The organism is Streptomyces sp. NPDC001851 (assembly GCF_040297165.1).
In the GTDB taxonomy this organism is placed as follows: domain Bacteria; phylum Actinomycetota; class Actinomycetes; order Streptomycetales; family Streptomycetaceae; genus Streptomyces.
Window position 1 is genome coordinate 1 of sequence record NZ_JBEOYR010000009.1, and the last position, 56,937, is coordinate 56,937.

At 69.9% G+C, this 56,937-nt stretch carries 51 protein-coding genes, 1 tRNA gene and 1 pseudogene (1 of these 53 only partly in view); 34 read left to right on the forward strand and 19 right to left on the reverse strand.

The window, feature by feature from the left end; all coding sequences use genetic code 11:
* Window positions 1-132: 132 nt before the first annotated feature.
* Window positions 133-431: pseudogene (locus ABT171_RS14920) on the forward strand (replication initiator); the annotation flags it as partial.
* Window positions 432-1,175: 744 nt separating this feature from the next.
* Here the strand turns inward: ABT171_RS14920 and ABT171_RS14925 are convergent.
* Complete coding sequence (locus tag ABT171_RS14925) at window positions 1,176-1,742, reverse strand: Uma2 family endonuclease (protein ID WP_351243598.1); 567 nt, start codon at window positions 1,740-1,742, stop codon at window positions 1,176-1,178.
* Window positions 1,743-2,332: 590 nt separating this feature from the next.
* On the opposite strand from ABT171_RS14925, the gene ABT171_RS14930 reads away from it, so the two are divergent.
* On the forward strand, window positions 2,333-3,328 hold the full coding sequence (locus ABT171_RS14930) for a hypothetical protein (RefSeq protein ID WP_351243600.1): 996 nt from the start codon (window positions 2,333-2,335) through the stop codon (window positions 3,326-3,328).
* A 404-nt stretch (window positions 3,329-3,732) separates the two neighbouring features.
* On the opposite strand, the gene ABT171_RS14935 is transcribed toward ABT171_RS14930, so the two are convergent.
* The gene (locus ABT171_RS14935; protein WP_351243602.1) at window positions 3,733-4,320 is read right to left on the reverse strand and encodes a TetR/AcrR family transcriptional regulator; all 588 of its coding nucleotides are present in this window, start codon (window positions 4,318-4,320) and stop codon (window positions 3,733-3,735) included.
* A 127-nt stretch (window positions 4,321-4,447) separates the two neighbouring features.
* Between ABT171_RS14935 and ABT171_RS14940 the strand changes: the two genes are divergently transcribed.
* Window positions 4,448-5,470, forward strand: coding sequence for a hypothetical protein (locus ABT171_RS14940; protein ID WP_351243604.1), 1,023 nt, complete (start codon window positions 4,448-4,450; stop codon window positions 5,468-5,470).
* 86 nt (window positions 5,471-5,556) lie between these two features.
* On the opposite strand, the gene ABT171_RS14945 is transcribed toward ABT171_RS14940, so the two are convergent.
* The 7 genes from ABT171_RS14945 to ABT171_RS14975 form a co-directional block, all read right to left on the reverse strand.
* Entirely contained in the window at window positions 5,557-6,486 is a 930-nt protein-coding gene (locus ABT171_RS14945; RefSeq protein ID WP_351243606.1) for an NmrA family NAD(P)-binding protein, read from the reverse strand.
* Window positions 6,487-6,821: 335 nt separating this feature from the next.
* Complete coding sequence (locus ABT171_RS14950; RefSeq protein WP_351243608.1) at window positions 6,822-7,652, reverse strand: alpha/beta fold hydrolase; 831 nt, start codon at window positions 7,650-7,652, stop codon at window positions 6,822-6,824.
* Window positions 7,653-8,053: 401 nt separating this feature from the next.
* A complete protein-coding gene (locus ABT171_RS14955; RefSeq protein WP_351243610.1) occupies window positions 8,054-9,499 on the reverse strand; it encodes a Dyp-type peroxidase in 1,446 nt (481 codons plus the stop codon).
* 57 nt (window positions 9,500-9,556) lie between these two features.
* Window positions 9,557-10,141 carry a hypothetical protein gene (locus tag ABT171_RS14960; RefSeq protein ID WP_351243612.1) on the reverse strand — a complete coding sequence of 195 codons (585 nt, stop codon included), beginning with the start codon at window positions 10,139-10,141 and terminating at the stop codon, window positions 9,557-9,559.
* A gap of 164 nt (window positions 10,142-10,305) precedes the next feature.
* Window positions 10,306-11,427: a catalase family protein gene (locus ABT171_RS14965; protein WP_351243614.1), complete on the reverse strand. Its 1,122-nt coding sequence runs from the start codon at window positions 11,425-11,427 to the stop codon at window positions 10,306-10,308.
* 1,048 nt (window positions 11,428-12,475) lie between these two features.
* Complete coding sequence (locus tag ABT171_RS14970) at window positions 12,476-12,934, reverse strand: SRPBCC family protein (RefSeq protein WP_351243616.1); 459 nt, start codon at window positions 12,932-12,934, stop codon at window positions 12,476-12,478.
* A 100-nt stretch (window positions 12,935-13,034) separates the two neighbouring features.
* The gene (locus ABT171_RS14975; protein WP_351243618.1) at window positions 13,035-13,379 is read right to left on the reverse strand and encodes a hypothetical protein; all 345 of its coding nucleotides are present in this window, start codon (window positions 13,377-13,379) and stop codon (window positions 13,035-13,037) included.
* Here ABT171_RS14975 and ABT171_RS14980 point away from each other — a divergent pair.
* The gene (locus ABT171_RS14980) at window positions 13,321-13,560 is read left to right on the forward strand and encodes a SpoIIE family protein phosphatase (RefSeq protein ID WP_351243620.1); all 240 of its coding nucleotides are present in this window, start codon (window positions 13,321-13,323) and stop codon (window positions 13,558-13,560) included. The genes ABT171_RS14975 and ABT171_RS14980 overlap by 59 nt on opposite strands.
* Window positions 13,561-14,107: 547 nt before the next feature.
* Here the strand turns inward: ABT171_RS14980 and ABT171_RS14985 are convergent.
* Window positions 14,108-14,181: transfer RNA gene (locus ABT171_RS14985), tRNA-Gly, on the reverse strand.
* A 576-nt stretch (window positions 14,182-14,757) separates the two neighbouring features.
* On the opposite strand from ABT171_RS14985, the gene dcd reads away from it, so the two are divergent.
* Complete coding sequence (gene dcd, locus ABT171_RS14990; protein WP_351243622.1) at window positions 14,758-15,333, forward strand: dCTP deaminase; 576 nt, start codon at window positions 14,758-14,760, stop codon at window positions 15,331-15,333.
* Between the two features lie 14 nt (window positions 15,334-15,347).
* A complete protein-coding gene (locus ABT171_RS14995; RefSeq protein ID WP_351243624.1) occupies window positions 15,348-15,845 on the forward strand; it encodes a phosphoribosyltransferase in 498 nt (165 codons plus the stop codon).
* A gap of 99 nt (window positions 15,846-15,944) precedes the next feature.
* On the opposite strand, the gene ABT171_RS15000 is transcribed toward ABT171_RS14995, so the two are convergent.
* Window positions 15,945-17,033, reverse strand: a complete 1,089-nt coding sequence (locus ABT171_RS15000; protein ID WP_351243626.1) for a Yip1 family protein — start codon at window positions 17,031-17,033, stop codon at window positions 15,945-15,947.
* A 108-nt stretch (window positions 17,034-17,141) separates the two neighbouring features.
* Here ABT171_RS15000 and ABT171_RS15005 point away from each other — a divergent pair, with 108 nt between their 5' ends.
* On the forward strand, window positions 17,142-17,465 hold the full coding sequence (locus ABT171_RS15005) for an antibiotic biosynthesis monooxygenase family protein (RefSeq protein ID WP_351243628.1): 324 nt from the start codon (window positions 17,142-17,144) through the stop codon (window positions 17,463-17,465).
* Between the two features lie 33 nt (window positions 17,466-17,498).
* On the opposite strand, the gene ABT171_RS15010 is transcribed toward ABT171_RS15005, so the two are convergent.
* Window positions 17,499-17,753, reverse strand: a complete 255-nt coding sequence (locus tag ABT171_RS15010; protein WP_351243630.1) for a GntR family transcriptional regulator — start codon at window positions 17,751-17,753, stop codon at window positions 17,499-17,501.
* A gap of 361 nt (window positions 17,754-18,114) precedes the next feature.
* Here ABT171_RS15010 and ABT171_RS15015 point away from each other — a divergent pair, with 361 nt between their 5' ends.
* Window positions 18,115-18,387, forward strand: a complete 273-nt coding sequence (locus tag ABT171_RS15015; RefSeq protein WP_351243632.1) for a hypothetical protein — start codon at window positions 18,115-18,117, stop codon at window positions 18,385-18,387.
* A 102-nt stretch (window positions 18,388-18,489) separates the two neighbouring features.
* Here ABT171_RS15015 and ABT171_RS15020 read toward each other — a convergent pair whose 3' ends face one another.
* A complete protein-coding gene (locus ABT171_RS15020) occupies window positions 18,490-20,757 on the reverse strand; it encodes a (Fe-S)-binding protein (RefSeq protein WP_351243633.1) in 2,268 nt (755 codons plus the stop codon).
* A 179-nt stretch (window positions 20,758-20,936) separates the two neighbouring features.
* Between ABT171_RS15020 and ABT171_RS15025 the strand changes: the two genes are divergently transcribed.
* The 5 genes from ABT171_RS15025 to ABT171_RS15045 all read left to right on the forward strand — a co-directional run bounded on the left by ABT171_RS15025 (window position 20,937) and on the right by ABT171_RS15045 (window position 26,230).
* Window positions 20,937-21,956, forward strand: a complete 1,020-nt coding sequence (locus ABT171_RS15025; protein WP_351243634.1) for an MraY family glycosyltransferase — start codon at window positions 20,937-20,939, stop codon at window positions 21,954-21,956.
* 94 nt (window positions 21,957-22,050) lie between these two features.
* The gene (dnaK, locus tag ABT171_RS15030; RefSeq protein ID WP_351243636.1) at window positions 22,051-23,898 is read left to right on the forward strand and encodes a molecular chaperone DnaK; all 1,848 of its coding nucleotides are present in this window, start codon (window positions 22,051-22,053) and stop codon (window positions 23,896-23,898) included.
* The gene (grpE, locus tag ABT171_RS15035) at window positions 23,895-24,566 is read left to right on the forward strand and encodes a nucleotide exchange factor GrpE (protein ID WP_351243638.1); all 672 of its coding nucleotides are present in this window, start codon (window positions 23,895-23,897) and stop codon (window positions 24,564-24,566) included. Before dnaK ends, grpE begins: the two co-directional genes overlap by 4 nt.
* 36 nt (window positions 24,567-24,602) lie before the next feature.
* Complete coding sequence (dnaJ, locus tag ABT171_RS15040) at window positions 24,603-25,775, forward strand: molecular chaperone DnaJ (RefSeq protein WP_351243640.1); 1,173 nt, start codon at window positions 24,603-24,605, stop codon at window positions 25,773-25,775.
* 5 nt (window positions 25,776-25,780) lie between these two features.
* On the forward strand, window positions 25,781-26,230 hold the full coding sequence (locus ABT171_RS15045; RefSeq protein ID WP_351243642.1) for a heat shock protein transcriptional repressor HspR: 450 nt from the start codon (window positions 25,781-25,783) through the stop codon (window positions 26,228-26,230).
* 75 nt (window positions 26,231-26,305) lie between these two features.
* On the opposite strand, the gene ABT171_RS15050 is transcribed toward ABT171_RS15045, so the two are convergent.
* Window positions 26,306-28,309, reverse strand: coding sequence for a fibronectin type III domain-containing protein (locus ABT171_RS15050; protein WP_351243644.1), 2,004 nt, complete (start codon window positions 28,307-28,309; stop codon window positions 26,306-26,308).
* A gap of 338 nt (window positions 28,310-28,647) precedes the next feature.
* Here ABT171_RS15050 and ABT171_RS15055 point away from each other — a divergent pair, with 338 nt between their 5' ends.
* Both ABT171_RS15055 and ABT171_RS15060 read left to right on the forward strand, forming a co-directional pair.
* Window positions 28,648-29,754 (forward strand): sugar ABC transporter substrate-binding protein, encoded by a 1,107-nt coding sequence (locus ABT171_RS15055; RefSeq protein WP_351243646.1) that lies wholly within the window; start codon window positions 28,648-28,650, stop codon window positions 29,752-29,754.
* 176 nt (window positions 29,755-29,930) lie between these two features.
* The gene (locus tag ABT171_RS15060) at window positions 29,931-30,971 is read left to right on the forward strand and encodes a helix-turn-helix transcriptional regulator (protein WP_351243648.1); all 1,041 of its coding nucleotides are present in this window, start codon (window positions 29,931-29,933) and stop codon (window positions 30,969-30,971) included.
* Here the strand turns inward: ABT171_RS15060 and ABT171_RS15065 are convergent.
* Window positions 30,934-31,944, reverse strand: coding sequence for a helix-turn-helix transcriptional regulator (locus tag ABT171_RS15065; protein ID WP_351243650.1), 1,011 nt, complete (start codon window positions 31,942-31,944; stop codon window positions 30,934-30,936). The genes ABT171_RS15060 and ABT171_RS15065 overlap by 38 nt on opposite strands.
* A gap of 300 nt (window positions 31,945-32,244) precedes the next feature.
* Between ABT171_RS15065 and ABT171_RS15070 the strand changes: the two genes are divergently transcribed.
* Complete coding sequence (locus ABT171_RS15070) at window positions 32,245-32,580, forward strand: hypothetical protein (RefSeq protein WP_351243652.1); 336 nt, start codon at window positions 32,245-32,247, stop codon at window positions 32,578-32,580.
* A 158-nt stretch (window positions 32,581-32,738) separates the two neighbouring features.
* Here the strand turns inward: ABT171_RS15070 and ABT171_RS15075 are convergent, their stop codons facing one another.
* The gene (locus ABT171_RS15075) at window positions 32,739-33,131 is read right to left on the reverse strand and encodes a pyridoxamine 5'-phosphate oxidase family protein (protein WP_351243654.1); all 393 of its coding nucleotides are present in this window, start codon (window positions 33,129-33,131) and stop codon (window positions 32,739-32,741) included.
* 124 nt (window positions 33,132-33,255) lie between these two features.
* Here ABT171_RS15075 and clpB point away from each other — a divergent pair, with 124 nt between their 5' ends.
* Window positions 33,256-35,853: an ATP-dependent chaperone ClpB gene (gene clpB / locus ABT171_RS15080; protein ID WP_351243656.1), complete on the forward strand. Its 2,598-nt coding sequence runs from the start codon at window positions 33,256-33,258 to the stop codon at window positions 35,851-35,853.
* Between the two features lie 45 nt (window positions 35,854-35,898).
* On the opposite strand, the gene ABT171_RS15085 is transcribed toward clpB, so the two are convergent.
* Window positions 35,899-36,036: a hypothetical protein gene (locus ABT171_RS15085; RefSeq protein WP_351243658.1), complete on the reverse strand. Its 138-nt coding sequence runs from the start codon at window positions 36,034-36,036 to the stop codon at window positions 35,899-35,901.
* A 149-nt stretch (window positions 36,037-36,185) separates the two neighbouring features.
* On the opposite strand from ABT171_RS15085, the gene ABT171_RS15090 reads away from it, so the two are divergent.
* On the forward strand, window positions 36,186-36,722 hold the full coding sequence (locus ABT171_RS15090; RefSeq protein ID WP_351243660.1) for a type III secretion system chaperone family protein: 537 nt from the start codon (window positions 36,186-36,188) through the stop codon (window positions 36,720-36,722).
* Between the two features lie 15 nt (window positions 36,723-36,737).
* Here ABT171_RS15090 and ABT171_RS15095 read toward each other — a convergent pair whose 3' ends face one another.
* Window positions 36,738-37,919, reverse strand: coding sequence for a putative hexosyltransferase (locus tag ABT171_RS15095; protein ID WP_351243662.1), 1,182 nt, complete (start codon window positions 37,917-37,919; stop codon window positions 36,738-36,740).
* Between the two features lie 87 nt (window positions 37,920-38,006).
* Entirely contained in the window at window positions 38,007-39,191 is a 1,185-nt protein-coding gene (locus tag ABT171_RS15100; RefSeq protein WP_351243664.1) for a pyridoxal phosphate-dependent aminotransferase, read from the reverse strand.
* 1,707 nt (window positions 39,192-40,898) lie between these two features.
* Between ABT171_RS15100 and ABT171_RS15105 the strand changes: the two genes are divergently transcribed.
* From ABT171_RS15105 to ABT171_RS15180, 16 genes are all read left to right on the forward strand, one after another.
* Window positions 40,899-41,240 carry a hypothetical protein gene (locus ABT171_RS15105; RefSeq protein WP_351243666.1) on the forward strand — a complete coding sequence of 114 codons (342 nt, stop codon included), beginning with the start codon at window positions 40,899-40,901 and terminating at the stop codon, window positions 41,238-41,240.
* Window positions 41,241-41,557: 317 nt separating this feature from the next.
* Window positions 41,558-42,100, forward strand: coding sequence for a DUF2617 family protein (locus ABT171_RS15110; protein WP_351243668.1), 543 nt, complete (start codon window positions 41,558-41,560; stop codon window positions 42,098-42,100).
* Window positions 42,101-42,179: 79 nt separating this feature from the next.
* Window positions 42,180-43,817: a polyamine aminopropyltransferase gene (locus ABT171_RS15115; protein WP_351243670.1), complete on the forward strand. Its 1,638-nt coding sequence runs from the start codon at window positions 42,180-42,182 to the stop codon at window positions 43,815-43,817.
* A gap of 77 nt (window positions 43,818-43,894) precedes the next feature.
* Window positions 43,895-44,665 (forward strand): SRPBCC domain-containing protein, encoded by a 771-nt coding sequence (locus ABT171_RS15120; RefSeq protein ID WP_351243672.1) that lies wholly within the window; start codon window positions 43,895-43,897, stop codon window positions 44,663-44,665.
* Between the two features lie 60 nt (window positions 44,666-44,725).
* Window positions 44,726-45,514: an aldose epimerase family protein gene (locus ABT171_RS15125; protein WP_351243674.1), complete on the forward strand. Its 789-nt coding sequence runs from the start codon at window positions 44,726-44,728 to the stop codon at window positions 45,512-45,514.
* A 10-nt stretch (window positions 45,515-45,524) separates the two neighbouring features.
* Window positions 45,525-46,073: an orotate phosphoribosyltransferase gene (pyrE, locus tag ABT171_RS15130; protein ID WP_190017087.1), complete on the forward strand. Its 549-nt coding sequence runs from the start codon at window positions 45,525-45,527 to the stop codon at window positions 46,071-46,073.
* Window positions 46,074-46,217: 144 nt separating this feature from the next.
* Window positions 46,218-47,240, forward strand: a complete 1,023-nt coding sequence (fbaA, locus tag ABT171_RS15135) for a class II fructose-bisphosphate aldolase (protein ID WP_351243676.1) — start codon at window positions 46,218-46,220, stop codon at window positions 47,238-47,240.
* 66 nt (window positions 47,241-47,306) lie between these two features.
* Window positions 47,307-48,764, forward strand: coding sequence for an MFS transporter (locus tag ABT171_RS15140; protein WP_351243678.1), 1,458 nt, complete (start codon window positions 47,307-47,309; stop codon window positions 48,762-48,764).
* 157 nt (window positions 48,765-48,921) lie between these two features.
* On the forward strand, window positions 48,922-49,335 hold the full coding sequence (locus ABT171_RS15145; RefSeq protein WP_351243680.1) for a DUF3151 domain-containing protein: 414 nt from the start codon (window positions 48,922-48,924) through the stop codon (window positions 49,333-49,335).
* 151 nt (window positions 49,336-49,486) lie between these two features.
* The gene (locus tag ABT171_RS15150) at window positions 49,487-50,332 is read left to right on the forward strand and encodes a tryptophan 2,3-dioxygenase family protein (protein ID WP_351243682.1); all 846 of its coding nucleotides are present in this window, start codon (window positions 49,487-49,489) and stop codon (window positions 50,330-50,332) included.
* Complete coding sequence (gene kynU, locus ABT171_RS15155; RefSeq protein ID WP_351243684.1) at window positions 50,325-51,527, forward strand: kynureninase; 1,203 nt, start codon at window positions 50,325-50,327, stop codon at window positions 51,525-51,527. Before ABT171_RS15150 ends, kynU begins: the two co-directional genes overlap by 8 nt.
* A 230-nt stretch (window positions 51,528-51,757) precedes the next feature.
* Complete coding sequence (locus ABT171_RS15160; RefSeq protein ID WP_351243686.1) at window positions 51,758-52,660, forward strand: alpha/beta hydrolase; 903 nt, start codon at window positions 51,758-51,760, stop codon at window positions 52,658-52,660.
* Between the two features lie 149 nt (window positions 52,661-52,809).
* Window positions 52,810-54,078 (forward strand): acyltransferase family protein, encoded by a 1,269-nt coding sequence (locus ABT171_RS15165; RefSeq protein WP_503075306.1) that lies wholly within the window; start codon window positions 52,810-52,812, stop codon window positions 54,076-54,078.
* 13 nt (window positions 54,079-54,091) lie between these two features.
* A complete protein-coding gene (locus ABT171_RS15170) occupies window positions 54,092-55,588 on the forward strand; it encodes a sensor histidine kinase (protein WP_351244128.1) in 1,497 nt (498 codons plus the stop codon).
* A complete protein-coding gene (locus ABT171_RS15175; protein WP_351243690.1) occupies window positions 55,585-56,265 on the forward strand; it encodes a response regulator in 681 nt (226 codons plus the stop codon). Before ABT171_RS15170 ends, ABT171_RS15175 begins: the two co-directional genes overlap by 4 nt.
* A gap of 125 nt (window positions 56,266-56,390) precedes the next feature.
* A protein-coding gene (locus tag ABT171_RS15180; protein ID WP_351243692.1) for a sensor histidine kinase crosses the window boundary here: on the forward strand, window positions 56,391-56,937 show its beginning. Its footprint extends 806 nt past the window's final position; only the first 547 of its 1,353 coding nucleotides appear in the window; the start codon lies at window positions 56,391-56,393; its stop codon lies off the right edge, out of view.

Sequence of the window (56,937 nt, forward strand, 5' to 3'; positions counted from 1 at the left end):
GGATTCGGTCGTCGGTTGTTGCCCCGCGGTACGCGTGGTCATTGGTACGTGAGTGCAGACAGGGCGGGAGAGCGGCAGGGTTCCGTGCGGCGACCGCTTGTGACAGAACGGTGACGACAGGCTGCACCCGCGCGCTTCTCCCTCCACCTTCGCCGGGAGGCCGCCAAGCGCGCGGGCCTCTCACAGCGCCGGTTCCGCGAGCACGCCCGTGTGTCCTTCGCCAAGGTCGCCGAGTACCAGAGGCGCGGCGCCGTCCACTTTCACGCGGTCATCCGCCTCGACGGTCCCGGGGGCGGCGACACCCCGCCCCCGGCCTGGGCCACTGCCGAACTGCCTTCAGTGACGGCCAGGAGCTGACCGAGCGGGCCGTAGCCGCGTACGTCGCCAAGTACGCCACCAAGGGAGCCGAGACCGCGACGGGCGCCCTCGACACGCGGGCCTCGACGCCACCGTCCGGAAGGCTCGCGCTGAGGCCGCCGGGAGCGAGACCCAGAAGCCTTCCGGCACGCATCTGGCACGCGGCGAGTGATCACCGAGAACAGCAAAAAGGCCCGGGTCTTTGACCTGGGCCTTCGATGGGGAGCGGGTGACGAGAATCGAACTCGCGCTCTCAGCTTGGGAAGCGACGGCGCTTGGATGGCTACGCAGGCTCTGACCTGCGGATACGTCGTCTCCAGCATGGCTTCGAGAGCTGGCTTCGCCCCGCTGTTTACCGTGGTTGTCCGGTCTTATGGGAACGCTTTGGGCACGAACCCACGCGGGGATGCTGTGCCGGGGCTCGACTGCTCCGTCGCGGTGCTGCACCTGCGGGTGCGGGATGTCCCCGACGCGTCGGCTTGCAGGTGCACACTCCTCTGTCGACGTAGGCGGTCCTAGGACAGTGTGGGCCCAATGGGCGGTCACGTTCGGCCGAGTGGAGTGGCCGGGCCCGGAGTGGAGGCGATGAAGATCCTCCTGCACTGTCTTCCTCAAATGCCTTTGCAGAGTCCCCGCCTCGATACCCGCTTCAGGAGTGGGATCGGATCCTTGCCGGGGAGTGCCCGGCGCTGCCGCGCGGTGCTGTTTCCCCAGGTCAGAACCGTGCGGCGAGCCACTTGACCCGGCTCATGCCGCCCTGTATCGGACCGTCCGCTCACGCATCGCTCACGCGCTGCCGACTGCTGAGCAGCGCCAGGTCAGACCTGCCCCAGGTCGATCTCCACCGGGAAGGGCGCCGCTGCCTTGAGGACGCCGGTGAAGACGTCTCCGTCCCGGTAGGTCTTCGTCGCGGGGTCGAGAACGTAGGTGTACACGAGGGGAACGCCGGTCGCGGCCTGTTCGATCCGCCAGTAGAAGGCGATGCCTGCCTTGGCGTACTGGTCGACCTTCACGATCCGGTCGGTGGTCTCCGATCCTGGCGACACTACCTCCGCGACCAGCAGCACGTGCTCGGGGCGGGTGGGGGTGATGTCGATCGTGTCCGCGCGGTAGACGACGACGTCCGGGCGGCGATTGGTGAGCGGGACGTCCTGAAGCCGGACGTCGAAGTCGGTGTCGGCGTTCCACTCCGAGCCCGCGGCGGCATCCAGAGCGTTGGCCAGAATGCGGGCCAGCCGGTTGTGCCGCTTGGACGCACTCGGGCTCACGACGACCATCCCGTCCACGATCTCGATGCCGGCGCACTGCTCCTCGGACCAGGAGTCGTACTCCTCCGCCGTGATCTGCTCATGCATCCACGCCGGGGCCACCATCTCGGCTGTCATGAAGCACCTCCCGGACACTGTGCTGCGGGCCCGATCCCGCTGGATTCAGCGTACTGTCTGCCATCCGCCCGGCATGCTGATCCCGCTCACGCCCCTCCCCGTCGGCCGGCGTCCGACCAGCGATCCCACAACAAGTGATGAACAGGCGCCGGCCTGCGGAACGTCTCGGTCGGTAGCAGCCCCTCCGTCGAGGGACCGTCCGGGGCGTTCACCTCGCTGCTCCGGACCCGGACCGGCACCCTGCTGACCGCTGGGGGTGCGGGGATCACGCCCGTGCGAGCCATGCTGGAGGAGGCGCCCGGCGGCGGCGCCCGGGCAGCCGGTACCGGCTGGTCCCCGACATCACCGAACACGACGTGTACGTCTATGGCCCGCCCGCCATGACCAGGGCCGTGCCCGCCGGCCTACGAAACTTGCGGGTCCTGCGCGACAGGCGCACGCCGAGGAGTTCGGTCTGGCCTGAATCGGAAAGGGGCCCGACGTTCGCGGCCCTGGGCTATTAGGCGCAAAGGGGCTTGAAAGTGTCGCTTCATCCAATTTCCGGATGGGGAGACATGCGCTCGTTGACCAGTCAACGGCGAGGAGGCTGCGTGTCGCGGAGACAGGACACAGAGAGGATCTTCAAAGAGCTCGAAGAGATACGGGAGGCGCTCAACGATCCGACCATCGGGCTCGGTGCTTTCCATCAAGATCAGGACCAACTGCGCCGCAAGATCCTGGAGAACGTCCAGCAGGGCACGGCCGGACTGCGCGAAGAGAACCGGGAGTTGCGCCGCCGCCAGGAGCGGATGCTGAGCGATCTCGGCGACACCCGCACTGCGGTCGAAGCGCTCCGTCGCGAGATTGCGCAAGCATGGGCGCACACGTTGGGTGTGCCACGCCCAGTAACTCCTGATGACCGGATCCGGATTGTGCTTCCAGAGCATGAGCCACAGCCTTTGGGGGCCGGCAGCGACAACGAGGAGCCTCACAGGTGGGGGGAAGAAGAGGTGGCCGAGGTGACAGACGCGGACCCTGCTGGCGAAGGAAGCGCCAGGCACGACGATCAGTCGGGAACGAACGACCCACCTGCAGAGGCGTTTGCGGTGCCTGAACCGGACGTGGCGTCAGCCGATGCGAATGAGGGGGCGCCAACCGGACACGACGAAACGGCATCGGACATCGAACTGAGGGAGTCCCGGCGTGCGGAGGAGCGTGGTAAGCACCTTCGTGGCCTACTGACGGCCGCGGCCATTTCCTCGGTCCGACTGATCTGCCACAAAGATACGTGGGCATTCCTGCTGGAGCAGACCTCTCGGCACCAGCACTTTCGCCTGCCGGACCGCGTCACCGACCTCGAAGACGGGCGAATCGAGACGTTCGTCTCCGGTCGCTCCCTGCTCGCGGTTCTGGTCACCACCCGGGAAATTCTCGATGATCACGGGCCCGATACCGACATGGTGACGTGGGCCCTGGCAAGCGCGGTGTACTCGCGAACTCACTTGGCTATCGAGAACGCCACGGTGAATCGACCCGATGACAGTGAGGTCACGACCATCGTTCTGGACGACCGTCCAGGACGCCCGGTGCAAGGCAGCGCTGCGTGATCTCCTTGAGCCCGACCGTCGGTTCGTGCCCCTGAAGCACTGCGGCGTTCACTCAGAGGGCGATGTCAGCAGCGATGGGTGAACTCGGTAAGTGACCGCCTGGTGGCGCCCCCTGGAACTGGTTCACTCGGTCTGCAGGGGGCGCACGTATCCGTGTTCTTCGAGCAGCCCGAGCACTGAGCTGACGGCAGAGACGGTCTTGAACCGGCGGGAGACGGTAACGACGTCCTTGTACGGGGCATTGAAGTGGCGGACGATTGAAACCAGGGGTTTCGGCTCGATCCCTCGGCGGCTGGTTGTGCACCAGCATCGCTCGATCCGAGCGCAGTCCCGCTGCTGCCGACGGCTGATGCGATGCCCCGGACGCAGCCGCTGGTGTACACCCCCGCCCGACGTCGTTGATGTCAGCAGTGGATGTCAGACACGTGGTCTTGCGGGGCGGGTGACAGCGCGGCGCGGGCGGCGGAGAGCACCCGCCCGGACAGCGGGGAGTTCTTGGTGGCGCGAGCCAGGAGAAGGGCGCCGAGCATGGTGCACAGCCGGGCGATGCCGTCCTCGTCGTCGGTGGCGAGCCACTGGGTGAAGTCCTCTACCCCTTCGGCGTAGGCGCGGTGCGCTCCGTGGTCGCCACTGTCCCGGGCCATGTCGGTGGCGAGCGCGGCGACGGGGCAGCCCGAGGCGGGGTTGTCCCGGTGCCGGACGGACAGGTACCCGTCGATCAGGGACTGCTGGGCCTCGACACGGTGCCCCTCGTGCTTTTCGAGTGTGGTGGCGTGGAACTCGGCCAGTTCGCCGAACGCGTGGGTGACCGCCTCGTCGATCAGGGCCTCCTTGGAGGCGAACTGCTTGTAGAAGCCGCCGTGCGTCAGGCCGGCCGCCTTCATCAGATCCGCGACGCTCACGCCCGTGCCCTGCTCGCGGAACAGCTGCGAGGCCCGTTCCACGACCCGCTGGCGGTTCGCCTGCGCCTGCGCCTGTGAGACGCGACCCATAGGGCACCTCCCTTTTGGATGCTGGACGGCATCTATCGTACGGTGCTGTTTAGATTACTAGCATCATCTATTTGTGGGTGCCCCCTCCCCTCGTCCCAGGGCGCGCCCCCTTTCCGGGAGACACTTCATGGCCACTCGCCTCGGCCCGGCCGCCGAAGCCGACCTGACCACCGCCACCTCCTCCTCGGCAACCGCGCCACCGGTCCGGCTCTGGCTCCAGCCGACCGTGATCGCCCTGGTCGTCGTGGCGGCCTTCATCGGCTGCTACGTCGGTCTGCAGCGCAACCCCCAGCCGCACCGGGTGCCGGTGGCCGTCGCCGGCCAGGAGCTTTCGGGCGAGATGAGCCAGGTCCTTGGTGACAGCGTCGATGTCCATCCTGTCGCCGACGCCGCCACCGGGCGCGCTGAGGTTGAGCGCCGCGATGTCGTGGCCGCGCTCAGCGGCCGCGCGGCCTCCGACCGGTTGCGCCTGGAGGTCGGCGGAGCCAACGGGCAGTCGACCACGACGGCCGTCAAGAGCCTGATCGGCGCCTATGCCCATGGGTCGGGCCAGCGCCTGACCACGGTGGATGTCGTCCCGTTCGCTCGTTTCGACTCGCGTGGACTGGCCGGCTTCTACCTGGCGTTCGGCGTCACACTGGCCGGCTTCGTCCTCGCCCAGAACGTTCTGGGTCTCGCGAACCATCTGCACCTGCACCACCGGTTCTGGCTGCTGTCCGGCGCCTCTGCGGCCATCGGCATCGTCGCCACCGTCATCGCCGGCCCCATCCTCGGGGCGGTGCCCGCGCCGGTGATGCCGCTGGCCTTCGCCCTGACCCTGCTTGCCGCGGCAGCCGCGTTCACCACCAAGCTGCTGGGCACCTACCTCGGCCCGGTCGGCGTGCCCGTCGCCACTCTTTTGCTGCTCACGGTCGGCAATTCCACCAGCGGAGCGGCCATCGGCCCGGACCTCCTGCCCTCCGCCGCACACGCCGTCTCCGCCCTGCTGCCGCCGGGAGCGGCCGTCCGCGCCGTGACCGACCTGAGCTACTTCCACGGCGCGCAGGCGGTGCAGCCATTGGCCACCCTCGCGCTGTGGGCGCTGATCGCCGCCATCCTGGTGGGCCTGCGTCCCCGCCTGAGGCGGCGACGCACGCGGGTTGCCACCTGACCCCACGGTCGGGGTGAAGGTCGTGCCGCAGGCATGGCACTACGGGCCCCCAGGGTCCTTCGCTTTTCTCAGGGCGGCTGTCGGCGTTAGCGAGTGAACAGCTCGGGGTTCCTGCGGACGAAGTCGGCTACTCCTCCGGCGGACCGCCCGGTGACCTCTGCCATGCCTTCTGCCTGGCGGTCATAGCGGCCGTCCAGGTGCAGGCGAGCCATGGTGGAGATGTGCTGACGTACATGGGCCGGCAGTTCCAGCGCTGCGAGATCGTTGTCCAGCCATTCCTGCAACGGGACGGCGGTGTAGTCGACCGTGTGGTGCAAAGCATCGGAAATCTCCGCGGCCAGGCCGGCGACGTCCTGTGATCGGGGGCCGGTCAGCTCGTAGCTCCGGCCGATGTGACCGGCCGGATCGGCCAAGATCTCCTCGACAACCGCGGCAACGTCATCGGCCGCGATCGGGGAGGTTCGCGCCTCCCCGAAGGGCCACCTGATCACGCCGTCCGTGGCGATCGAGGAAAACACGGTCTGGAAGAGCGGGTTCTCCATGAAGACGGTGGGCCTGACCTGAACCACGGGCAGGCCTGACCAGTCGAGAACCTGCTCGACCAGCCACTGCTGTCGATGCTGGTGCGACTCGGAGCCGCTGGTGGAGTCCATCTCGGAGACGGTCAGCTGCGACATGTTCACGAACGCCTCCAGCCTTCCGTAGGCGCGCGCGACCGCCGCCGTGGTCACGGCAGCCAGCAGATACTGGTCTGACACGGCCATGCCGAAATACATCCGACCGCAGCCGTCGAGGGCGTCGGCGACATCACGAGCACACGTCAGATCTCCGACCACGACCTCGGCGCCCGTCGCGCGCAGCGCCTGGGCACGGTCGTCATCACGGCGCACCAGAGCACGGACCTGGAGACCCCGGCGCCGCAGACCCTGGACCACGGTTCTGCCGACAGCCCCGACGCTGCCCGCAGCACCGGTCACCAGAATGGGCCGCATGCCTGCTTCCGGGCTGTAGTCCATGTCGGCAGACTGCGGCCCGCATGGCCAGGACGCAACCGGGGGGCGTTCTCCCAACCTTCGGGGCCGGAACGGTGGCCGAAGTGACTACCGCCCGCGTGCGGAGCTGGCGCGGCAAGCTCTTGGCGGCCGGGGCCACAGCAGCTCTCGCACCGCGCTGATCCGTCAGCGAAGCGCTCATTGCGAGGTGAGGACCGGACCTGCCTGAACGTGTGGTGTCCGTCGCTGAATGAGACGGAAACGAGACGGCCGGACGTCCGCCGGACCAGGTGCGCTCCCCCATGCGAACTACGGGTACGCCGGGGAACGGGCCGGACGCTGAGGCCAGCCCGTCGGGGTCAGGAACGGATGAACGCGAGGATGTCCGGGTTGAGGACCTCCGGGTGCGTCGACAGCATCCCGTGCGGATAGCCCTCGTAGGACTTGAGGGTCCCGTTCTTCAGGAGCTTGACCGTCAGGGGTGCCGAGTCGTCGTACGGGACGACCTGGTCGTCGGTTCCGTGCGCGACGAGGACGGGCACCTCGATCTGCTGCAAGTCCTCGGTGAAGTCGGTCTCGGAGAACGCCGCAACGCACTCATAGTGCGCGTTCGCCGCGCCCATCATGCCCTGGCGCCACCAGTTGTCGATCAAACCCTGCGACACCTGCGCTCCGGGACGGTTGAAGCCGTAGAACGGCCCCGAGGGAATATCGATGAACGACTGAGCCCGGTTGCCGGCAACGCCCTCACGGAAGCCGTCGAAGACCTCCATCGGCAAGCCGCCCGGGTTGGCCTCCGTCTTCAGCATCAGCGGTGGCACCGCGCCCACCAGGACCGCCTTTGAGACACGGCCGGGCTTGGCGCGGGCGACGTAGCGGGCCACCTCGCCACCGCCGGTGGAGTGGCCGATGTGCACGGCGCCCCGCAGGTCGAGTGCGTCGGTCAGGGCGGTCACGTCCGCGGCGTAGGTGTCCATGTCGTGGCCGGTCGCGGTCTGGGTGGAGCGTCCGTGGCCACGGCGGTCGTGGGCGATGACTCGGTAGCCCTGCGCCAGGAAGAACAACATCTGGTTGTCCCAGTCGTCGGCGCTCAGCGGCCACCCGTGGTGGAAGACGATCGGCTCCCCATCCCGAGGACCCCAGTCCTTGTAGAAGATCGTGGTGCCGTCGTCGGTCGTGACTGTACCCATCGCAGGTCCTCCGCTCGTCCAGGCGCACCCCAGCCAAGGAGCAATGGGTGGGGGGCACGCGGGACTTCACGCCCAGCGGGCGCGGTCCGGATGTATGGCCCACATTACGCCCGGTCCCTGCGGGCCACATCCGCAGCTTGTCGGCGTCCGCCAAGTCCCAGAGATGGCATCAAGCTCGCCCGCCCGTCGTGGTGGCTCGTGGCCCTGCTCCTGGGATCGGTCTCCAACTTGTTGATGGTCGGGCCACGAGCAGAAGCGCCGCTCCCGGCATCGGGGCGGCCGTACCCTCGCCCACCGCGGGCACCTCCCGTCCTCAGCGGGCCAGGTCCGCGCGCCCTGACCCAGATCGGTGCAACTCGGGGTTCGTGAAGCTTGCGGTCGTCAGGGGGTCGCGACGGCTTTCAGGATGGTTCGGCTCGTTCATCAGCGTGGCCGCTGGATTGGCGGAGCTCCCCGATCCATCTCAAGGCGGACAGGGAGGGCATGAAGAAGTATTCGCCGCCGCGCAGCACGTTGAATGTCTGGATGCCGTGGATGCGGCGCCGCACCGGATGTTGCGGGATGGTGAACGTCGCCCCGTCCTCCTGCAGCCCGACGTTCGGATCGCGTTCGTCGCCCAGGTCCATGAAGTTGCCGTTGTTGATCCACTCCTGCTGCAGGAACTCCATCGTGGCCATTGCCTTGGCGCTGAGGAAGATGAAGTAGGTGCCGCGCCGTACCTCGTCGTCCTGCTCCGAGGTCGCGTCAGGGTCGTAGGGTGCCCCGTAGGTCGTGCTGCGCCGGATGATCCGGTGAACGTTCACGTCGGCGAGTAGGGCCATCTTGGTGTCGCGCGGGTTCATGCGCCGCATGTGTGAGCCGAGCGGCACCTGCCGGCCGTGCGGATCCGCGGCGTAGGTGAAGTCGTTGTTCCGGCGCGCGTCCGCGCCGAGCGCTGGGTCGTCCTGCGTCGGGGCGAGCGTCAAGGGCGCGCCGCTGCGCCAGCGGCCCACCAGCTTCGCGGCGAGCAGTTCCCGCTCCTGCTCGGTCGGCGCGTGCTCGCGCAGGAACCGGTTGAACGTCCCGACGCGGGCCTGGTAGTTGCGCAGCCCGACGAAGGTGCCGTTGCGGCCCAGCACGTCCGGGCGGGGCATCGGCAGCGGCACGCCGGCCTCGCCGGGGTAGCCGAGGATGAATTCGCCGGCCTTGATCGGTGGTCCCTGGCCGGGCAACGAGTCGACGCCGCTGCCCTCGATGGCCGGCTGGCCGATCGAATCTTTGTAGCCCAGCGGATTGAGGTCGCCTGGCTGGGCGCCGAAGTCCTGCATCAGCATTACGGTGACGCCGGAGAACCCCTGATACTGCTGGCCCGCGGTCTCCATCGCGCGGCGCCACTTGTCTTCCGTGTCGCTGAAGATGCTGACCGCGATGTGGATCTCCCCGGTGCCGAAGGGCCTTTCCCAGTTCGTCGGGTCGTTGGGTCCGTAGTCCCGGAGCTTGTCGGCGCGTGCGGCCATCCCCACGCGGAATGCTTCGGGGAAGGACCGGAAAGAATCCTCCGGCAGGCCCAGAGCCACCAGCCCGGTGGAGCTGATGGCGATTGAGGTCCAGACGTCGCCGGCCTGCCACCAGTCGGCGGCGGAGTCGACATAGGGTGTCAGCCGCTGCACGAATTCGCGGCCGGCCTGGGCATCCTCCACGTGGAGCATGACGTGCGTGCCGTAGTAGGGCTCGGGCCGGTAGCGCAGCACCGTCGCCTGGATGTCGTCGAGCTCCACGGTGACGGGGGCACGCGGAAGGTCGCCTCCGAGGCGATCGACGAGCGGCATGGCGTTCTCCCCACAAGAAACCGAGACGAGCCGGCTCACGGGGACACTCTCGCCGGGTGGCACGGCCGCACCCCGCAGACCGTCCGGGTGGATGGACTAGTCGCTGATCTTGTCCAGGAATTCTTCCAGCGCGTGGCCGACGCGGTTCAGCCGCCTGGTCTCCGCCACCGTCAGATCTGGATTCGCGACGTACCAGCCATCGGCCGGGATCTGGTACTTCGCGATCCAGTCCTTCACCGACGGGCTGCGCGTTCCCGGCCATCCCACGCAATTGCACATAAACAGATCCAGTTCGTCCGGGATCTTCGTTGCGAAGTCGTCGATGTAGGGGTCCCACTCATTGTCGTAGGCGGTGCAGAAGAGCAGCTTCGTGTCGTTGTCAAGGAATACGAAGCGCATATCGTGGACGGTGCCAACCCTGTCTGTGTCATCGAAGTTTCCGTCCCGCAGCTGCAGGAAGGCGCGCAGTCGCTCCGCTCCACCTTCCACGAACGGAGCGATCAGGGTGAGCTCCGAGACCCTGCCCTGACGGCTGCCGACCCGGCCAGCGGATTCCATCCGCGTGCGCGGCTTCCCCACAAACGACGTCGCGTCTTTTCGGAGTACGTTCTCCAACGCCTTCTTTCCCACCTCCGGCGCGTCGGCGTAGAGCTCTCGCAGCTTCTGGATCTTCTGCTCCACGGCCTGATCGGGTTCCGGTGCGGTCGCTGTCCCTTCTCGCATTGTCATAGCTGTCCTGTCCTTTCGATCCGGTTCGATTCCTGCGCCCGGATAATGGCCACACGACCCACGGATGCGCCGCGGACCGGGTGGTTACCGCCCGAGCCGGTCCCGTGGGCCTCTGATCACGGCAACACCGAATCGGCGCTGGTCGGCTCGGTTTGCGGCTGGTGGTTGAGCGTCCGGCGGACCTTGGCCGACGCCGTGTAGATCCGTCGCACGTTCATGATTTCGCCCAGCGGGCGGTGAGCGGACGTGACACGCCACTGATTGAACGCGAGCGCGTCACCCTTCTCGAAGTTCTCGGGTCCCGAGATGTCCTGGCGCGGTAGATGCACGCGTCCCACGGTGACAAAGGGAGACAACTTTTCGGGCCATTCCACGGTCAGGACGTTCACTGGCATCGCCGTGAGGTCCGTGCACAGCTGGACCTGAAGATCGAAATCGAATGGTCTCGCCTGTAGCTCGTCCGCCAGCGTCGGATAAAACACGTCCGGGCCAATCGTGAGGTCGAGATCACGATGGATCACGTGCGTGGCGCTCTCCGCGGCCGGCGCGACACGTATCTTGGCGATGTAGTCCCCATGACGTACCGCGCCCATGCTCCAGAACGTGGTGAGCAGCGGATTGCGCACATGTGTCTGTGTTACCAGTCTCACGATCGCGAATAGCTCGTCCCATGCCCACTCTTGCTGCTGCAGCTGGCCCTTGCCCGTGAGCACATCCGCCAGCAGCTCGTGGAGACCCGCCTTGCCGCGCGTCAGGTATTCCTGCGCGTTGTTCGCGATGTCCTCGATGAACAGGTAGTGTTTCGCTGTATTGCTGATGAAGATGGGATTATTTTTGAGCACGAGGTCGAAGGTGGTCGAGTCCGGCTCGTCTTCGACGAGTTTTGGTCCGTCGATATCGAATATTTTGATCGCGAAGCCAAGGCCGGGTCCGAGTTGTGCGTCCGTGCCCAGGTGGGTGGACGTGCTGGAGAAGCGAATCAGTGCGCCGTGGTGTCCCGGCTTGGCATAGATGCCCTGCGCATACGCCGCCGGCACATCAGCCAAGATCTCGACTTCTGCCTTGACCAGGCCGAATGACTTCGCGTGGGCGCCGCGGACGGCCCGCCCGGTGCCCTCGGTACTCGGCGATTCACGGCCCTTTTTCTCCCAGAAATCGATGATCTGTGCCAGCAGCTCGTCGAGATGGGGATCGATGGTCTCGATCTCAGGGGTATAACGAACGAACTCGGATGACATCTGTCGCTCCTCCAAGTCGGTCTCGCTTGTCCCGTTCGTTCAATGCTTGTGGCTCTGCTGAACTCCCGAGCAATATTTGGCGGCCAAGTACAGCCTTTGAGTACTGTTGGACTCGATGGTCCCGAGTGTGCCCGGCACTGTCGGCGACTGGCGGAGGTTGCCGCTGTTGATCCACTCTTGTCCGAGAACTATCCATCGCCTCGGCACTAACTCTGATCATTCATGCGCCCAACAGACGGGAGGTGACCTCGTGCAGGTGATCTTTCGCTTGCCGGTGTGAGTCCGGTCCGGGTACCTGCCAGGAGGCCCAATGTCCGAGCACGCTGGGGCCCGGTCTTGAAACGGGTCAACTACAGACTGGGGCAGTCGCCGAAGGCGCATCACCCGACCTGAGTTGCATCATTACGGTGTAATCATCGCATGCGTTGGGCAGGAGCGCGAGCCGTTCGAGTGCGGCGGTGATCTGTGCACTACTTCGACGTAATACACGATTCGTTCCTGCCTCGCTATCTTGAGGTGCTGGCTCGCGACGCTCGAAAGGCGGCGGAAAGGCTCGATGAACACTCGGTAGAGATCGCGGCAGGTGTTGGGTACTCGGACTTTTCTGTAGGTCACCAAAATTTGCGGCCGCTAGAGCCCAATCACTCGTACGATCTAACTCAACCATGCACGATACACATCGGCCGATTGTCCACTTCTTTGGCCATCTCGGTAGATAAATCTAGCGGTGAGATATCGAGCGCGCTCCTACCGGGTGCACCGGTGTTGGTCTACCTGAGCGCACTGCCCGAGGAGGCCGCTGTCCGCGCCTGGATCGGCTCCGGGACCCGGCTGGTCCGCCAGGCGGCATCGCGAGCACGGCCAGATCGTCGGGCGTCAGCCGGTCGCGGTCGAGATCGCGCAGGGCGCCGTACGCCTCGGCCCAAGCATGGCGGGCCACCGCGTCTCTCGCCTGCTCGACGCAACGCCTGCGGGGTCGCGTGCTCACCGGCGATGATCTGCCGGCTCGCACCCGTACTCGAAGCAGGGCACCTCGCGCGGCAGCATCTCAGGCCGACGCAGCCGACGACACCAGCTCCTCCAACTTGTCGAGACCCTGCGTCCAGCCCTCCTCGTGAAGAGCGCGGCGCCGCTCCGTGGCGAAGCCACCCTGGATGAAATTCAAATCGGTCGCCGTACCGCCGATATCGCCAAGCGACAGCGTCACCACTGTCTCCCGGTCCTCGGGATCGGGATCCTCCCACCGGAATGTGTAGGACAGACGTTCAGGAGGCTCGACCTCAAGGAACTCGCCGACCAGGTAGAACAGGTCGCCTTGCGGAGGCTGCATCGCGATCCGATACCCACCTCCTGGCCGAAGGTCGCTTTCCACACTCGGGGTGGCGAACCCGTCAGGGCCCCACCACTTGGCCAGCTCCTCCGGTTCGGTCAAGGCCCGGAACACGACCGAGCGGGGTGCGCGGAGGACACGCTGCATACGCAAGCTCAGCCCGCCATCGTGCGTCACCAACGAACCTCCTTCGGCCGAAGGTGTCAGTGACCTTGACGGCCTGACAGAGCCGGACACCCATCGGCTCGCCCGAGAAGTCGGCGCCCCTACGGGTGGGTCAGAAGATCGGCGTCTGCGCCTGGATCTCGGTGAGACCTTCTTCCAAGGTCAGGGACGGCAGCACATGAACGCTGTTCCACTGGGAGAGACGAGACTCCATGAGGAAGCGGTCGACATTCTCGGCCTTGTCCGACTGCACGACGGCGACAACCGTGTGCTCGCCGTTGACGAAGGGACCGGCCACGATGTCGACGCCTGCCTTCTGGGCGAGGTTCGGCAGATCGGGAGCGGTCTTCAGCATCAGGTCGCGCGTTGTCGCGTTGGCGGTCGGACAGGTGTCCGGCGTGTGCGTCGCGAGCAGGACGAAATGCATCTCAGGATCTGCCGGCGAACGTTTCGCCACCACTCTGCTGCTGGAACTCCCTGACGACGACCCCATCACCCGCATGATCAGCTGCGGACACCCCCCTCCCTTGCTGCTCAGCCCCGGTAACGCCCTGACCGTCCCCAGCCTGCACCCCGCGCCACCACTGGGGATCACGGAGACGGGACCGGATGCATACGCCATCGACGCGGTTTCCTGACGAGCGAGAGCACGACTCTGATCGTCCGTTGTTCTCGTTCTGCCTGCTGCCTCGCCGTCTCGGTCCGAGCTTTTGCCTCCTCGGCGGCAGCTTCACGCTCAGCTCGGGTGGCGTGGTGCCGACAGCCTCGGCCGATCTCCTGGGGGAGCTTGCAGGGCGTTCCTTTCTTCGTGGGACGCCCACAACGCGATGACGTTCGGCGTCTTCGAGAACGGTCGTACCTCGTGGGCATGGCGCGCATTGTGAACCACCCGCTCACGCTGCCGCTGCGAAACGACCGAAGTGCAGTCCGGATGGTCGACAGCTGCGTGCCAGCCCGCAAGTCGTCCTTTGCGTAAGCGACTTCACCATCATTTGCACAACTTGTGACGCAGGTCACGCGAAATACGTCTCGCCATTCGAGACGAACCAGGGCGGGGTGGCCAGAGAAGCGTCCAGGCACCCCTGAAATGACCGCTCAGCCTCGACTTAGGGCACGCGGAGGGCGCGGCCTCAAATTGGCCTAGACAACAAACAAACCCCAGGCCACTGACCTGGGGTTTCAATCTGGAGCGGGTGACGAGAATCGAACTCGCGCTCTCAGCTTGGGAAGCTGATGTTCTACCATTAAACTACACCCGCGTAGTTACGGACATGGCCCGCGCGGAGCCGGTGTCCGGACATCGCTCACTGTACATCATCGCAGACCCCTGGTGCCGAGGCCCTGGGGTCTGAGTCTGTTTCAGGGGCGGGATCCGGCTGCGGCCGGGCCGAGTTGGGGCGTACCGTGGAGGCCTCGGGGAGGGCCCGGGTGGGGCCGGAGTGCCGCCTGGAGAGTCGTCTCTTTGATCCCGTAATGTGGCTTTTGTCGTCAGGGCGGTACGCCCGACGAGGCTCTTGGGGAAGGGACTTAAGGGACTTGATGGAACGCACCGTCGTCCGCTGCGCGGACGGGCACGTCTTCAGCACCGCTTCGTTCCCGATGCAGCAGGCCGATCGGCTCGGCCCCCGCCGGCTCATGAGGTGTCCCCGGTGTGCCCGGCTCCGCAGTGTGGTGCCGGTCGCTCTGGAGAAGCAGCCGTAGAGGCAGCGATAGGGGTAGCGGCAGCGGTAGTGGCAGGGAGTAGCGGCAGCGACCCGCAGTAGTCGCGCGATAACACAGGCGCGCGGAGTCGTCACGATTGTCACGGCTCCGCGCGCCTTGCGTATCCTCGCTACGTGCTTCTCTCAGACAAGGACATCCGGGCCGAGATCGACGCCGGGCGGGTACGGATCGATCCCTATGACGAATCCATGGTGCAGCCGTCGAGCATCGACGTGCGGCTGGACCGCTATTTCCGGGTGTTCGAGAACCACCGCTACCCGCACATCGACCCCTCCGTCGAGCAGCCCGATCTGACGCGGCTCGTGGAGCCGGAGGGGGACGAGCCGTTCATCCTGCACCCCGGGGAGTTCGTGCTCGCCTCCACGTACGAGGTCATCTCGCTGCCCGACGATCTTGCCTCGCGGCTTGAGGGGAAGAGCTCGCTCGGGCGGCTGGGGCTGGTCACCCACTCCACGGCCGGGTTCATCGACCCCGGCTTCAGCGGGCACGTGACGCTCGAACTGTCCAATCTCGCCACGCTGCCGATCAAGCTCTGGCCCGGGATGAAGATCGGCCAGCTGTGCATGTTCCGGCTGACCTCGCCCGCCGAGTTCCCGTACGGCAGCGAGCGCTACGGCTCCCGGTACCAGGGGCAGCGCGGGCCGACCGCCTCGCGGTCCTACGTCAATTTCCATCGGACCCAGGTGTGAGGGCAGCCGCAGACATGAGTGACGTTCGGGAGAACCTGACCTACGAGCGGTTCGGCGCCGCCATCCGCGAGCTCGCGCAGACCATCGCCGACGACGGGTACGAGCCGGACGTCGTGCTCAGCATCGCGCGGGGCGGTGTGTTCGTCGCCGGGGGGCTTGCCTACGCCCTGGACTGCAAGAACATCCACCTGGTGAACGTCGAGTTCTACACCGGGGTCGGGACGACGCTGGAGATGCCGGTCATGCTCGCGCCCGTCCCCAACGTGATCGACTTCTCCGACAAGAAGGTGCTGATCACCGACGACGTCGCCGACACCGGCAAGACGCTGAAGCTCGTGCGCGACTTCTGCCTCGACACCGTCGCCGAGGTGCGCTCCGCGGTGATCTATGAGAAGTCCCACTCCCTCGTGAAGTGCGAGTACGTCTGGAAGCGGACCGACGAGTGGATCAACTTCCCGTGGAGCGTCGAGCCGCCCGTCGTGACCCGGGCCGGACAGGTGCTCGACGCCTAGGCGGAGCCTGCGAAAAGGGCCCCCGGCTGTCTCGCCGGGGGCCCTTTCGCATGCCCCGCCTCAGAGGGCAGGACGAAGACCGGGAAAACGGGAAGAAGACTAGAACGTTCCCAGCTTCACGATCGACAGCAGCGCGATCAGCTGGATCGCCGACGCGCCCAGCGCCTTCGGCCAGGGCAGGTCGTGGGAGCGGGAGACCATCAGCGTCAGCAGGGCGCCCGCGCCGATCCAGGTGGCCCAGCCGAGGAGCTGGACGAAGCCGGCGTCGCCGCCGAAGAACATGGCGAAGACCAGGCGGGGCGCGTCCGTGAGCGCCGTGATCAGCATGGACAGGCCGACCGTCGGCTGCCAGGCGCCGTCGCCGCCGAGCTGGCGGGCCAGCGTGTGGGTGACCACACCCAGGATGAACAGGCCGAGCACCATCACGACCGCCGTTATCAGCACGATCGGCACCGCGTTGGAGAGCGTGGCGCTGATCGCGTCCTTGCGGGCACCGTCGAAACCGAAGACGGCCAGCAGGCCGTAGAGGAAGGTGGTGATGAGCGCCGGGATCCACATCGTGTAGTCCCGCATGCGCAGGAAGGTCTGGTCGGGGGAGAGGATGATCCCCTTCAGCAGGTCCTTCCAGTGCAGCGGCGGGCCGAGCGGGGCGGCGGGGGCGGCGGCCGATCCGGCCTGGTAGGTCGCGCCCTGGGTGTAGCCGGCGGCCTCGTCGATCGAGAACGCCTGGGTGTGGCCCGGGTTGTTGGCCGCGTACGGGTCCTGGCCGGCAGCGCCGCCGCCCGGGTAGCCGCCGTCGTCCCCGAAGTACTCCGGCTCGTCGCCGGCCGGGCCCGGGTGTCCGTACGCGCGTCCCTGCCGGCCGTACGCCTGCCCCTGCTGCGGGTAGGAGGGCTGCTGCCCCTGCTGCGGGTACGACTGCTGCGGGTACGGCCGCTGCGGCGCCTGCGGGTAGCCGTACGAGGGCCCCGCGGGCTGCCCGTACGACGGCCCCGCGGGCTGTCCGTGCTGCGGTCCGGGCCGGCCGTACGACGGTCCCTGCGGCGCCTGCTGTCCTTGGGGGGTGCGGTTGTCCCGGCCCCCGCGTCCGATCCTGAATCCAGCCACGTCATCGAACGTACCTGGTCCCGGAGAGTGACGTGCCCGGCCCGGGGGTCCGGGCCGGGCTTTGCGGCCGACCTGTGACATCCCCTAAGGGACCGTCAGCGACTCGGCCAGGGAGTCTTCAGGGTTTCCCCCCCGGGGAGCCCTCGGCCGGTGAGGCGGAGCGGGGGGCGTTGGTCCAGGATGGGGGCCATGAGCGTAGTGAAGATCAATGTGCTGACCGTGCCCGCCGAGCAGCGGGAGGTGCTGGAGAAGCGGTTCGCGTCCCGCGCCCACGCCGTGGAGAACTCCGACGGCTTCGAGTGGTTCGAGCTGCTGAGGCCCGTCGAGGGCACCGACACGTACCTCGTGTACACGCGCTGGCGGGACGAGGAGTCGTTCCAGGCGTGGATGGAGGGCCCGATGAAGGCCGCGCACCAGGGCGGCGCGGAGGGGGAGCGGCCGAAGCCGGCGGCCTCCGGCTCCACGCTGTGGTCCTTCGAGGTGGTGCAGCAGGCGGGGCCGAAGAGCGAGTAGCTGCCGCGCCGGGCGCCCCGTTGCCGACGGTCCCTATGCGGACGGTTCGGAAGCGGGGCGCTTCGCTACGAAAGAGCCGAGGCCGACCTCGGCTCGGATGAGCCCCTCGGACTTGAGATGGGCCAATGCCTTCTGCGCGGTCGAGGCCGCGATGCCGAACTCGGCGGACATCTCGACAACGGACGGTACGCGGGTTCCCAGAGGGTACTCACCGCTGGCGATGCGCGCAGTGATGGCCTCGGCCACCTGGCGCCACACGGGGCGGGTGCGGTCAAGCTCGGGGGTCATGCGGTTGACGCTAAAACTCCGCGGTAGACCGTGCGACCGCGGTAGACTTCGGTATACCGTGCCAGTGAAGCGCCCCGGCGACGGTTGCAGCCGTCCCGGGGCATGGCCGCCAGCTGCAAGGAGCTGATGACGTGACCGACCTTATCCGCCGCTTAATCGCCCGCGTGGGCCTCCTGCTGTTTCCGCCCGGCGCGGAACCGGCCCCGTATGTCCACTTCCCGTCACCCCCGCCCCCACCTCTCCCGCGCCACCGCAGCCCCTACGGCCTCGACACCCCCCTCGACGCCACCGCCCACAGGGCCGTACGACCGTATGTGGACGCTCTTGAACAGCCGTATCGGATCCCGGCGTTGGAGGCCGCGTGACATACCCTCCGCGTCTGCTGCCCTGGTCGGGGGCCGAGGGCAAGCCCTGCTATCTCCTCACCGACGGAGACGACGGACCGCTCTCCCGGCTGGCCGACGCCACGGAGGCCGTGCAGCTCGGTATGGGTGGTCGACTGCTCGCCCACGCCAGGGAGCTGCTGCCGGACACCCCGCCCGGCGAACTCCGTTTCCTCGCCGAGTGCTTGACCCAGGCCCTGGACGACGCCCTGCGTGTCGCGGAGAGCCGGGGGCGGCGGCTGGAGAGCTGAGGGAAGACCCCGCCCCGCTCAGTTCCGCTTCGGCTCCCTCGGGATACGACGGCGCCCCCTGCCTGTGCGAAGCAGGGGGCGCCGTACGCGGGAGAGCCGGGGTTACTTGACCGGCTCGGGCTCCGGCTCGCTCTCGGGCTCCGGCTCGCCGGCCGGGTCGACCGGCGTCCTGACGGAGTCGAGGAGCAGCTGGGCGACGTCCACGACCTGGATGGACTCCTTCGCCTTGCCGTCGTTCTTCTTGCCGTTGACCGAGTCGGTCAGCATGACCAGGCAGAACGGGCAGGCCGTCGAGACGATGTCCGGGTTCACCGAGAGAGCTTCGTCGACGCGCTCGTTGTTGATGCGCTTGCCGATCCGCTCCTCCATCCACATCCGGGCACCACCGGCGCCACAGCAGAAGCCGCGCTCCTTGTGGCGGTGCATCTCCTCGTTGCGCAGGCCCGGGACCTTGCCGATGATCTCGCGCGGGGGCGTGTAGATCTTGTTGTGGCGGCCCAGGTAGCAGGGGTCGTGGTAGGTGATGATGCCCTCGACCGGGGTGACCGGGACCAGCTTGCCCTCGTCCACCAGGTGCTGCAGCAGCTGGGTGTGGTGGATGACCTCGTAGTCGCCGCCGAGCTGCGGGTACTCGTTGCCGAGCGTGTTGAGGCAGTGCGGGCAGGTGGCGACGATCTTCTTCGCGGACTTCGGCTTCTTCGTCGACTCGTCCTCGTCGTCCTCGCCGAAGGCCATGTTGAGGGCCGCCACGTTCTCCATGCCGAGCTCCTGGAACAGGGGCTCGTTGCCGAGGCGGCGGGCGGAGTCACCGGTGCACTTCTCGTCGCCGCCCATGATCGCGAACTTGACGCCCGCGATGTGCAGCAGCTCGGCGAAGGCCTTGGTGGTCTTCTTGGCGCGGTCCTCCAGGGCGCCGGCGCAGCCGACCCAGTACAGGTACTCGACCTCGGACAGGTCCTCGATGTCCTTGCCGACGACCGGGACCTCGAAGTCGACCTCCTTGGTCCACTCCAGGCGCTGCTTCTTGGCCAGGCCCCAGGGGTTGCCCTTCTTCTCCAGGTTCTTGAGCATCGTGCCCGCCTCGGACGGGAACGCGGACTCGATCATCACCTGGTAGCGGCGCATGTCGACGATGTGGTCGACGTGCTCGATGTCCACCGGGCACTGCTCGACGCAGGCGCCGCAGGTGGTGCAGGACCACAGCACGTCCGGGTCGATGACGCCGTTCTCCTCGGCGGTGCCGATCAGCGGGCGCTCGGCCTCGGCCAGCGCGGCGGCGGGGACGTCCTTCAGCTGCTCCTCGGAGGCCTTCTCCTCGCCCTCCATCGTCTTGCCGCCGCCGGCCAGCAGGTACGGCGCCTTGGCGTGCGCGTGGTCCCGCAGGGACATGATCAGCAGCTTCGGGGAGAGCGGCTTGCCGGTGTTCCAGGCGGGGCACTGCGACTGGCAGCGGCCGCACTCGGTGCAGGTGGAGAAGTCCAGCAGGCCCTTCCAGGAGAACTGCTCGACCTGGGAGACACCGAAGACGTCGTCCTCGCCGGGGTCGGTGAAGTCGATCGGCTTGCCGCCGGAGGTCATCGGGAGCAGGGCGCCGAGGGAGGTCTCACCGGTGGCGTTGCGCTTGAAGAAGATGTTCGGGAACGCCAGGAAGCGGTGCCAGGCCACACCCATGTCGGTCTTGAGCGAGACCGTGATCATCCAGACGAAGGAGGTCCCGATCTTGATCATCGCCGTGAGGTAGACCAGGTTCTGCAGCGTGTCGACGCTCGTGCCCCGGAAGGCGGCGACCAGGGGGTACGAGGCGAAGTACGCGGCCTCGTAACCGTGCACGCCGGTGAGGGCGCCCTCAAGACCGCGCAGGGTCATGATGGCGAGGCCGATGACGAGGATCACGGCCTCGACGAAGTAGGCCTGGCCGAAGTTGGAACCGGCGAACCGCGACTTGCGGCCGGGCCGGCGCGGGTGGCTCAGCTGCCGGATGACGATGAGCGTGAGAATGCCCAGCGTGGTCATCGTGCCGATGAACTCGACGAACAGCTCGTACGGCAGCCAGTGACCGATGATCGGCAGCGTCCAGTCGGCCTGGAACAGCTGGCCGAAGGCGTTGATCAGCGTCAGCACCAGGGAGAAGAAGCCGACGGCGACGAACCAGTGGGCGACACCCACCACGCCCCACCGGTTCATCCTGGTGTGGCCGAGGAACTCCCTGATCACCGTGGCGGTGCGGGCGGTCCAGTCGTCGGTGCGGGTGCCCGCCGGGACGTCCTGGCCGAGCCGTACGAACCGGTAGATCTGCGCGATGGCGCGGCCGAACAGCGCGACGCCGACCACGGCGAGTACCAGCGACACGATGATCGCGGCGAGTTGCATGGGGGCTCCTCGGGCCTGCGAGGTGATTTATTACTAAGCGGTAACTTATGCAGTCCGTCTGAGACTACCCCCATCTTCCTGCGGGATGCAGCCGGGCGCGGGGTGATGCGCATCATCCCACGGGTCATCGGATCGTGTTATTCGTACCGAATTGCTACTTTCGCCCCTACCTTAGAGCCGTGCTCTACGGGATCGCCGCCGCCACCGCCGCCCTGCTCCTCGCCGCCGTCCTGGCGGCGCTGCTCAGGGTCCCCGCGCTGCGGGCCGGCATCGTCGACCGGCGCCGGCAGCGGCGGCTGCCGCTGCTCGGCGGGCTGGCCGTGGTGGCCGTCACCTGCCTGGTCACCTGGATGGGGCAGTGGACCCGGGTCGCCCCGCTCGGCGACGGGGTCGTCCGCCTGCTGGTCGCCGCCTGCTCGGTCGCCGCGCTGGGGCTGGTCGCGGACGTGTGGCGGCTGCGCGCGCGGGTGCTCGTCGCCGGTACGGCCGTGGCGGCGGCCTGCGTGGTGCCGTACGACGAGACGGGCGTGCCGGGCGGGCTGCTCGCGCTGGTGTGGATCGTCGTCGCCTCCCTGGCCTTCAAGGGGCTCGACCACGCCGACGGGCTGGCGGGTACCGTCGGGGTCGTCACCGCCTTCGGGGCCGGGGCGTGCGCCGCCGCCGAGCTGATGGACGGGCTCGCCGTCCTGCTGAGCGTGTTCGCCGCCGCCCTCACCGGCTTCCTGATGCACAACTGGCATCCCGCGCGGATCGGGCTCGGCAACTGCGGCTCGCTGTTCACCGGGTTCCTGCTGTCGTCGTCCCTCGTCTTCACGCGCGCGGGGTACGAGCTGGTGCCGAGCGCGGCGGTGATGTTCTGCCTCGGCGCGGTGGCGATCGCCGACGCCGTCCTCGTGGTCCTCGCCCGGGGGCTGGCCCGGCGCCCGCTGCTGCGGCGCGGCCCGGACCATCTCGCGCATCGGATGCGGCCGCTCGGGCTCACCCCGCCGGGCTCGGTCGTGCTGCTGGGTGCCGGCTCCTTCTCCTCGGTGCTCGTCGGGGTGCTCGTGCACACCGGGTGGACGGGGGAGGGGGCCGTGCTGTGGGTGGCGGGAGCGGCGCTGCTGGTGGTGCTCGTCCTCCTTCGCATGCCTGTCCAGTCACCCCGGCGCACGGAATCGACGCAGGTCAGAGGCCAGTTGCGCGTAAGGAACGGATAAGACTTGAGCCCCACCGACTCAGGTCTGTTGACCCATCGCCGGGCGTCATGCACACTTGAGTCCGTTCCACTCAAGTCAGCTGGAGGAATCAACCATGGCACGTGCGGTCGGCATCGACCTGGGCACGACTAACTCCGTCGTCAGCGTTCTGGAGGGCGGCGAGCCCACCGTCATCACCAACGCCGAGGGCGCCAGGACCACGCCGTCCGTCGTCGCCTTCGCCAAGAACGGTGAGGTGCTCGTCGGCGAGGTCGCCAAGCGCCAGGCGGTCACGAACGTGGACCGGACCATCCGCTCGGTGAAGCGCCACATGGGCACCGACTGGAAGATCCAGCTCGACGGCAAGGACTTCAACCCGCAGCAGATCTCCGCGTTCATCCTGCAGAAGCTGAAGCGGGACGCCGAGGCCTACCTGGGCGAGAAGGTGACCGACGCGGTCATCACCGTCCCGGCCTACTTCAACGACTCCGAGCGTCAGGCGACCAAGGAGGCCGGTGAGATCGCCGGTCTGAACGTCCTGCGCATCGTCAACGAGCCGACCGCGGCCGCGCTCGCCTACGGCCTCGACAAGGACGACCAGACGATCCTCGTCTTCGACCTCGGCGGCGGCACCTTCGACGTGTCCCTGCTGGAGATCGGCGACGGCGTCGTCGAGGTGAAGGCCACCAACGGTGACAACCACCTCGGTGGTGACGACTGGGACCAGCGTGTCGTCGACTACCTGGTCAAGCAGTTCCAGTCCGGCCACGGCGTGGACCTGTCCAAGGACAAGATGGCCCTCCAGCGCCTCCGCGAGGCCGCCGAGAAGGCCAAGATCGAGCTGTCCTCGTCCACCGAGACCTCGATCAACCTGCCCTACATCACCGCGTCCGCCGAGGGCCCGCTGCACCTGGACGAGAAGCTCACCCGCGCCCAGTTCCAGCAGCTGACCGCGGACCTGCTGGAGCGCTGCAAGACGCCGTTCCACAACGTCATCAAGGACGCCGGCATCTCCATCAACGAGATCGACCACGTCGTCCTCGTCGGTGGCTCCACCCGTATGCCCGCCGTCGCCGAGCTCGTCAAGGAGCTGACCGGCGGCAAGGAGGCCAACAAGGGTGTGAACCCGGACGAGGTCGTCGCCATCGGCGCCTCGCTCCAGGCCGGTGTCCTCAAGGGCGAGGTCAAGGACGTCCTGCTGCTCGACGTCACCCCGCTGTCCCTCGGCATCGAGACCAAGGGCGGCATCATGACCAAGCTGATCGAGCGCAACACCACGATCCCGACCAAGCGCTCCGAGATCTTCACCACGGCCGAGGACAACCAGCCGTCCGTGCAGATCCAGGTCTACCAGGGCGAGCGCGAGATCGCGGCGTACAACAAGAAGCTCGGCATGTTCGAGCTGACCGGTCTGCCGCCGGCCCCCCGCGGTGTCCCGCAGATCGAGGTGTCCTTCGACATCGACGCCAACGGCATCATGCACGTGACCGCCAAGGACCTGGGCACGGGCAAGGAGCAGAAGATGACCGTCACCGGCGGCTCCTCGCTGCCGAAGGACGAGGTCGACCGGATGCGCCAGGAGGCCGAGCAGTACGCGGAGGAGGACCACCGCCGCCGCGAGGCCGCCGAGACCCGCAACCAGGGCGAGCAGCTGGTCTACCAGACCGAGAAGTTCCTCAAGGACAACGAGGACAAGGTCCCGGGCGAGGTCAGGACCGAGGTCGAGGAGGCCGTCGCCGAGCTGAAGGAGAAGCTCAAGGGCGAGGACACCGCCGAGATCCGCACCGCCACCGAGAAGGTCGCGGCCGTCTCGCAGAAGCTGGGCCAGGCCATGTACGCCGACGCCCAGGCCGCGCAGGCCGCCGGCGGCCCGGAGGGCGCCGCCCAGGGCGGCAAGGCCGCCGACGACGACGTCGTGGACGCCGAGATCGTCGACGACGAGCGCAAGGACGGTGCCGCGTGACGGAGGAGACCCCGGGCTTCGAGGAGAAGCCCGACGTCCCCTCCGGCGCCACCCCCGACGACGCCGAGTCGAAGGCCGCCCCCCAGGAGGGGGCGGCCCCGGCCGGGGACGGAAGTGCAGACGCGGGCCTGGTGGCCCAGCTGGACCAGGTGCGCACGGCGCTCGGCGAGCGCACGGCGGACCTCCAGCGCCTCCAGGCCGAGTACCAGAACTACCGCCGCCGGGTCGAGCGCGACCGCATCGCGGTCAAGGAGATCGCCATCGCGAACCTCCTGACCGAGCTGCTGCCCGTGCTCGACGACATCGGCCGCGCGCGGGAACACGGCGAGCTGGTCGGCGGCTTCAAGTCGGTGGCCGAGTCGCTGGAGACCGTGGCGGCCAAGATGGGCCTGCAGCAGTTCGGCAAGGAGGGCGAGCCCTTCGACCCGACGATCCACGAGGCCCTGATGCACTCCTACGCGCCGGACGTCACCGAGACGACCTGCGTGGCGATCCTGCAGCCCGGGTATCGCATCGGCGAGCGCACCATCCGCCCCGCGCGGGTGGCCGTCGCCGAGCCGCAGCCCGGCGCGCAGACCGTCAAGGCCGAGGGCGCCGAGGAGAACACCGAGGCGAAGCAGGCCGACTCCGCCGACGACAAGGAGAACGGTGGCCCGGAAGAGGGCTGACGTAATCACCGCAGACAGGAAGGAGGGGCGTCGGGGATGAGCACCAAGGACTTCATCGAGAAGGACTACTACAAGGTCCTCGGCGTCCCCAAGGACGCCACCGAGGCCGAGATCAAGAAGGCGTACCGGAAGCTCGCCCGCGAGTTCCACCCGGACGCCAACAAGGGCAACGCCAAGGCCGAGGAGCGCTTCAAGGAGATCTCCGAGGCGAACGACATACTCGGCGACCCCAAGAAGCGCAAGGAGTACGACGAGGCACGCGCCCTGTTCGGCAACGGCGGCTTCCGCCCCGGGCCGGGCGCCGGCGGCTCCTTCAACTTCGACCTGGGCGACCTCTTCGGAGGCGGCGCCCAGGGCGGGGCGTCCGGCGGCTTCGGCGGCGGACTCGGTGACGTCTTCGGGGGCCTGTTCAACCGCGGCGGAGCCGCGGGCACCCGCACCCAGCCCCGGCGCGGCCAGGACATCGACACCGAGGTCACGCTGAGCTTCACGGAGGCCATCGAGGGCGCCACCGTGCCGCTCAGGATGTCCTCCCAGGCACCCTGCAAGGCGTGTTCCGGCACCGGCGACAAGAACGGCACACCGCGCGTGTGCCCGACCTGCGTCGGCACCGGGCAGGTGGCCCGGGGCTCGGGCGGCGGCTTCTCGCTCACCGACCCCTGCCCCGACTGCAAGGGCCGCGGGCTGATCGCCGAGCACCCCTGCATGGAGTGCAAGGGCAGCGGCCGCGCCAAGTCCTCGCGCACGATGCAGGTGCGCATCCCGGCCGGCGTCACCGACGGGCAGCGCATCCGGCTGCGCGGCAAGGGCGCGCCCGGCGAGCGGGGCGGACCGGCGGGCGACCTGTACGTGGTCGTGCACGTCGGCGAGCACCCGGTGTTCGGGCGCAAGGACGACAACCTCACGGTGACCGTCCCGGTGACCTTCACCGAGGCCGCGCTCGGCGGCGAGGTGAGGGTCCCCACCCTGGGCGGCCCGCCCGTCACCCTGAAGCTGCCGCCCGGCACGCCCAACGGCCGCACCATGCGCGCCCGCGGCAAGGGCGCGGTCCGCAAGGACGGCACTCGCGGCGACCTGCTGGTCACCGTGGAGGTGCGTGTTCCCCAGGACCTGTCGGGGAAGGCTCGTGATGCGCTGGAGGCGTATCGCGAGGCGACCGCGGGCGAGGATCCGCGGGCGGAGCTGTTCGAGGCCGCGAAGGGAGACTGAGAGAGATGGACGGCCGTCGACGTAACCCGTATGAACTGACCGAGGAGACCCCGGTCTACGTCATCTCGGTGGCGGCCCAGCTCTCCGGACTCCACCCGCAGACGCTGCGCCAGTACGACCGCCTGGGCCTGGTCTCCCCGGACCGCACCGCGGGCCGGGGCCGGCGCTACTCGGCCCGCGACATCGAACTGCTCCGCCAGGTGCAGCAGTTGTCGCAGGACGAGGGCATCAACCTGGCCGGCATCAAGCGCATCATCGAACTGGAGAACCAGGTCGCCGCGCTGCAGTCCCGCGTCGCGGAACTGCAGGCGGCCCTGGACGGCGCGGCGGCCGCGATGCAGCAGCGCGAGGCCGCCGTCCACGCCTCCTACCGCCGCGACCTGGTGCCGTACCAGGAGGTCCAGCAGACCAGCGCGCTGGTGGTGTGGCGGCCGAAGCGGCAGCAGAACGACTGACGCGGCTGAGGCGGTGGCGCGGAAGCGGGGCCCGGAGGGAAGACTCCGGGCCCCTTTCGCGTGCCTCGGGCGGGCTCAGGGCGCGATGCCGATCCGGAACACGTGCGCGCCGACCGGGTCCGACTCCGTGCCGTCCGCATAGACGGCGGTGACCTTGTAGAAGACGGTGTCGGCCGCCGGAGCCGTGGTGTCCCGGTAGAGGTCGTCGAACGCGACGGGTTCGTCCGTCAGCCGCGCATAGGCACCGGCGGAGCGGTCCCAGCGGTACACGCGGTAGCCGGTCGGAGTGCCCTTCGGGTCGTCGCCGTAGTGGTCGGCGTCGATGTCGGGGCCCTCGGCGGTGTCCATGACCCGCATGTGCAGGGTGCCGGAATCATCGGAGTAGGTCTCCGTCGGCATCCGGTCCAGCTCGGTGACCTCGACGGCGGACGAGTCGCCGGTGCCGAGGGCGTTTCCGTCCCCGTCGACGGCCACGACCACATAGCGCAGGTGCTCGCCGTCGGGCAGGCTCACGTCCCGGTTCCTGGACCAGACCGCGCCGAACGGCAGGCTGCGCGTGATGTCCGTGTAGGTCCAGGCGCCGTCGCGGTACACGCCCCGGTGGATCTCGTAGTGGTCGACGTCGGCGGCGGTGCTGTCGTCCCAGTCGAGCAGGACGCCGTTGCCCTGCGCGGTGGCGGTCAGCCCGGTGACGGCGGGCGGCGGCGTGTAGTCGCCGACATGGTGGACGGTGACGGGGGTGGGGGCGGGGCCGCCGTTGCCCGCGTCGTCCACGGCCCAGACCATGTAGGTGTGCGTGGTCGAGCGCGCGATGTCGGTGTCCGTGTAGGAGGTGCCGGCCACCTCGGTGAGGCGGGCGCCGTCCCGGTAGACGACGAACCGCGAGACGCCGCTGCCGGGGGGACCCCAGTCCCAGCGGAGGGTGACGCCGTGCTCGCCGTCCTCGGCCTTGACGTCCGGGGCGTAGGTGGGCGGGGTCTCGTCGCGGGTGTAGTACTCCGAAGTGCCGGACGGCGCCGACTCGTTGCCGGCGGTGTCGACGGCGGTGACGACGTAGAAGTAGCGGTCGCCGGTCTGCGGCGGACGGTCGGTCCACGTCGTGGAGCGCAGCAGCGCCTCGCCGCTCAGCAGGTTGTCCGGGGTCGTCGTGACGGGCCACGCGGTGGAGCGGTAGACCCGGTAGCCCGCGACGTCGGGCTCGGTGTTCGCGCTCCAGGAGAGCGTCACCTCGCGGACCGGGTCCATGGACCAGCCGGCGGCGTCGGCGGGCGCGGCCGGAGGGGTGGTGTCCACGGTGGTCACGCCCTGGTCGGCCGTGCCCGCCGACTCGTTGCCCGCCCTGTCGTAGGCGCGGACCTCGTAGTAGTAGGTGGCGCCGGTCTTCGGCAGGGTGGTGTCGGTGTACGTCGTGGCGGTGGTCGTGGCCAGCGGCCTGACGGGGTACGACGTGCCCTTCAGCCGCCGGTAGACGCGGTAGCCGGCGAGGTCGATCTCGGTGTTCTTCGCCCAGCGGATCCCGGCCTTGCCGGTCGCGGCGTCGTACGTGACCGAAGCACCCGTCGGCACCAGGGGCTTGACCTTGTCGACGGTGGCGGAGGTGCGCGGGGCGTAGCCGAACTTCACGCTCGCCGCGCCCGTCCAGTTGACGTAGTCGAGGCGCAGGGTGTGCCTGCCCTGCGGGACGGTGACGTAGACGGTCTTGGCGCGCGCCGTCGAGGTGTCGGACCAGAGGTCGGCCTCGCGGACGCCGTCCAGGTAGACCCGGATGCCGTCGGTACCGGAGACGGCGAAGGTGAAGGGGCCGCCGGAGCCGAAGTCGCGGGTGACGGTCCAGCGGACGCCGAAGCCGTCCTTCGGCAGGCCGGTGGCGGGCGCCCCGCTCCAGCTCTGGTCGACGGCGGAGTCGCAGTCGGTCTTCCGCGGAGTGCCGGAGAACGTGGTGTTCGCGTAGAACATCCGCTGGTACACCGGTGAGGCGCAGGGAACCGTGGCGGAGGCGGGTGCGGTGACCGCGCTCAGCAGGCCGCCGGCGGTGGCGAGTACGACGGCCGCGGCGGTCACGCGTCTGGCTGGGTTCATTCGGTCCTCTGATCGAGTCGTGGCGGCATACGGCTGGTGGTGATCACGACTCGTCACCCAGGAGCTTGGTTGTACGGATCTCTGCCGCCCCTTGCCGGCATGCGGCTCGTCTCCTTTGCCGTTTTCTTTGCCGTCTCCTGAACGCCCCTTGGATCAGGAGTCCGTAAAGAGTAATTGGCGAGGAATCCGCTTGACCTTCACAGGGTCAGCTGAGGGTGGTGTTGCGGACTCGTTAAGTAGTTGCCCTTGACGCCGGGTGTGGCCTCCGCGTTGGCTTTTCAGACACCTGGGTCGTATAGCAGCCCTACGTCCGGAACGCACCTGAAGTGAGCCCCCGAATGCGTCGTATCGCCATATCCGTGGCCGCATCCACGATGACCCTCTCGCTCGCCGGATGCGGCGTGCTGGACGCGACGGGGGACGGCGCGAGCGCGAGCCCGAGCAAGGGCAACGACATGACGGTGGGCCTGCTGCTGCCGGAGAAGGCGAACACCCGTTACGACAGGTTCGACTACCCCATCATCAGGGACAAGGTCGCCGAACTCACCGGGAAGAAGGGCAAGGTCGAGTACGAGAACGCCGACGCGAGCGCCGCCCGGCAGGCCGCGCAGCTGCAGAAGATGATCGACGACAAGGTCGACCTCATCCTGCTCGACGCCGTCGACTCGCACGCCGTCGCCGCCGGGGTGAAGAAGGCCAAGGAGGCGGGCATCCCGGTCATCGCCTACGACCGTCTCGCCGAGGGCCCGATCGACGCCTACGTCTCCTTCGACAACGAGCTCGTCGGCGAGGTGCAGGGCCGCACCCTGCTGGAGGCCCTCGGTTCGAGCGCCGACACCTCCAGCAAGATCGTCATGGTGAACGGCTCGCCCACCGACCCGAACGCCAAGCAGTTCAAGCAGGGCGCGCTCTCCGAGCTGAACGGCAAGGTGACGATCGCGGAGTCGTACGACACCACGGAGTGGAAGCCGGAGCTCGCCGAGACCGAGATGGCCAAGGCCATCAGCGTGATCGGCAAGAACAACATCGCCGGCGTCTACGCCGCCAACGACGGCATGGCCGGCGGTGTCATCAAGGCCCTGAAGGCGGCCGGCGTCACGAACCTGCCCCCCGTCACCGGCCAGGACGCGGAACTCGACGCGGTCCAGCGGGTCGTGGCCGGCGAGCAGTACATGAGCGTCTACAAGGCCTACCCGGACGAGGCCGAGGCCGCCGCGCAGATGGCCGTCGCCAAGGTCCAGGGCAAGGACATCCAGTTCGACGCGCTCACCCAGGACAAGGTCGACAGCCCCACCGACAAGGGCATTCCGGCCAAGCTGATCCAGCCGACCGCCCTGACCAAGCGCACCATCAAGTCCACGGTCGTCGCGGACGGCATCTACTCCGTGGGCGACATCTGCACCGCCAGGTACAAGGCGGCGTGCGCGGTGATCGGCCTGAAGTAGGGCGCGTTCCGGCGAAGCCGCCATCTTGGTGCGGGGCGAGGGCCGGAGCCTCACCGATAACCGGACATAACCGCGTTATACGGTGGCCCCGTCGGGAAGAGCCGTGTTGCGGACCCGGTCGACGCCGCGCATAGTTGCGCTGCGGAAGTGGCAGCACACCGGGGGTGAAATGGGCGATGGCCGGGCGCGGGGCGGAGGAGCATCCACACGGCGCCGACCGACTGTGCGCGGCCGGGGACCGGGTGTATTCCCGTGCCGTACGCCGCGGGCGGGTGCCGCGCACCGATGCCGAGACGGTGCCCTGCCTGCTGGAGCTGGCCCTGCTGCACCCGGACCCCGACGACATGGACTGGCTGGTGCCGACCTCCCCGCAGGAGGTCATGACCAGGCTGCTGCGCGGGGTCTACGACGAGGTCAGTAAGAGCCAGCGGCGGGTGGGCTCGGCGGTGGCCGCCTTCGAGTGGTACGCGGGCCTCGGACGGCAGCTGGGGGCCCTGGCCGCACCGGCCGAGGGCAGCGCGATCCGGGTGCTGGACGGGCTCTCCCGGATCCAGGCCGCGATGGACGAGGCGACCGAGGCGTGCACGACCGAGGTGCTCACCGTGCAGCCCGGCGGCATCCGCCGGGAGGCCGAGCTGACCGAGGGGCTGCACCGGGCGCTGGCGCTACGCGGCCGGGGCGTGCGCATGCGCGACCTGTACACGCACGTGGCCCGCCATGGCCAGGGCCTGCTCAACTACCTGGAGCTGATGGGCGACACGGTCGAGGCCCGCACCCTGGACGAGGTGATCGACCGCCTGATCCTATTCGACCGCACCGTGGCCTTCATCCCCGCCAACGCCGACCGCACGATGGCGCTGGAACTGCGCCACCCGGCCCTGGTCGAATACCTGGTCACGGTCTTCGAACGGCTCTGGCGCCTGGCCATCCCGCTCACCGCCGCCCTCCCCGACACCGGCATCGAGGGCATCTCGCACCGCGAGCAGTCCATCGCCGCGCTGCTCGCCGAGGGCCACCAGGACGCGGTGATCGCCGAGCGGCTCGGCATCAGCGTGCGCACCTGCCGCGCCCACATCGCCCGCCTCTCGGAGACGCTCGGCGCGGCCAGCCGTACCCAACTGGGCGTCCGGATCGCCCAGGTCGGCCTGGACGGGCCCCCGAGGCCCGCCGCGCCCGCCCTCACCGTCCCTGATCCAGGATCCCCGACTGTGCGATGAGGTAGCCGAGTTGGGCGCGGCTGCCGCTGCCGAGGGCCTGGGCCAGCTTGGCGATGTGGGCGCGGCAGGTGCGTACGTTCATGCCCAGCCGGCGGGCGATGGCCTCGTCGACATGGCCCTCGACCAGGAGCTTGGCGATGGAGTGCTGGATCTCCGTGATGCCGTCGTCGGCGGTCTCGTAGGGGGTGCCGGCGCTCAGCGGGACCGCGCGGCTCCACATGAACTCGAACACCTTGATCAGGTAGCGGACGAGACCGGGGTGGCGCAGCTCCAGGGCGACCTGCTGGTCGTCCCGGGTGGGGATGAACGCGACGGTCTCGTCGCAGATGATGAGACGTTCCACCAGCTCGTCGATGGTGCGGTACTCCGCCTTGCCGTTGGCGAGCTGGCCCACGTAGGCCAGCTTCTCCGGGTTGTACCGCGCGGTGTGCTGATAGAGCGTGCGGATGCGCACGCCGCGTTCGATGAGCGGTCTGTCGCGCTCCAGGCCCCGCAGGAGGCTGCGCTCGGAGTAGCGGTCGCTCGGCTGGACCGTGAGCACCTCGGTCTGGCACTGGGACGTGGCCAGGTTCAGCGCCGCGTTTATCCGGTCCCCGCCCTCCAGTACCGTGAGGGAGTCGGTGGTCGCCGTCGTATGGCTGCTGAGCGCCATGAACGGGTCGAAGACCTCGGCCAACTGGATCGACAACCGCCGCCGTTCGGTGATCTCCCGTTCTATGGGGCTCAGCCGCTGGGCCAGGGCCACCGGCGCGGGCACCGGGCGCAGCCACTCCGGATCGTCGGGGTCGGGGTGCAGGAGGGCGAACTCCAGCAGGCAGGGAGCGGGTTCCGCCTCCGTGCGGGCGATGCGTCCGGCACGTAGAGCATCCGCGTAGAGGCGTCCTCCTTCCTCACACATCTCGGTCACCGCATGGGGATGTGCAGCTTTAGTCCGATTCGTTGCCAAATCTCCACCCCCCAGGGTCCTGAACATGCAGGAACATGATGCATCGATTATGTGGCCACGACGTGCCCGAATGAGCCATCGTCGTATCCGACGGGGGAAGAGGGGACCTTCAAGTGAGGACGAAGCCGACTATGGGCAAGAGACTGCTTCGCTCGATACTTGCCGCCGCCTTCTCCGTCCTTGTGGCCGTGGGAGCGCTGGGCGGCTTCACGAGCGAGAAGGGCGACGATCGGGCGGACACCAGCTGGCCGGCGGCGGCTGCGACTACCGCGGTCGCCAGCGACACCAGTTGGCCAGTGATTCACGCGGACGCTGGGAGGAGTTGACGTGACCACCCCGCCCGACGACCGCTCCTTCCGTCGCGAGATGGCCACGGCCTACCGCTCCGGCTGGCACTTCATCGACCTGGTCACCGCCATCCCCCACAGTGGTGACTCGCTGATGGTGACCGTGTTCGGAGAGCCGGTCGTCGTCACCCGGGACGACGACGAGGACGTGCGGGCGTACCGGTGCCTGCGCAAGCCGCGTGGCGCGCCCCAGCCGGTCCGGTGTGCCATCCGGTACGGAATGATCTTTGTCAACCTCGATCAGCGGGACCACCGGCTCGCCGAGCCCACGGACGAGGAACTGACGACCATCTCTGCCACCCCCCGCAGTGCCTGACGCGATTCCCCCGTCGTAAAAGATCGCTCAGGTGCTTCCCCCCGCAGCGGCGTCACCGTGACCTGAACACGGTGACGCCGCTGCAGTTTTCCGGGGATATGCCACGGCATAGTGCGGTATGGGGCCGCTTCCAGGGTGGCTGAAAGTTTTCGGCCGTCTCAGAGGTTCCCCAGGGCGCGCCCGACCTCTATCTCGATCACCACACGCGCCGGATTCGGCCCCGGTGTCCGCTCGTAGCGTTCGGCGTAGCGCCGTACCGCCTCCGCGACCCGTTCGGGCTCCGTCCGTACCCTCGCCCGCCCCTCCAGCGTGGCCCAGCGCCGGCCGTCCACCTGGCACACCGCCACCCGGGCGCCCTCGGCCCCGGCCGCGCGTACATGCCGCGCCTTCGCGCTGGTCCCGTTGGTGATCACCCGGGCCAGCGCGGCCTCCGCGTCGTACGTCACCCCCACCGGCACCACGTGCGGGCTGCCGTCCGCGCGGAGTGTCGTCAGCGTGCACAGATGGCGTTCCCGCCAGAACCCCAGGTACTGCTCAGAGTGCTTCACCATGTCCCGCAACCTAGCCCGCGCAAGCCTTGCCCCCCACCTTGAGCGGAATGGACTCAACTTTGTGTACGCTGGTTAAGTCAGCAGTGGAGTGCTGCAGTGGTGGACGAGGAGGAGAACGGACAACGTGGACGCCGAGCTGACCAACAGGAGCCGGGACGCGATCAACGCGGCCAGCAACCGCGCCGTGACCGAGGGGCACCCGGACCTCACGCCTGCGCACCTGCTCCTCGCGCTGCTCGCGGGGCAGGAGAACGAGAACATCACCGACCTGCTCGCGGCCGTCGACGCCGACCAGGCCGCCGTACGCGCGGGCGCCGAGAAGATCCTGGCCGCCCTGCCCAGCGTGACCGGATCGACCGTCGCGCCCCCGCAGCCCAACCGCGAGCTGCTGGCCGCCATCGCGGACGCCACCGAGCGCGCCAAGGCGCTCGGCGACGAGTACCTGTCCACCGAGCACCTGCTCATCGGCATCGCCGCGAAGGGCGGCGCGGCCGGGGACGTGCTCAAGGGGCAGGGCGCCGACGCCAAGAAGCTGCAGGAGGCCTTCCAGAAGGCCAGGGGAGGACGCCGCGTGACCACCGCCGACCCCGAGGGCCAGTACAAGGCCCTGGAGAAGTTCGGCACCGACTTCACCGCCGCCGCCCGCGAGGGCCGGCTGGACCCGGTCATCGGCCGGGACCAGGAGATCCGGCGGGTCGTGCAGGTGCTGAGCCGTCGTACGAAGAACAACCCCGTGCTCATCGGTGAGCCCGGCGTCGGCAAGACCGCCGTGGTGGAAGGGCTCGCCCAGCGGATCGTCAAGGGGGACGTGCCCGAGTCGCTGAAGGACAAGCGGCTCGTCGCGCTCGACCTCGGGGCGATGGTGGCCGGGGCCAAGTACCGCGGCGAGTTCGAGGAGCGGCTGAAGGCCGTCCTCGCCGAGATCAAGGAGTCCGACGGGCAGATCATCACCTTCATCGACGAGCTGCACACCGTCGTCGGCGCGGGCGCCGGCGGCGACTCCGCCATGGACGCCGGCAACATGCTCAAGCCCATGCTGGCCCGTGGCGAGCTGCGCATGGTGGGCGCCACCACCCTGGACGAGTACCGGGAGCGGATCGAGAAGGACCCCGCCCTGGAGCGCCGCTTCCAGCAGGTGCTGGTCGCCGAGCCCACGGTGGAGGACACGATCGCGATCCTCCGTGGCCTGAAGGGCCGTTACGAGGCCCACCACAAGGTCCAGATCGCGGACTCGGCACTGGTGGCGGCGGCCACCCTCTCCGACCGCTACATCACCTCCCGCTTCCTCCCCGACAAGGCCATCGACCTGGTCGACGAGGCCGCCTCCCGCCTGCGGATGGAGATCGACTCCTCGCCCGTCGAGATCGACGAACTCCAGCGCGCCGTGGACCGGCTGAAGATGGAGGAGCTGGCGATCGGCAAGGAGACCGACCCGGCCTCCCTCGCCCGCCTGGAGAAGCTGCGCCGCGACCTCGCCGACAAGGAGGAGGAGCTGCGGGGACTGACCGCCCGCTGGGAGAAGGAGAAGCAGTCCCTCAACCGGGTCGGTGAGCTGAAGGAGAAGCTGGACGACCTGCGCGGCCAGGCCGAACGCGCCCAGCGCGACGGCGACTTCGACACCGCCGCCAAGCTGCTCTACGGCGAGATCCCGCAGCTGGAGAAGGAGTTGGAGGCCGCCTCGGAGGCCGAGGAGGAGGCCGCCACGGACACGATGGTGAAGGAGGAGGTCGGCTCCGACGACATCGCCGACGTCGTCGCCGCCTGGACCGGCATCCCCGCCGGCCGCCTGCTGGAGGGCGAGACGCAGAAGCTGCTGCGCATGGAGGACGAGCTGGGCAAGCGGCTCATCGGCCAGACCGAGGCCGTACGGGCGGTCAGCGACGCCGTACGACGCTCCCGCGCCGGTATCGCCGACCCCGACCGCCCCACCGGCTCCTTCCTCTTCCTCGGCCCGACCGGTGTGGGCAAGACCGAACTCGCCAAGGCGCTCGCCGACTTCCTCTTCGACGACGAGCGGGCCATGGTCCGCATCGACATGTCGGAGTACGGCGAGAAGCACAGCGTGGCCCGGCTGGTCGGCGCGCCCCCCGGGTACGTCGGCTACGAGGAGGGCGGCCAGCTCACGGAGGCGGTGCGCAGGCGCCCGTACAGCGTGATCCTGCTCGACGAGGTGGAGAAGGCCCACCCCGAGGTCTTCGACATCCTGCTCCAGGTGCTGGACGACGGCCGCCTGACGGACGGCCAGGGCCGCACGGTCGACTTCCGCAACACCATCCTGGTGCTCACCTCCAACCTGGGCAGCCAGTTCCTCGTCGACCCGCTGACGAGCGAGGCCGAGAAGAAGGAACAGGTCCTGGAGGTGGTCCGGACCTCCTTCAAGCCGGAGTTCCTCAACCGGCTCGACGACCTGGTGGTCTTCTCGGCCCTGACCAAGCCCGAGCTGGAGCGGATCGCACAGCTCCAGATCGGGCGGCTCGGCAAGCGGCTCGCCGAGCGCCGGCTCACCCTGGACGTCACGCCGGAGGCGCTGGCCTGGCTGGCGGAGGAGGGCCTGGACCCGGCCTACGGCGCCCGCCCGCTGCGCCGCCTCGTCCAGACCGCCATCGGCGACCGCCTCGCCAAGGAGATCCTCTCCGGTGAGGTCAAGGACGGCGACACGGTGCGGGTGGACAGGTCCGGGGACGGCCTGCTCGTGGGACCGCGGACCGGCAAGACCCTGTGACGAAGGTGCCGCCGGGCCCGTCCGCCGGTGACGGACGGGCCCGGGTCAGTTCTGCAGTTGGTTGAGCGGCATGTCCCCCTCCGCCAGCAGCATGATCACGGCGACGACGAACCAGACCGCGACCACCAGGCACACCAGCCACAGACCCCACAGCAGCCACCGCAGCTCTCTCTTCATGCGCATGCCGCGATCATGCCGCCGGTCGGTCATGACACCGTCATCCCCGGGTGACCGGTTCGTGTCAGCCCAGGGCTGACATGGGCGTCGGGGCTTGCCTCCCCCCTCCCCGGATGAGGGAGGATGGCCAGATCCACCATGAAGGGAAAAACACGGTGAGCATCGACCCGTCCTCGATTCCGAACTTCGGGGGCCAGCCCGAGCCGCAGCCCCAGGGACCGGCCGGCCCCGTCCTCCCGGATCAGGACCTCGTGAAGCAGCTCCTCGACCAGATGGAGCTGAAGTACGTCGTCGACGAGGAAGGCGACCTCGCGGCTCCGTGGGAGCAGTTCCGCACCTACTTCATGTTCCGCGGGGAGGCCGAGCAGGCGGTCTTCTCGGTGCGGACCTTCTACGACCGCCCCCACCCGATCGACGAGAAGCCGCAGCTGCTGGAGTCCGTCGACGACTGGAACCGCCGCACCCTGTGGCCCAAGGTCTACACCCACACCCACGACGACGGCACCGTCCGGCTGATCGGCGAGGCCCAGATGCTGATCGGCACGGGCGTCGACATCAACCACTTCGTCTCCTCCACGGTCAGCTGGGTGCGGGCCGCGATCGAGTTCGACAAGTGGCTCGCCGAGCAGCTCGGCCTGGAGCAGGAGGTCAACGAGGCGGACAAGCGCGAGGACGAGGGCGACGGCGAGTAGGTCCCGCCGCCCGGCCTACAGCGGCTCGTGCGCGTACACCACCAGGTACGCGCCGTAGAGACAGCTGAGCCCGGCCAGGCTCGCGACCAGCACGGTCGCGTGCCAGGGCCGGGCTCTCGCCATGCCCGCCAGCCCCCGGGCGAGCGGCAGCAGCAGCGGGAACGCCGGCAGCAGGAACCGCGGCTTGGACTCGAAGAAGCCCGACCCGCCGAGCGCGACCAGCAGCAGCGCCCCGCTGTAGACGAGCAGCGGCAGCGGAGCGCGGTCCAGGCACAGCAGCGCGTACAGCACCGCCCCCGCCAGGACGAGCGCCAGCGCCACCGGGAACACGAACCGGCCGCCGTGCAGCAGCATCGCGCGCACGAAATCCAGCGACCCCCGCCCGAAGTCGAACCGCGACCCCCACAGCCGCTGCACCTCGAAGTAGCCGCCGGTCAGATCCCCCTTCTGCCGGCCCACCCACAGCACGTACGCCGTCCAGCCCAGCGGGGCGAGCGCCGCGCCCGTCCACAGCCTGTGGGAAACCTTTCCGCGCCGCCGCCACACCTCGGCCCCGGCCGCGGCCAGCACCGCGGCGGCGACCGTGAAGCCGTTCGGCCGGGCCAGTCCCGCGAGCGCCGCGAGGGCACCGGCCCACAGCCAGTTACCGGCCAGCACCGCGTACAGCGACCAGGCCGCGAACGCCGTCAGCACCGGCTCGGTGTACGCCATCGACAGCACCACCGAGTGCGGCAGCAGCCCCCACAGCAGCACCAGCGCGATACCGGTGGTCCGCCCGTGCAGCCGGGTGCCGACCGCATGGATGCCGGCGGCGGCCACGGCGGCCCCGGTCCACGAGATCAGCAGCCCGGCGAGGTCCCCGCCGAGCGGGGCCAGCGCGGTCACCGCCCGCAGCAGCGCCGGGTACAGCGGGAAGAACGCCAGGTCGCTGTGCGGGCCGGGGTCGTGGGAGGGCAGGTCGTGGCCGTAGCCGTGCGCGGCGATCCCCAGGTACCAGACCGAGTCCCACGACCGGCCCAGCAGCGTCAGGGGGTGCTTGCCGGCGGTGTGGGCGACGACGACGAGCACGGCCGCACCGATGAGCCGGGCCCCGAGGAAGAGGCACACGGCGATCCCGCCGGCTCGCATCAGGGACGTGTGCCGCGCCGACTTCGGAGCGGTGACGGGCGGGGCGAGGACGGTGCTGGCGTGGCTCACACCTCTGCACCCTGCAAGTGCGGGGGCGCGAGCGCGAGCAGGTGACCGCCGACGGTGTCACGGTTTCACCTGTGTCGAGTAAGCGCCTCACATCGCCCGCAGCCTCTCAGCGGCCTCCCGCAGGACCTCCTCCCGCTTGCAGAACGCGAACCGCACGAACGGCGCCCCGGCCTCCCGGTCGTCGTAGAAGACGGCGTTGGGGATCGCCACCACGCCCGCGCGCTCGGGCAGGCTGCGGCAGAAGGCGAAGCCGTCCTTCTCGCCGAGGGGCCGGATGTCGGTGGTGATGAAGTAGGTCCCGGCCGGGACGAACACCTCGAAGCCCGCCTCCGCCAGACCCCGCGCCAGGATGTCGCGGCGGGCCAGCATGGACCGTCGGAACTCCGCGAAGTAGGAGTCGGGCAGGGCCAGGGCCTCGGCGACCGCGTACTGGAAGGGCCCCGAGGAGACGTACGTCAGGAACTGCTTCGCCGAACGCACCGCGCCCACCAGCTCCGGCGCGGCCGTGACCCAGCCGACCTTCCAGCCGGTGAAGGAGAACGTCTTGCCGGCGGAGGAGATGGAGACGGTGCGCTCGCGCATCCCGGGGAAGGACGCGAGCGGCAGGTGGCCGGCGGTGTCGAAGACCAGGTGCTCGTAGACCTCGTCCGTGACCACCAGCAGGTCCCGCTCGACCGCCAGCTCGGCGATCGCGGCCAGCTCGGCGCGGGTGAGGACCGTACCGGTCGGGTTGTGCGGGGTGTTGATCAGCAGCAGCCGGGTGCGGCCGGTGACGGCGGCGCGCAGCTCGTCCAGGTCCAGGCGGAAGGAGCCGTCGTGCGGGCGCAGGGTGACCGGTACGCGGGTGCCGCCCGCCATCGCGATGCTCGCCGCGTAGGAGTCGTAGTACGGCTCAAGGGCCACGACCTCGTCGCCCGGCTCGACCAGCGCCAGCAGCGCGGCCGCGATCGCCTCCGTCGCGCCCGCGGTGACCAGCACCTCGGTGTCGGGGTCGTACGACAGCCCGTAGCGGCGCTGCTGGTGCGCGGCGATGGCGGTGCGCAGCTCCGGAACGCCCGGCCCCGGCGGGTACTGGTTGCCGCGGCCCTCGCGCAGTGCCCGCACCGCCGCCTCGCGCACCTCCTCGGGGCCGTCGGTGTCGGGGAAGCCCTGGCCCAGGTTGATCGATCCGGTGGCCACGGCGAGCGCGGACATCTCGGCGAAGATCGTCGTCCCGAACTCGGCGAGCCGGCGGTTGAGGTGAGGACGTGCGCTGGAGGTCATGCCGGCCATCCTCCGCCCAAGCTCTGGAGTTCCTCAACTCACGTTCCAACTGTCGTCGTCTGTCGGCGCTGGTCGCCTTCGGACGGCCGGCTTTCCTGGGGTTTGAGGCCTGGGCGGGACAGCCTCAGGATCCTTGACGCTCAGCATGGTCTAGCCCACACTGGGGTGAGGAAACCTTCCAACTCGGGCCTTTGGGGGCGGTGTTACCCCTGGAGGACGGTGCTCATGACCGTCCCGTGCCCCGCGGAGTGAACGTCAGTGGCTCACTCCGTGAGGGTGCGGGTCGGCCAGGCCCGCCTGACACCGGAGGTTTCTGATGCAGGATGACAACAAAACAGAGTGCCCGCGGACCAACATGGTGATCTACGTGATCCCGGTGCCACAGGCAGAGGATGAGGGGCACGTGTGCCCGAGTCCTCGGCTGGATACGCGGGAGCGGCATAGTGAAGAATGTCTGTTTTCGTTCAAAAGAGTCGCTGTTTCAGTAATTTCTGGCATTTTTACTAAATTTGCGGTCCAATACTTTGACGATGGTTTTGTATACAAAATTCTTGAGATCTTCCACCATATTTTCTGAGTGAACGGCCCCGGGGCTGAAGCCCACGGGGCCGTTTCGTGTTTCCAGGGCCTTATCCGGCTGTTCATGAGCCGACTGGCGCCGACATGCCGATCCGGGGCTGACGCTGCGGGTGTACGCACAGGTCGGCAAGCAAAGTGAACGTCGCCCACCCAGTGGCACACCATCTGGCGGACCCTGGCGAACCGTGGCGAATGTTCCACCGCTGCCCGCACCCCGGGTAGGTTGCGAGAACGGCACCCGTCTCCGTAAGACTCCCTGGCTCGACTTGAGCAGGAGCCAACTGAAGTGTTTGTGCGCTCGGTTGGAAGTAGCGACAGACAGGAGCCGACACGATGGGGCGACCCAAGGAGAGGAAGCGCCGCCGACGCCCGAAAAGGGACTGGGTTGAGCTGGCGGTGGTGATCCTCGGAGCGGTCACTGCCATCGCGGGGTGCGCTGAACGGTTCCTTCACTGACCTAGTGAAGGGCCGGGCGCTCCGGCCGATATGGACGGGCATGCGTGAGCCCGGCCGGGATGTAGTCGGCCGGGCTCACAATGCCCCGCGCGCGAGGTCTGGCTCCGGGTGGCTCCGGAGCCAGGCACTCGTGAATCACGCGGGAGTCTTGAATGACCAATGGCGCGCGTGGCGTCTCATGCGAGAGCCCCAGGGCTGCCGCCGCCTCGGTGTTGTCCCGATGCTACAGCCGCTCTGCCTGCGAATACCTCTGCTGATGCACGTTATTGCAGGTCAGCGGGGTGGCGCGAAAGCCTGGCGGTCAGTAGCGAAGCCAGGCGAATTTTTCAGGTTCTCATTGTTCGTGCAGGTCAGCGCGTTGCAGGGGTAGCGCGAAAGTACAGCGGGGGGTAGCGAAGGGTGGCGTTCTCCGGGCCGCGCAGGTAAGGCGTTCTTCACCCGGGATTACGGCCTCGTCGGGGTTGCTGGCCTTCAGGGTGTGGTGCGTAACGGGGAGATCACGGCCCACAGACGGCCCGCTGAGGCCCCTGAGTTGCACGTCTACACAGGTCAAGGGCATTTCTCCAGGTGGGACCCTCAGAAGTTCCTCAACTCCGCTTTGAGTCCCGGGCCGGCCGGGCATCCCCCGGTCACCGCGGTCCACGGGGGGCCGCTACGGGGGAACGGAAGGAGGGTGACGCCATGGACGCCGGCATCATCTTCATCCTGGTCGTGGCCGCGTTCGTGACCCTCACGGCCATGGCGGGCGCGCGGAACGGCGACCGGCGGGGCAGCGTGTCGCCCGGCAAGGGCCGGCGCGGCCGGTCGGGGGCGTACCGCTCGTCGTCCTCGTCGTCGTCCTCGTACGACGGCAGCGGCAGCTGGTGGGCGGGCGGCGCCGACTCCGGTTCGTCGGGCGGGCACCACGGGGGGCACCACGGCGGTCACCACTCCTGCGGGGGCCACTCCTCCTGCGGAGGCCACTCCTCCTGCGGCGGAGGTTCGTCGTGCGGCGGCGGGGGCGGATGCGGCGGAGGCAGCTGACACGGGGCAGCTGAGCTTTCGGGGGAACCGCATACGGCCGCACACGGGCGCCTGCCGGCGAGGACGACCGGCGGGCGCCCGCCGTCTCGTTCTCGCGCCCGGCGCACGCCATGGTTGAACAGTTGAACTGTGGAGCCCCCTGAGGGATGGAAACCCCACGAAGTTGGGTAAAAACGCTGTGGGGGCGCCTCTGTTCATGATTCCCTCTAAATCGCCAACGCAGCCCCTCGGACGTCCCTGAGACTCCCCACCCGGCCGAGCCGGCTGGGCTGACATGGCCGATCTCCCCCCTCATCGCGTGTTTGCGGAGCCGATCCATGCTCACGACCCTGAACACCTCCTACACCGATACGCGCGCTGCCGACCTAGCCTGGGCCCTGGGACGCGAGCCGCTGCCGGCCCTGGCCACCCTCGATCTGGAACTCGCCGGCACAAAGCTCCAGTTGAGACTGCTCGGCGCCTCCCACCAGGTGCTGCTGGAGGAGGAGCGCGGCCTGTGTTCGGAGACGGTCGCGTGCATCCCCGGCTCCAGCACCCCGCTGCCCCTCGGCGTCGCCAAGCGCGTCGACGACTGGGAGTACGAGTTCGCCGCACGCGTCGAGGTGCTCAGCCCCGGCTCGTTCGCGGGCCGCGCCCAGGAGTTGCTGGCCCTCGTCTCCGACCATCCGCACGGCCTCGCGGGCGTCTTCCCGGGCAGCCCGCACGCCTTCACCGCGCTGCTGGCCCAGTACCACGAGGGCCAGGTGCACTGGCGCACCTGGCACGCCTACCCGCAGGACGGCCAGTTGGTGGCCACCCGCACCCGGGTCGGGGCGCGGGTGCGGGCGGCGCGGCCCGCTGAGCACACCGCTCCGACATAAACCCGTCAGGCGTCAACTGCCCCCAGTTCCACACGTGTGGGTGACGAAGCGTGCCGCGCATGTGACGTAACGTCGCAACGTGATCGAACCGCACGCCCCCGCTCCCCCGGGTGCCCCGCCCTCCTGGACAGGCCCCGCCCGGCTGCCGGTCCGGCCCGGCACCGGGCGGTTCCTGGTTCTCGTGTGCGTCTTCGTCTGCGCCGCCTGCGGCCTCGTGTACGAACTCGAACTGGTGGCGTTCGCCTCGTACTTGATGGGCGACTCGGTCACCCAGGCCTCCGTCGTGCTGTCCGTGATGGTGTTCGCGATGGGCATCGGCTCCCTCGGGGCGAAACGGCTGCGCTGGCACGCGGCGGCCGGCTTCGGCGCGATCGAGACCGTCCTCGCGCTGGTCGGCGGCTGCAGCGCGATGGCGCTGTACGCCGTCTTCGCCTGGACCGGCGACTGGGGCGGGCTGTGGGCCGAGGGCCCGCGCTGCCTCCTGGTCGCCTTCTCCCTCGCCATCGGCCTGCTCATCGGCGCCGAAGTCCCGCTGCTGATGGAGCTGATCCAGCGCATCCGCCACCAGGACGCGGGCGGCGCGGTCGCCGACCTGTTCGCCGCGGACTACGTGGGCGCGCTGGTCGGCGGTCTCGCCTTCCCCTTCCTCCTCCTGCCCTTCCTGGGCCAGTTGACGGGCGCCCTGGTCACCGGCACGGTCAACGTGGTGGCGGGCGGCGCCCTGGTGCTGGGCCTCTTCCGCCGCGACCTGACCCGCCGGGCCCGCTGGACCCTGCTCGTCGTCGGCCTCGTCGTCCTCGGTGTCCTCGCCTCCGCCGCCGCGCTCGCCGACGACTTCGAACGCGCCGCCCGGCACGCCGTCTACGGCGACGACGTCCGGGTCGCGGAACAGACCGGCGTCCAGGAGGTCGTCCTGGCCGGCGGCACCGACGGCAAACCACTCGACCTCTTCCTGGACGGCCGGCTCCGGGTCGGCGGCCGCGACGAACGCCGCTACCACGAGGCCCTGGTGCACCCCGCGCTGTCCGGCGGGCCGCACACGCGCGTCCTCATCCTCGGCGGCGGCGACGGCCTTGCCGCCCGCGAGGTGCTGCGCCGTCCCGGGGTGCGCCGCGTCGACCTCGTCGAACTCGACGCCGGTCTGGTCCGGCTGGCCCGCCGCGACCCCGGGCTCGCCGCCGCCAACGGCCACGCCTACGCCGACCCCCGCCTCCACACCACCACGGCCGACGCGCTCGGCTGGCTGCGCGCAGTACGGGGACGGTCGTACGACGTCGTGATCGCCGATCTCCCCGACCCCGGGATCACCGCCAGCACCAAGCTGTACTCCCAGGAGTTCTACGGCCTGGCCCGCCGCGTCCTCGCCCCCCGCGGCCGGCTCGTCGTGCACGCCGGTTCCGTCACCACCCGCCCCCTCGTCTTCTGGACGGTGGCCGCGACCCTGCGCGCGGCCGGCTTCGCCGACACCCCCTACCGGGTCCTCGCCCACGACTCCGGTTTCCCGGCCGGCCCCGACCGCTCGGCCGGCGCGCCCGGAGCCCCGCACGACTGGGGGTTCCTGCTGGCGGCCCCGGGACACACTCCGCCACCGCTGCGGCTGGGGTCCTGGCCCGCCCGCACGCTGACCCAGCGCGGTCTGGCGGCGGACGGGAGGGCGGCGGCAGGGACGCGGATCGGGGGCCTGCCGGCTTCGACGCTGGTGCATCCGCGGTACTGAGGGGCCGCCGGCCGGTGGCGAGGAGCCCGGTCTTCGTGAGGGTACTTTGCGGCCACACCTGGGTAGGCTCAGCGGACATGGAGCACCAGGTCTTCGTCCCGGTCCCGGTCGAGCCGCTCAGGGCCGCCCTCGCCGATCCCGCCCGGGTCGCCCGCGCCATCCCCGGCCTGCAGCAGGACGCCGGTGCCGCCCCCGTCGCCGGACGCCTGAAACTGCGCGTCGGCGGACACTCCGTCACCTACCGCGGCAGGGCCCGGGTGGTGGCCCGGGACGACGGCACGTACGCCGTCGAGGCCGACGCCGCCGAAGCCCGCGGCACGGGTGCCGTGAAACTCGCCCTCACCCTGCGCCTCGCGGACACCGAGGGCGGTACGACGGTCACGGCCGAGGGTACGGCGGCGGCGGACGGCCGCATCGCGGAGCTGCCGCCGGACGCGGTGAGCGCGGCGGCGACCCGTCTGCTGAACCGTTTCGTGGAGAACCTGGCAGAGAGCCCGGAGAAGCCGCCGGAGGCTTCGGCGGAGCACAGGACAGAGCCCGGAACCGAGCACACGCCGGTCGTGGGCACCGGGGCCCTGGCGCCCTCGCCGGACCCGGCGGCCGACCGTCTCGCGGAGGACTTCGCCGACACCGGTGAGCCGCCCGCCGAGGCCGCCCACGCGCGCCGCACGATGATCGGCCGCAGCGCCGAGGAGGTCGACCACGCGCCTCCGCGGGGGCGTTACGCGCCGGTTCCGGCCCCGCAGACGGTCACGGCGACGTCGGCTCTGCGCTGGGCGGCACCGGCGGCGGCGCTGGCGGTGGCGTCGGCGATCGTGGTGGGGAGGGCACTGCGCAAACGCCGCTGAACAGGCCACCGGCCTGCGGCCGTCCCGCCACCGCACCCGTCCCCCCAGTAGCCTCTTCCCGTGAGTAACGAAGACATCACGCTGACCGCAGGTGACGCAGAAGCACGTGTCAGCCCCGCCGCCGGCGGCCGTATCAGCGGGCTGAGGGTCGACTCCCTGGAACTGCTCAGGCAGGGGCAGGGCTACGGCTGCTTCCCGATGGTGCCCTGGTGCGGCCGCACCAGGGACGGCCGCTTCCTGGACGGCGGCACCGTCCGCCAGATGCCGCTCAACTCCCCGCCCCACGCGATCCACGGCACGGCCCGCGACGGCGCCTGGCGCACCGCGCGCGTCTCGCGGAACGAGGCGGTGATGACGTACGAGCTGGTCGAGCCCTGGCCGCACCCCGGCCGCGTCACCCAGAGCGTCGCGCTCGCCGAGGACAGCCTGACGCTGACGATGTCCGTGGAGACGTACGGCGACTCCTTCCCGGCGCAGATCGGCTGGCACCCCTGGTTCAACCGCAACCTCGGCGGCGAGGACGTCACGCTCGGCTTCAAGCCCGCCTGGCAGGAGGAACGCGGCGACGACCATCTGCCGACCGGCAACCGGATCGACCCGGGGCCCGGCCCCTGGGACGACTGCTTCGGCATGCCCGGCGGCGTCGACGTCACCCTCACCTGGCCGGGGCAGCTGGAGCTGAGGGTGACCAGCCGCGAGGAGTGGGTGGTCGTCTACGACGAGCAGGCCGCGGCCGTGTGCGTGGAGCCGCAGACCGGTCCGCCCAACGGCCTGAACACCCTGCCGCGGCTGGTCACCCCGCTGGAGCCGCTGGAGGCGGCGACGACCTGGAGCTGGCGGCGCCTTTAAGCTGGTCGGCATGACGGACGTACGTGGCGCGCTGCTGCAGCAGATCAAGGACAAGGCCGTGGTGCACGGCAAGGTGACCCTCTCCTCGGGTCTGGAAGCCGACTACTACGTCGACCTGCGCCGCATCACCCTCGACGGCGAGGCCGCCCCGCTGGTCGGCCAGGTGCTCCTGGATCTCACCGCGGACCTGGAGTTCGACGCGGTGGGCGGGCTCACCATGGGCGCCGACCCGGTCGCCGCGGCCATGCTGCACGCCGCCGCCGCGCGCGGGAGGAAGCTCGACGCGTTCGTCGTACGGAAGGCCGCGAAGGCGCACGGTCTGCAGCGGCGCGTGGAGGGCCCGGACATCGCGGGGCGGCGCGTGCTCGTGGTCGAGGACACCTCCACCACCGGCGGCTCCCCGCTCACCGCGGTCGAGGCCGTGCGCGAGGCCGGCGCGGAGGTCGTCGCCGTCGCGACCATCGTGGACCGGGCGACCGGTGCCGCCGAGAAGATCGAGGCCGGCGCGGGTGTTCCGTACCGGTTCGCCTTCTCGAAGGATGAACTGGGTCTGGACTGACACGCGGGATTGACCTGGACTTGACCGGCGCATGGACCAGCGGTCCATGTCTGGAAAGATGGGGCCGACGACGACGTCGAACCCCCAGGTCTAGGTCAGGGCCGTAACGCACCAAGCCGACCCGCAACACCAAGGAGCGGACAGATGCCCATCGCAACCCCCGAGGTCTACAACGAGATGCTCGACCGGGCGAAGGCAGGCAAGTTCGCCTACCCGGCCATCAACGTCACCTCGAGCCAGACCCTGAACGCGGCGCTGCGCGGTTTCGCGGAGGCGGAGAGCGACGGCATCGTCCAGATCTCGACCGGCGGTGCCGAGTTCCTCGGCGGCCAGTACAGCAAGGACATGGTGACCGGCGCGGTCGCCCTCGCCGAGTACGCGCACATCATCGCCGAGAAGTACCCGGTCAACATCGCGCTGCACACCGACCACTGCCCGAAGGACAAGCTCGACGGGTACGTGCGTCCGCTGATCGCGGTCTCCGAGGAGCGCGTGAAGGCCGGCCGGAACCCGCTCTTCCAGTCCCACATGTGGGACGGCTCCGCCGAGACCCTCGCCGACAACCTCGCCATCGCCCAGGAGCTGCTGGAGCGCACCCGCGCCGCCAAGATCATCCTGGAGGTGGAGATCACCCCGACCGGCGGCGAGGAGGACGGCGTCTCGCACGAGATCAACGACTCCCTGTACACGACGGTCGAGGACGCCATCCGTACGGCGGAGGCCCTGGGCCTGGGCGAGAAGGGCCGCTACCTGCTGGCCGCCTCCTTCGGCAACGTGCACGGCGTGTACAAGCCGGGCAACGTCGTGCTCCGCCCCGACCTGCTGAAGGAGCTGAACGACGGCGTGGCCGCCAAGTTCGGCAAGCAGTCCCCGTTCGACTTCGTCTTCCACGGCGGCTCCGGCTCCACCGAGCAGGAGATCCTCACCGCGCTGGAGAACGGCGTCGTGAAGATGAACCTGGACACGGACACCCAGTACGCCTTCACCCGTCCGGTCGCCGCCCACATGTTCCAGAACTACGACGGCGTCCTGAAGGTCGACGGCGAGGTCGGCAACAAGAAGGCCTACGACCCGCGCACCTGGGGCAAGCTGGCCGAGGCCAGCATGGCCGCGCGTGTCGTCGAGGCCACGAAGAACCTGCGCTCGGCGGGCAACAAGATCAAGTAAGCGGTACGTCCTCGCGGTGGGCCCGGCGGCTGTCCTTGCCGCCGGGCCCGCTGTATACCTGGGGAGGTGCCCGACGTCCGGCTGGCCTCGCCCCAGGGCAGGTGGATCCTGCTCACCACGGTCCTCGGCTCCAGCATGGCCATGCTGGACTCCACCGTCGTCAACGTGGCGCTCCCGCGCATCGGCCGCGACCTGGACGCGAGCCTGGCCGCGCTGCAGTGGACGGTCAACGCGTACATGGTCACGCTGGCCGGTCTGATCCTGCTGGGCGGCTCGCTGGGGGACCACTACGGCCGCCGGAAGGTCTTCCTGCTGGGCGTGGTGTGGTTCGCCGCCGCGTCCCTGCTGTGCGGCCTGTCGCCGCGCCCGGGGATCCTCATCGCCGCGCGGGCGTTGCAGGGTGTGGGCGGCGCGCTCCTCACCCCCGGCTCCCTCGCGATCATCCAGGCGTCCTTCCACCCCGACGACCGCAGCCGGGCCGTAGGCCTGTGGTCCGGCTTCGGCGGCATCGGCGCGGCGGTCGGCCCGTTCCTGGGCGGCTGGCTGGTGGCCGGCCCCGGCTGGCGCTGGGTGTTCCTGCTGAACGTCCCGCTGGCCCTGCTGTGCGTACCGGTGGCGGTACGGCACGTGCCGGAGTCCTCCGACACCGGCAGCCGGGGTCGCTTCGACGTGCTCGGTGCCACCCTGGGCGCCCTGGCCCTGGCCCTGCTGACCTACGCGCTGATCGAGGCGCGGGCGGGTTCCCTGGCGGTGGCGCTGACCGGGGTGGCGGGTGTGGCGGCGGCGGTGGCCTTCGTGCAGGTGGAGCGGCACCGCCCGGACCCGATGCTCCCGCCGGACATCTTCGCCTCGCGCCAGTTCACGGCGGTCAACCTGGTCACCCTGTGCGTGTACGCGGCGTTCGGCGGCTTCTTCTTCCTCACCGCGCTGCAGCTGCAGGTGGTGGCGGGGTACTCACCGCTGGCGGCCGGTACGGCGTTGCTGCCGACCACCGCCCTGATGCTGCTCTTCTCCGCCCGCTCGGGCGCCCTGGCGGACCGTACCGGCCCGCGCCTGCCGCTCACGGTGGGTCCCCTGCTCTGCGCGGCGGCGATGCTGCTGATGCTGCGGGTGGGGCCGGGCGCGGACTATCCGACGGACGTGCTGCCCGCGTTGCTGGTGATGGGGGCGGGGATGGTCACCCTGGTGGCCCCGCTGACGGCCACGGTCCTCGCCTCGGTCGACGCCTCCCGGGCGGGCCTGGCCAGCGGCATCAACAACGCGGCGGCGAGGGCGGCGGGCCTGGTCGCGGTCGCGGCGCTGCCGCTGCTGGCGGGGATGGGACCGGAGGCGTACCGGTCACCCACGGCGTTCGACGCGGCGTTCGACCGGGCGATGCCCATGCTCGCGGGGACGCTGCTGCTGGGCTCGGCCCTCGCCTTCGCCCTGGTCCGCCGACCGGGCCCCGGCTGCCTGCGCCCGGAGTGCCGGACGCACGGGAACGTGACGGCTCCGCCGCTGGAGGGGGAGCGGCAGGGGGCCTAGGGGATTTCGTCCGGGACCAGCCCGGGACCAGCCCGGGACCAGCCCGGGTCCTGGTCGTGCCGTAGGGGGCGGTCGTCGTACCCGCGCTGTGCCCGCCCGCACCGGCGCAGGGGTACGCACCGGCCCAGGGTGCCCTTCCGTGAGCCACACTGAACCCATGACGATTCACCAGAACCTCCTCGGCGGCCCGCCCCCGACCCACCTCCCCGACGACCCCGAGCCCCGCGAGCTCCTCGCGCAGGGCACCGCCCCCGCGGACGTCGCCGCCAAGTACCCCACCTCCTCCCTCGCCTGGGCCCAGCTGGCCGACGAGGCGTTCGAGCGCGGCGCGGTCGTGGAGTCGTACGCCTACGCCCGTACGGGCTACCACCGCGGCCTGGACGCCCTGCGCCGGAGCGGCTGGAAGGGCCACGGCCCGGTCCCCTGGGAGCACGAGCCGAACCGCGGCTTCCTGCGCGCCCTGCACGCCCTCGCCCGCGCCGCGCAGGCGATCGGCGAGCAGGAGGAGTACGAGCGCTGCTCGCAGTTCCTGAAGGACTCCTCGCCGACGGCGGCCCAGACCCTGGGCTAGCCCGGCGGGAGTCACCGGTGTGGCCCGTCTGGCAGCGGACGGGCCTTGCCGTGGCCGCGGCGATTGCGGAGGATTCCGGGTGGGGACCGGGGCCCCCGTGCCGGAATCGGCAGGGGCGGACCGCTACCCGGAGTAACAACAGGAGACAGCGATGTCCCAACAGGCTCACCCCCTTCCCGAGGCCGAGCCCGAGACCCCGCATCTCGACTTCGCCGGTACGACGCCGTACGAGGACTACGTCAAGGCGGACGTGCTCACCCATCTCCAGCACACCCTCTCCGACGACCCCGGAGAGATGGTCTTCCTGGTGACGACCCAGGTCATGGAGCTGTGGTTCACGGTCATCGTGCACGAGTGGGAGACCGCGGCGAACGCCCTGCGCTCGGACGACGTACCGACCGCGATCGCCGCGCTGAAGCGTTCCGTCAGGGAGCTGGAGGCGCTGAACGCCTCCTGGAAGCCGCTCGGCCAGCTCACCCCGGCGCAGTTCAACTCGTACCGCAGCGCCCTCGGTGAGGGTTCCGGCTTCCAGTCGGCGATGTACCGCCGCATGGAGTTCCTGCTCGGCGAGAAGTCCGCGTCCATGCTCGTCCCGCACCGCGGCGCCCCCCGCGTCCACGCGGAACTGGAGAAGGCCCTGCACGAGCCGAGCCTGTACGACGAGGTCGTACGGCTCCTCGCGCGCCGCGGCCACCCGGTCCCGGCCTCGGTCCTGCGCCGGGACGTCTCCCAGCGCTACGAGCCCTCGGACGCCGTGGAGGCGGCCTGGACCGCCGTCTACGCGGGCGACGAGGGCGATGAACTCGCCCGGCTCGGCGAGGCGCTGACCGACGTGGCCGAACTGGTCTGGCGCTGGCGCAACGACCACCTGGTCGCCACCCGCCGCGCGATGGGCGCCAAGCCCGGCACGGGCGGCTCGGCCGGCGTGGCCTGGCTGGAGAAGCGTGCCCGCAAGAACGTGTTCCCGGAGCTGTGGACGGCGAGGTCCCATGTCTGAGTTCGTTCTGCGGGCGGAGAAGCTGGACGCGGCGGACGAGCTGGCGCCGCTCAGGGACCGCTTCCTCCTCGACGACGCCGTGTACCTGGACGGGAACTCGCTCGGCGCGCTCCCCGCGGGCGTCCCCGACCGCGTGGCCGACGTCGTCCGCCGCCAGTGGGGCGAGCTGCGCATCCGCTCCTGGGAGGAGAGCGGCTGGTGGACGGCGCCGGAGCGGATCGGCGACCGGATCGCCCCGCTGGTCGGCGCGGCGGCCGGGCAGATCGTCGTCGGCGACTCCACCAGCGTCAACGTCTTCAAGGCACTGGTCGCGGCGGTACGGATGGCGGGCGAGGACCGCACCGAGATCCTGGTGGACGCCACGACGTTCCCCACGGACGGCTACATCGCCGGGTCGGCGGCCCGGATGACCGGCCGCACCCTGCGCGCGGTGACCCCGTCCGAGGTTCCGGCGGCCCTGTCCGACCGCACGGCCGCGGTGCTGCTCAACCACGTCGACTACCGCACCGGCCGCCTGCACGACCTGCCGTCGCTGACGTCGGCGATCCACTCCGCCGGCGCCCTCGCGGTCTGGGACCTGTGCCACAGCGCGGGCGCGCTGCCGGTGGGCCTGGACCAGCACGGCGTCGACCTGGCGGTCGGCTGCACCTACAAGTACCTGAACGGCGGCCCGGGTTCACCGGCGTACCTGTATGTGCGCCGTTCCCTCCAGGACCGCTTCGACTCCCCGCTTCCGGGCTGGAACTCGCATGCGGAGCCCTTCGGGATGCGGCCGGAGTACGCCCCGGCGCCGGGGGCGCTGCGCGGGCGCGTCGGCACGCCGGACATCCTGTCGATGCTGGCGCTGGAGGCGGCGCTGGAGGTCTGGGACGGGGTGCCGGTCGACGCGGTACGCGCCAAGTCGCTGGCCCTGACCGACTTCTTCCTGGAGTGCGTCGCGGCGTATGTGCCCGAGGGGCGCGTCGCGTGTCTGACGCCGGTGGCCCATGAGGAGCGCGGCAGCCAGGTGGCGCTGCGCTGCGCGGACGCGGGGGACGCCATGAAGCGGCTGATCGGGCGGGGGGTGGTCGGTGACTTCCGGGCACCCGACGTGCTGCGCTTCGGTTTCACGCCGCTGTACGTGGGGTTCGCGGATGCGGAGCGGGCGGCTCGGGTGCTGGGGGAGGTGCTGGGAGAGGCGCCGGGCGGGGCGTAGGAGCCCTGGGCAGGGAACGGACGCGGGGCGCGGTACCGCTGGAGGTCACGGGCGCGGCAGGGCCGGCTGCGTCCGCGTCCGCGTCCGTTTCCGCGCGGCGCCGGCCGGGGCCACGACCCCGTGTCCGCGCACGTCATCGGCCTGGTACCTTCCCGGCTACGGCCGATTGCCGGCACGTGGTCCGTCCTGCCGGGTCCGCCGAACGCGTTCCATCGCTGAGAGGTTGAAGCATGCCGGACGACGCAGCAGCAGCCCGCGCTGCCGCCGAGGAGGAGTCGGCCTTCTCGCACGCCCCGGTCGACCCCGACGTCACGTCCGCGTACGGCAGCCACCCCGACCAGGTGATCGACTTCTACGCCCCCCGGACCGCGTCGGACGCGCCGGCCCCGGTGGTGGTGGTCCTGCACGGCGGCGCCTGGCGCGCCCGCTACGACCGGCGCCACATCACGCCCTTCGCGGACTACCTGGCCCGCAGGGGCTTCGCGGTGGCCAACGTCGAGTACCGGCGCGGCGGCGAGCCGCTGATCCCCGGGCAGAGCACGGGCGGCGACGGGGGTGACGCCACCCCTGTGGCCGGCCGCTGGCCCGACACCTTCGACGACGTCGCGGCCGCCCTGGACGCCCTCCCCGCCCTGATCCGCGGGGCGCTCCCGCAGGCCGACCCGCGTCGCACCGTGCTGACGGGCCACTCGGCCGGAGGCCACCTCGCCCTGTGGGCGGCGGCCCGCCATGTCCTGCCCGCGCACGCGCCCTGGCGCACCGACCGGCCGGCGCCGCTGCGCGGGGTCGTCGCCCTCGCCCCGATCGCGGACTTCGAGGTCGCGGAGAAGCTGGCCGTGTGCGACCACGCCAGTCTGCAACTCCTCGGCGGCCACGACGCGTTCGCCGAGCGACGCCCCTGCGCCGACCCCGTGCTGCTCCTTCCGACGGGCATCGCGACGACGCTCGTGCAGGGGCGTGCGGACCGGGACGTGCCGCAGGCGGTGGCCGAGTCCTACGCGGACGCGGCGGCGAAGGCCGGGGAGGTCGTGGGCCTGACGCTGCTGGAGGACGTGGGCCACTTCCCGCTGATCGACCCGGCGGCGGACGCGTGCGCGGTGGTGGCGGAGGAGATCGCCCAACTGGCCTGGTGACGGCTCGCCTTCGGCACCCGGTGATACCCGTAGTACCTGAGAGCCACCCCGCGGGACAGCTCCCTGGCGGGACGCGGACGACAGCCCCTGATTTCTAACGTCCTTGTCAGAGACGCCCGATGGCCGGGCCATCTGAAAGGAACCCGCCCATGGGGCACCCCAGCCACGCCCACCCGCGCCGGCCTGGCCCGGATCGCCCTGGCGAGACCTCGGGGCGACCCGTGCCTGCGCAGACCGCCCTTCACGCCCTGCGCCGAGCCGCCCGCCAGGTCGACGCCGGCACCCCCGCGTCCCGGGACCGTGCGATCGACGCCCTGCGCGCCCTCGCGATCCTCGGTGTCGTCCTCGGCCACTGGCTGGTGACGGCGCTGGTCGCCCAGGACGGCGGTCTGCACACGGCGAGCCCGCTGCAGCACATGCCCCGGCTCGCCCCGGTCTCCTGGGTCTTCCAGACGCTGGCCGTGTTCTTCCTGGTCGGCGGCCATGTGGCGACGCGCGGCCTGGCCTCGGCCCGCGACAGAGGCGACGGCTACGCCGCCTGGCTGCGAGCCCGTCTGACCCGCCTCCTGCGCCCGGTGGCCGCGCTGCTCGCCCTGTGGACGGCGGCGACGGTGACCCTCCTGCTCACCGGCACGCCCCTGCCCACGGTCCACACCCTGCTCAAACTGGCGCTGTCCCCGCTGTGGTTCCTGCTGGTCTTCGCCGCGCTCACGGCCGCCACCCCCCTCGTCGCGCGCCTCAACCCCCTCTGGCCGCTCGCCGTCGTGCTGCACGTGGACCTGCTCCGCTTCGGCCTGCACCTCGGCCCGTCCTGGCTCGGCTGGCTGAACCTGCCGGCTGGCTGGCTGGTCCCGTACGCCCTGGGCGCCGCCTGGGCCCGGGGCGAGCTGACGACCCGCCGCTCGGCCTGGACCCTGCTGCTCGGCGGTACGGCGGCCACGGCCCTGCTCGTCATCTGCGCGGACTACCCGGCGTCCATGGTCGGCGTCCCGGGCGCGCCGATATCCAACCTCAGCCCCCCGACCCTGGCGGCCGTCACCTTCGGCCTGGCCCAGTGCGGCCTCGCCCTCCTGCTCCGCGACCGTCTGCGCCGCGCGATGGCCCGGCCCCTGGCCTGGGCGGCGACGGCCTTCGTCAACCTCTCCGCGATGACGCTCTTCCTCTGGCACCAGACGGCCCTGATGGCCACCACGGCGACGGCCCTCCTGGCCGGCCGCCTGCCCGGCCTGCACACCGCCCCGGACTCCCTCGCCTGGGTGGCCTCCCGCCTCGTCTGGCTCCCGGTCTTCACCCTGACCCTGGCCCTGTGCTGGACGGCCTTCCGGCACCACGAGCAGGGCCCCCGCCGCCCCCGCAACCGCACATCGCACGTGGTCCGCCGCCAGGTGCCGCCAGCGAGGTCCCCGCACCATGCCTAGAGTGACGCCCGTGATGTCCGCGGAACCCGAGAACCAGACCGAGCACCCCGGCGGCACCACGCCCGCGACCTCACCCGACTCCCCGGTCCCGGCCGAGGACGACTCCCCGATCCCGGCCGAGGACGACTCCCCGATCCCGGCCGTGGACGAGTCCCGCCCGTCCACTCCCCCTTCCCGCACCACCCGCCTCCGCGCCTGGCTGGGGGAGAACCCCTCCTCCCAGTCACCCCCCTTCTCCAAGTACCGCTGGCTCCGTCTCCTCACCTACCTGCTCACCTGCTACGCGGCCCTGGCCATCACGGGAGCCGGCGCGGAGGAGCTGTCCGACAGCTACGGCCTCGCCACCGCCGTATCCCTCCTGTGCACGTCCCTCCAGGGCGCCGCGATCGTCCTGGCCCTGTGGCGGCCCGTCCCCGCCTGGGCCCTGTCGCTGGCAGCCGCCGCTGTCACCGCGCTGCTCGCCCGGCAGCAGATGATGGCGCCCATGCTTCGGCTGGCCGGCCCGACCTGGCCCTGGTCCACGCCCGTTCTGCTGGCCCACATGGTGGTACTGCTGCTCGTCGCCCTGCGCGTCCGCGTCCGCGGCACGGTGGCCGCGCTCGGTGCCACCGCCTTGGTCACCTTCCTCGTCGAAGGCGTCATAGGAGCGCGGTTCTACACCCCGACGGGAAAGGTGGCGATCGGCCTGTTCGCCGTCGCCGCGCTCATCGGCGCCGCCCTGCGCGGCCGCAGCGAGGCCCGTACCGAACTGGTCCAGCAGGAGACGCTCACCGCCGAGGAACGGGCCCGCCGCACCCTCCTGGAGGAGCGCAGCCGTATCGCCCGGGAACTGCACGACGTGGTCGCCCACCACATGTCGGTGATCTCCATCCAGGCCCAGGTGGCTCCCCACCTGGTGGAGAACCCCACGGAGGAGCTGAAGGAGAACCTCGCGGGCATCCGCAACAACGCCCTGGAGGCGCTGACCGAACTGCGCCGTGTGCTCGGCGTCCTGCGTTCCGAGAGCCCGGACGAACCGGAGGCCGGGGACATCTCCCCTCTGTCCGCTCCGGGCACCGGCCCGGCACCCGACGCCCCGCAGCCGAACCTCGCCCGTCTGGACTCCCTGCTGGAGAACACCAGGGCGGCCGGCGTGGACGTGGTGAAGGCCGAGGAGGGCGACGCCCGCGGCTACTCCCCCGGCGTGGAGCTGTCCGCGTACCGGATCGTCCAGGAGGCCCTGAGCAACGTACTGCGGCACGCGCCGGGCGCGAAGGTGCGTGTGGACATCGCCCACTTCCCCCGCGGCATATACCTGAGTGTCAGCAATTCCCGGCCCAGCCGCCCGGTCCAGCCGACCCCGGGCGGCGGTCACGGCCTGCTGGGCATGCGGGAGCGGGCGGCGATGCTGGGCGGGAGCGTCGAGGCGAAGCCGACCCGGGGCGGCGGCTTCGTGGTGGTGGCGTTCCTCCCCCGGGGCGGCGCCCCCGAACCGACGGAATCGACCCCGACAGGAGAACCGACCCCATGACGAGCGGCGCCGGCACCATCCGCGTACTCATCGCCGACGACCAGCAGATGGTCCGGCAGGGCTTCACCGTGCTGCTCAACACCCAGCCCGGCATCGAGGTGGTCGGACAGGCGGTGGACGGCCGCGACGCGATCGCCCGGACCGCCGAACTGACGCCGGACGTGGTGCTGATGGACATCCGGATGCCCGAACTCGGCGGCATCGAGGCGACCCGCCGCATCACCGCCGACCACCCTGCCGTCAGGGTGCTGGTGCTGACCACGTTCGACCTGGACGAGTACGTGTACGAGGCGCTGCGGGCCGGTGCCTCCGGCTTCCTGCTCAAGGACGCCTCCGCGGACCAGCTGGCCGAGGCGGTACGGGTCGTGGCCGCGGGCGACGCCCTGCTCGCGCCCGGCATCACCCGCCGCCTCATCGCCGAGTTCTCCCGCCTGGACGGCAGTCCCCGGGCGCCGCTCAAGCAGCGCGTGGGTGACCTCACCGAACGGGAGACGGAGGTGCTGGCGCTGATCGCCCAGGGCCTGTCGAACGCGGAGATCGCCGAGCGGCTGGTCGTGGCCGAGCAGACCGTGAAGACGCACGTGGGCCGGATCCTGGTGAAGCTGGGCCTGCGCGACCGCACCCAGGCGGCGGTCTTCGCCTACGAGTCCGGCCTGGTCCGCCCCGGCGGCCGGTGAAGCCACCGGCCCCTCACCGGTCCCTCACCGGACCCTGCGCAGACCCGTAGTACCTGAGAGGGACCCGCGAGGACCCCTCTGCAAGGTGACGACCGAGGCCCCCGCCCCCGCCTACCGTTGCGTACGTGACCCAGACGACGCACACGCAGACGACTCCGCCGGGCCCGGCCGGCCGGCCGCGCAGCCCGGAGTTCCGGCTCGCCGCGGACGCCCTGCGCGGGCTGCGGCAGGATCTCTGCCAGCACCCCTTCGCCTACCGGCCGCTGCCGCCCATGTCCGTGGACGGCCCGCTCACCCGCCGGCTGCCGGGCCGGATGAGGGAGTACGCCGCCTGGGCCCCGCACGCGACGGTGGCAGCCGTGGGCGTGCTGGCGGCGCTCGTCGGCTTCGCGGACCAGGACGGGGGGTTCAGGGCCCTGCTGCGCGCGCTGCTGGCGCTGGTCCCGGTGCTGCTGACCCTGGCGCGTCCGGCCGGGGCGTTCTGGCTGTCGCTCGCGGCGGCCACCGCCACCACGGTCACCGGCAGCGACTGGGACAGCTGGCCGTGGCTGCCGAGCAGCTTCATCTCCCACCTGACGGTGCTCACCGTCGTGGCGCTCCGCACCCGCCCGCGCACCGCGGCCTGGATGTGGGCGTTCACCGCGGTGTACGGTCTCTGGCTCGATGCCGCCT

Bases quoted from the DNA above. Each gene is read 5' to 3' on its own strand.
- ABT171_RS14925 (WP_351243598.1), bottom strand. From the start codon at position 1,742: ATGACAGCCGAGATGGTGGCCCCGGCGTGGATGCATGAGCAGATCACG.
- ABT171_RS14935 (WP_351243602.1), bottom strand. From the start codon at position 4,320: ATGGGTCGCGTCTCACAGGCGCAGGCGCAGGCGAACCGCCAGCGGGTC.
- ABT171_RS14940 (WP_351243604.1), top strand. From the start codon at position 4,448: ATGGCCACTCGCCTCGGCCCGGCCGCCGAAGCCGACCTGACCACCGCC.
- ABT171_RS14945 (WP_351243606.1), bottom strand. From the start codon at position 6,486: ATGGACTACAGCCCGGAAGCAGGCATGCGGCCCATTCTGGTGACCGGT.
- ABT171_RS14950 (WP_351243608.1), bottom strand. From the start codon at position 7,652: ATGGGTACAGTCACGACCGACGACGGCACCACGATCTTCTACAAGGAC.
- ABT171_RS14965 (WP_351243614.1), bottom strand. From the start codon at position 11,427: ATGTCATCCGAGTTCGTTCGTTATACCCCTGAGATCGAGACCATCGAT.
- ABT171_RS14995 (WP_351243624.1), top strand. From the start codon at position 15,348: ATGAGTGACGTTCGGGAGAACCTGACCTACGAGCGGTTCGGCGCCGCC.
- ABT171_RS15000 (WP_351243626.1), bottom strand. From the start codon at position 17,033: ATGTCACAGGTCGGCCGCAAAGCCCGGCCCGGACCCCCGGGCCGGGCA.
- ABT171_RS15005 (WP_351243628.1), top strand. From the start codon at position 17,142: ATGAGCGTAGTGAAGATCAATGTGCTGACCGTGCCCGCCGAGCAGCGG.
- ABT171_RS15010 (WP_351243630.1), bottom strand. From the start codon at position 17,753: ATGACCCCCGAGCTTGACCGCACCCGCCCCGTGTGGCGCCAGGTGGCC.
- ABT171_RS15020 (WP_351243633.1), bottom strand. From the start codon at position 20,757: ATGCAACTCGCCGCGATCATCGTGTCGCTGGTACTCGCCGTGGTCGGC.
- dnaK (WP_351243636.1), top strand. From the start codon at position 22,051: ATGGCACGTGCGGTCGGCATCGACCTGGGCACGACTAACTCCGTCGTC.
- dnaJ (WP_351243640.1), top strand. From the start codon at position 24,603: ATGAGCACCAAGGACTTCATCGAGAAGGACTACTACAAGGTCCTCGGC.
- ABT171_RS15045 (WP_351243642.1), top strand. From the start codon at position 25,781: ATGGACGGCCGTCGACGTAACCCGTATGAACTGACCGAGGAGACCCCG.
- ABT171_RS15050 (WP_351243644.1), bottom strand. From the start codon at position 28,309: ATGAACCCAGCCAGACGCGTGACCGCCGCGGCCGTCGTACTCGCCACC.
- ABT171_RS15055 (WP_351243646.1), top strand. From the start codon at position 28,648: ATGCGTCGTATCGCCATATCCGTGGCCGCATCCACGATGACCCTCTCG.
- ABT171_RS15060 (WP_351243648.1), top strand. From the start codon at position 29,931: ATGGCCGGGCGCGGGGCGGAGGAGCATCCACACGGCGCCGACCGACTG.
- ABT171_RS15065 (WP_351243650.1), bottom strand. From the start codon at position 31,944: ATGTTCAGGACCCTGGGGGGTGGAGATTTGGCAACGAATCGGACTAAA.
- ABT171_RS15075 (WP_351243654.1), bottom strand. From the start codon at position 33,131: ATGGTGAAGCACTCTGAGCAGTACCTGGGGTTCTGGCGGGAACGCCAT.
- ABT171_RS15085 (WP_351243658.1), bottom strand. From the start codon at position 36,036: ATGCGCATGAAGAGAGAGCTGCGGTGGCTGCTGTGGGGTCTGTGGCTG.
- ABT171_RS15100 (WP_351243664.1), bottom strand. From the start codon at position 39,191: ATGGCCGGCATGACCTCCAGCGCACGTCCTCACCTCAACCGCCGGCTC.
- ABT171_RS15105 (WP_351243666.1), top strand. From the start codon at position 40,899: ATGGACGCCGGCATCATCTTCATCCTGGTCGTGGCCGCGTTCGTGACC.
- ABT171_RS15110 (WP_351243668.1), top strand. From the start codon at position 41,558: ATGCTCACGACCCTGAACACCTCCTACACCGATACGCGCGCTGCCGAC.
- ABT171_RS15120 (WP_351243672.1), top strand. From the start codon at position 43,895: ATGGAGCACCAGGTCTTCGTCCCGGTCCCGGTCGAGCCGCTCAGGGCC.
- pyrE (WP_190017087.1), top strand. From the start codon at position 45,525: ATGACGGACGTACGTGGCGCGCTGCTGCAGCAGATCAAGGACAAGGCC.
- fbaA (WP_351243676.1), top strand. From the start codon at position 46,218: ATGCCCATCGCAACCCCCGAGGTCTACAACGAGATGCTCGACCGGGCG.
- ABT171_RS15145 (WP_351243680.1), top strand. From the start codon at position 48,922: ATGACGATTCACCAGAACCTCCTCGGCGGCCCGCCCCCGACCCACCTC.
- ABT171_RS15150 (WP_351243682.1), top strand. From the start codon at position 49,487: ATGTCCCAACAGGCTCACCCCCTTCCCGAGGCCGAGCCCGAGACCCCG.
- kynU (WP_351243684.1), top strand. From the start codon at position 50,325: ATGTCTGAGTTCGTTCTGCGGGCGGAGAAGCTGGACGCGGCGGACGAG.
- ABT171_RS15160 (WP_351243686.1), top strand. From the start codon at position 51,758: ATGCCGGACGACGCAGCAGCAGCCCGCGCTGCCGCCGAGGAGGAGTCG.
- ABT171_RS15165 (WP_503075306.1), top strand. From the start codon at position 52,810: ATGGGGCACCCCAGCCACGCCCACCCGCGCCGGCCTGGCCCGGATCGC.
- ABT171_RS15170 (WP_351244128.1), top strand. From the start codon at position 54,092: ATGTCCGCGGAACCCGAGAACCAGACCGAGCACCCCGGCGGCACCACG.
- ABT171_RS15175 (WP_351243690.1), top strand. From the start codon at position 55,585: ATGACGAGCGGCGCCGGCACCATCCGCGTACTCATCGCCGACGACCAG.